This is a genomic window from Streptomyces sp. NPDC048002, assembly GCF_040653275.1.
Lineage (GTDB): Bacteria > Actinomycetota > Actinomycetes > Streptomycetales > Streptomycetaceae > Streptomyces.
Genome location: NZ_JBEZNL010000014.1, coordinates 1 through 56173 on the forward strand (window position 1 = coordinate 1; position 56173 = coordinate 56173).

The window sequence follows — 56173 nt, forward strand, 5'->3', positions numbered from 1 at the left end:
GCCCCCGCCGAGGCCAACGCACCGTTGCTGCTGGGCCTGCTGGGCATCTGGTACGGCAACTTCCACGACGCCCAGTCGCACGCGGTGCTGCCCTACAGCCACTACCTGTCGAAGTTCACCGCCTACCTCCAGCAGCTGGACATGGAGTCCAACGGCAAGTCCGTGGACCGCGAGGGCCGGCCGGTGGACTGGCAGACCGGGCCCGTGGTCTGGGGCACCCCCGGCACCAACGGCCAGCACGCCTACTACCAGCTCATCCACCAGGGCACCAAGCTGATCCCGGCCGACTTCATCGGCTTCGCCCGCCCCGTCGCCGAGCTGAGCGGGGAACTGAAGGCCCAGCACGACCTGCTGATGGCGAACTTCTTCGCCCAGACCCAGGCCCTCGCCTTCGGCAAGACCCCCGACGAGGTCCGCGCGGAGGGCGTGCCCGAGGAACTCGTCGCCCACAAGACCTTCCACGGCAACCACCCCACCACCACGATCCTCGCCGGCGAGCTGACCCCCTCGGTCCTCGGCCAGCTCATCGCCCTCTACGAGCACAAGGTGTTCGTCCAGGGCGCCGTCTGGAACATCGACTCCTTCGACCAGTGGGGCGTCGAACTCGGCAAGGTCCTCGCCAAGCGCGTCGAACCCGCCCTCACCGAAGGCGCCGAGGTCCCCGGCCTCGACGCTTCCTCGCGCGCCCTGGTCGACGCCTACCGCGAACTGCGCGGACGGTGATCCCACGAGCGGGCGGCAGGGAGCCGCCCGCTCACGGTCCGTACGGGAGTTGACGGCACGTCGGGCACGTCGGGCCGGACCGGCTCACCACGCCTCCAGCGGTACCCGGCCGCGGACGGCGCGGGCCGCGGGGAGTGCGGCGACCGCCGCCGCGCCGAGTACCGCGGCGGCGCCGAACGCCACCAGCAGCACGGCGGACGGACCGTCCGCCACACCGGCCCCGATCCCGCTCGACCGGCTCTGCGCGTCGATCAGCCACCGTCCGAGCGGCGCCCCCAGCGCCGTGCCCGCCACCACCGCGGCCAGGGTCGTGCACACCGTCGCGGTGACCGTGATCCCCGTGATCTGGCGCGGTGAGAGTCCGATCGCGCGCAGGGCCAGCAGGTCCCGCTCGCCCTCGCGCACCAGGCCGCCGATGGCCGTGAGCAGTTCGATCAGGCCGATCAGGGCCAGCACGGTGATCAGCCCGACGACCACACCGCGCAGCGGGGAGAGCCCGTCGGCCGGATTGGGCACGGTGTGCACGTCCAGGTGCCCGTGTCCGGCGGCCGAGAGCCGGGCCGCGACCGCGGAGGCGTCCGAGCCGGGGCGCAGCCGCAGTTCGTAGCGGCTCGGGGCGAGCCCGGGGTCGTTCTCGCGCAGGGTGTCGAGCGAGGTGGAGATCACCCGCCCGGCGTTCTCCGGCTCGATGCTGCGGCCGACGATGTGCAGGATCTGCGGCTGGTCGCCCACCGTCATCCGCACCCAGTCCCCGACCCGCGCGTCCAGCAGGTTCAGCAGCCCCTGCCCGGCGACCGCCTCGTCCCGGCCGAGCGCGGGACGCCCCTCGGCCAGCGCGTACGGATAGGGCTCGGCGCGGGTGCCGAGGCCGCGCAGGGCGATCGTGGAGGTCTGGCCGGGGACCAGCGCGGCGACCTCGACACCCGGGTAGACCGCCGCCACCCGCGGATCGCGGGCGAGCAGCGCGCGGGCGTCCCGGGCGCCGATGCCGGCGTCGGTGTGCACGGTGAGCGCGGTGGGCAGACCGATCCGCTCGGGCTCGCTCCGGAAGCGGTCGATGGTGCTCCACGCGCTGAGCGCCACCACGATCAGCAGCAGCGGCAGGGTCAGCCGGGCGACCGTGGCGAGGGTGCGCGGACGGCGGGCGAAGGCGGTGTGCCAGCCCAGCACCAGCGCGGGGGACAGCCTCAGCCCCAGCATCCGCCGCACCGGCCCGGTCAGCCCGCCGCCCACCGGAGCGGCCGGCCGGGGCACCGGCACCGGCGGCACCCGCCCCGCGCGCCAGGCCGCGAGGCCGGTCGTCGCGGCGATGAACAGCACCGCGCAGACCGGGACGGCGAACAGCGCCACCGCGTGTCCGGGCAGCCCCTGCCACACCCCGACCGCGTCGCCGAGGCGCCCCGGGAACCGGTCGCCCACCGCCTCGATGAGCGCGGCCGCGGCGACGGCGCCCAGCAGGGCGTAGGCGAGATGCTGGAGCAGATAGCCGCGTACGACCTGGCCCGGCGTGAAGCCGATGGCCTTCAGGACCGAGATGTCCCGCAGATGACCGCGGATACGGGTGGCGATGGCCCCGTGCACGGCGAGACCGGCGGCGATCAGCGCGCCCAGTCCGAAGAGTCCGAGCACCTGGCCGAGCAGCCGGTTGTCGCCCTGTGCCTCGGCGCGTGCCTGCTGCCAGGTGGTGACCTCGCCGACCGCGCCGGCGCCCAGCAGGGTCACGGCGCGCTGGACGGCGTAGTCGGTGTCCTCGGGGTCGGTCAGGCGCAGCCCGGTGACCTGCCCGCCCGGGTCGCGGACCGCGGACGGCAGGGCCCAGACCAGTCCGGGCCGGCTGCCGGGCCGGTAGCGGGGCTCCGCGCTGTCGGCGACGCCGAGCACGGTCAGGGTGCGCGCGGTGCCGGGCAGCTTGAGCGTGTCGCCGGGGGCGGCCAGCAGGGTGCGGGCGAGGCCGGACTCCAGGACGACACCGTCGGGCGCCGCCGGGTCGAGCCAGTGACCGGCGGTGAGCAGCGGGCGGCCCACCGAGGGCAGCTCCGGGGTGCCGCGCAGCTCCACCGAGGCGCGGGCGCCGCGGGAGGCCAGGGTCGCGGAGGCGGTGAGGTAGGGGCCGGCGACGGCGTCGACGCCGTCGAGGGCGGTCAGCTTCCCGGCGTCCGTGGGGCCTGCCGTGTGCAGCCAGACGTGGGCGCCGCGGGACTGGGTGAAGACGCGCTGCCAGGGGTTGGTGGCATAGCCGAACAGGGCCGTGGCCAGCAGCAGGGAGAGCACGACGCCCGCGGTGGCGAGGACCAGGAACAGGGCCTCGCCGCGGTGCGCGCGCAGATCGGAGTGGGCCCAGCGCAGAGTGGCTCGCATGCGGCTCAGGCTCCCCGGGGATCGTCGTGGGGCCGCATGTCAGTCCCTGAGTTCCAGGACGCCGGATGTTCCGGCGCGGCGCGGCGGGGCGTCGTCGGCGAGGGCCGCGTCGTCGGCTATCCGGCCGTCGAAGAAGCTGATCACCCGGTCCGCCGCGCTGGCCAGCCGGGCGTCATGGGTGACCAGCAGGATCGTCTGGCCGCGCTGGTGGAACCGGGACAGCAGCCGCATCACCTCGCGGGTGCCCCGGCTGTCCAGACTGCCCGCCGGTTCGTCGGCCAGCAGCAGCGGCGGATGGTTGACCAGCGCCCGGGCCAGGGCGACGCGCTGCTGCTCGCCGCCGGACAGCTCGCCGGGCATGCTGCGCTCCTTGCCCGTCAGGCCCAGTCCGTCCAGCAGTTCCTCCCGCTCGGCGCGGGCCTTCCTGGGCGGGACACCGGCGAGCAGGGCGGGCAGTTCGATGTTGTCGGCGACCGACAGGTTCGACACCAGGTTGAAGAACTGGAAGACGACGCCGATGCGCTTCCTGCGCTCCACCGCCCAGCGCGCCTCGCTCCAGCCGTCCGTGGACGCGCCGTCCAGACGGATGCTGCCGGCGTCCGGCCGCTGGAGCCCGCCCAGCAGATGCAGCAAAGTCGACTTCCCCGCGCCGGACGGCCCGGTGACCGCCGTGAACTCGCCCGGCGCCAGGGCAAGATCGACGCCGCGCACGGCGTGCGCCGGGGCGCCCTCGCCGTGATGTGTCTTGACCAGGCCCCGCGCGTGCAGCACGGGAGCGGGACGGTCGCTCATTCCAGCTCCTCCAGCTCCTCCTGGCAGCGCTCCAGCCAGTCGAGATCGGCCTGTAGATGCAGCATCGCGCCCTCGATGAGCAGATGGGCGATGCGGTTGTCGCGGTCCTCGGCGGCGGCCAGCTTGGAGAGGGTGCGCATGGTGGTGAGGTACTGACGCCGTTGCCGGTTGATGAGAGCGATCTGGTCGGCGAGACCGGTCCGGGGGGCGAGGGCCAGCTTCATGAAGAACTCGTCCCGTACCCGCGGCTCGTCCTCGGTGTCCTCGAACCAGACGCTCAGCGCCTCCCGACCGGCGTCGGTGAGGTGGTAGACCTTCTTGTTGGGCCGGCTGGACTGCTCGACGTCCTCGCCCTCGATCAGTCCCGTCTTCTCGAGGCGGCCGAGGGTGACATAGATCTGGCCGACGTTCGGCTGAGGGTACGCCGAGCCCAGGAGTTGCTCAAGGTCCTGCTTGAGCTCGTAGCCGTGGGCGGGGCCGCGCGCGAGGAGTGCCAGGAGGGGCAGGCGCACTCGTGCTGTCCTCCTCGGTCCTTCGGTAATGTGCGACGGACCCTAGTATCGCGCATACCTAACAGGTATACATGGCCTCTGACCCGGGCGACGACGCCCGTGTGCCGGTGTACAGGGAGGAACCTATGCGGTGGATCCACACCGCCGGTAGGGGCCTCCTCGTCCTGCTCGTGGTGCTGACCGGGTACGCGGCTTCCGGAGTGCGCTCCCAGGGGGCCGCCGACGAGGGGCGCGGGCCGCTCACGCTGGCCACCGCCGGGGACCTCACCGGGTATCTGGGGCCGCTGCTGGAGGGCTGGAACCGGGCCCACCCCGGTGAACGGGTCACCCTCGTCGAGCTGCCGGACTCCGCCGACGACACCCACGCCCAGATGGCCACCGACCTGCGCGACGACGGCCGCGGCCGCTTCGACCTGCTGAACATCGACGTCAACTGGACCTCGGAGTTCGCCGCGGCGGGCTGGATACGCCCGCTGCCCCGGGACCGCTTCCCGCTGGAGTCCTTCCTGCCCCCGGTCGTGGACACGGCGACCTACGACGGGCGGCTGTACGCCGTCCCGTACGTCACCAACGCCGGCCTGCTGCTGTACCGCAAGGACGTCCTGGCCGCCGAGGGCGAACGGCCGCCGCGCACCTGGGCCGAGCTGGAACGGCTGGCGCGGACCGTCGCGCCGAGGCACGGACTGGACGGCTACGCGGGCCAGTTCCTGCCCTACGAGGGGCTGACCGTCAACGCGGCCGAGGCGGTGTACTCGGCGGGCGGCTCCATCCTCGGCGGTGAGGGCGAGCGGGTCACCGTCGACTCGGCCGCCGCCCGCGAGGGCATCGGCTTCCTGGCGCGCGGGGTGCGCGAGGGCTGGATCCCCGAACGGGCCCTGTCCTACAAGGAGGAGGAGTCCAAGGCGGCCTTCCAGGAGGGCCGGCTGCTCTTCCTGCGCAACTGGCCCTACGCCTACGTCGTCGCCTCCGCGGAGGGTTCACCGGTCGCCGGGAAGGTAGGCGCGGTGCCGCTGCCGGGGCCCGACGGACCGGGCACCAGTGTGCTCGGCGGCTCCAACCTGGCCGTCTCCGCGCATGCCCGGCACCCCGACTCCGCCGCCCGGCTGATGGCGTACCTGACCAGTGAGCGCGTCCAGCGCCAGGTCCTCACGCGGGGCGCGCTGCCACCGGTGCGGGCCGCCCTCTACGAGGACCCCGAGCTGATACGGGCGTTCCCGTATCTGCCGACCCTGCGCGAGAGCGTGCTCACGGCCGCTCCGCGCCCCAAGAGCCCGCGCTACGACCAGGTCAGCCTGGTGGTCCAGGCGGTCGTGCGGGACGCGATGACGGGGCGCACCACGCCCGCCGGGGCGGTGCGCCGACTGGCGCGCGAGCTCGCCGCCGTCTCCGCTCGATAGCTCAATAGTTACTTGTTAGGTAACGCGCGCATCTCATCTGACTGCCGAGCGGGATACTAAGTCCGCATTTGGCACCCCAACCCATCGGTAGCCTGCGTTCTTTTCATTGACACCCCTCGGACACGCCTACCTAACATGCATACATGTTGAGTAAGTACCGCTGGTGGCGTGACGCGGTGATCTATCAGGTGTACGTCCGCAGCTTCCTGGACAGCACCGGCGACGGCGTCGGCGATCTCGCCGGGGTCCGGGCCGGACTGCCCTACCTGAAGAAGCTCGGCGTCGACGGGATCTGGCTGAGCCCCTTCTACCCCTCGCCGCAGCACGACCACGGCTACGACGTCGCCGACTACCGCGACGTCGACCCCCTCTTCGGCGACCTCGCCGAGTTCGACCTGCTGATGGCGGCCGCCCGGCGGCTCGGCGTCAAGGTGCTGCTGGACATCGTCCCCAACCACTGCTCCAGCGAGCACCCGGCCTTCCGCGCCGCGCTCGCCTCCGCCCCCGGCAGCGCCGCCCGCGCCCGCTTCCACTTCGCCGACGGCCGCGGCCCGGACGGCGCCGAACCGCCCAACAACTGGCACGCCATGTTCGGCGGCCCGGCCTGGACCCGGGTCGACGACGGCCAGTGGTACCTGCACCTGTTCACCCCGGAGCAGCCCGACTGGAACTGGCGCGACCCCGAGGTCGGCGCCGACTTCGAGCGCACGCTCCGGTTCTGGCTCGACCGCGGCGTCGACGGCTTCCGTATCGACGTCGCCGCCGGCCTCTACAAGCACCCCGAGCTGCCCGACTCCGACGACCCGGAGGCCGATGCCCGCACCCGTGACTCGGTCAACCCGCTCGCCTGGAACCAGCCCGAGGTGCACGAGGTGTGGCGGCACTGGCGGGCCGTGTGCGAGGAGTACACCGCGCGCGACGGCCGTGAACGGCTCCTGGTCGGCGAGGTGTCCGTGCCGACCGCGCGCGAGCACGCCCGGTACGTCCGCCCCGACGAACTCCACCAGGCGTTCTTCTTCGACCTGCTCGGCGCGGCCTGGGACGCGGACGCCTTCCGCAAGGTCATCTCCGAGGCCATGCAGGACATCGCCGGGACCGGATCCACCGTCACCTGGGTCCTCAACAACCACGACCAGGTCCGCACCGTCACCCGCTACGGCGAACCCGCCACCGAGGGGAGCGGACTCGGCGCCGCCCGCGCCCGCGCCGCCGCCCTGCTGATGCTGGCGCTGCCCGGGGCCGCGTACATCTACCAGGGCGAGGAACTGGGGCTGCCCGAGGTCGTCGACCTGCCCGACGACGTGCTCACCGACCCCATCTTCCGGCGCACCGGCAGCAGGGCCCGGATCCGCGACGGCTGCCGGGTGCCGCTGCCCTGGTCGGGCCAGGCCTCACCGTTCGGCTTCACCTCCGGTGCCGACGGCGCCCGGCCCTGGCTGCCCCAGCCGGATTGGTTCGCCGAGCACGCCACCGACCGGGCCCTCGCCGACACCCGCTCCTTCTGGCACCTGTACCGCGACGGCCTGCAACTGCGTTCCTCCCTGCCCCAGTTGGGCGAGGGGGAGCTGCGCTGGCTGGACTCCGGGCCGGGCGTGCTCGCCTTCACCCGGGGCGACGGGGTGGTGTGCGCCGTCAACTTCGGTACGGCTCCCGCCCCCGCACCGGTCTCCGGCACCCCGCTCCTGTCCAGCGGCCCCTGCCCGGCCGGCGTCCTGCCCGGATCCACCGCGGCCTGGTGGATCGGCGACCTCTGATTTTCCGTCAACTCCCCATCTCCGAAGGGACATCAACGATGATGCGACGACGCTCCACCCTGCTGATGAGCTGCACCGCCCTCGTCCTGGCGCTCGGCGCGACCGCCTGCGGCGGCGGACCCGTCTCCGCGGGCGGCGGCGACCAGGAACTCGGCGGCCAGACCGTCACCGTCGCCGGGGTCTGGTCCGGCAGCGAGCAGAAGAACTTCCAGAAGGTGCTCGACGCCTTCTCCGAGCAGACCGGCGCCAAGACCCGGTTCGTCTCCACCGGGGACAACGTCTCCACGGTCGTCGGCAGCAAGATCGAGGGCGGCAACGCCCCCGACGTGGTGCTCGTCCCGCAGGTCGGCGTGCTCAAGCAGTTCGCCGAGCAGGGCTGGCTCGAACCGCTGTCCGAGAAGACCGAGAGCGCGGTCGACGCCGGCTTCGCGAGCGTCTGGAAGGACTACGGCAGCGTCGACGGCGCCTTCTACGGCCTCTACTTCAAGGCCGCTCACAAGTCGACCGTCTGGTACAGCCCCGACGCCCTCGACCAGGCCGGAGTGGAGCCGCCGCGGACCTTCGACGCGATGCTGAAGGCCGGCCGGACCGTCTCCGACTCCGGGCTCGCCGCGTTCTCCGTCGCGGGCCAGGACGGCTGGACCCTCACCGACTGGTTCGAGAACGTCTACCTCTCCCAGGCCGGACCCGAGAAGTACGACGCCCTCGCCGCCCACGAGCTGAAGTGGACGGACGCCAGCGTCGTCGAGGCGCTCACCACCCTCGGCACCCTCTTCAAGGACGAACGGCTCATCGCCGGCGGCCGGGACGGCGCCCTCAACACCGACTTCCCGGGCTCCGTCGAGCAGGTCTTCGGACCGAAGGCCGAGGCCGGCATGGTCTACGAGGGCGACTTCGTGGCCGGTGTCGCCAAGGACCAGTTCGGCAGGACCATCGGCGACGACGCCAACTTCTTCCCCTTCCCGGCGGTCGGCGACGGCGAGGCGCCCGTGGTCAGCGGCGGGGACGCCGCCGTCGTCCTGAAGGACGGCAAGAACCGCGAGGCCGCCCAGGCGCTGGTGGAGTTCCTCGCCACCCCGGAGGCCGCCGCCGTATGGGCCGACGCGGGCGGATTCCTCTCCCCGAACAAGAAGGTCGACCCCTCCGCCTACAGCGACGCCGTCACCCGCGCCACCGCCAAGTCCCTCATAGCAGCCGGGGACTCGGTCCGCTTCGACATGTCCGACCAGGCACCCGCGGCCTTCGGCGGCACCAAGGGCACCGGCGAGTGGAAGATCCTCCAGGACTTCCTGCGCGACCCCGCCGACCCCGAGGCGACCGCGGCGAAGCTGGAGGCCGCGGCGGCCAAGGCGTACAAGGACTGACGCGCCATGACCGCGACCCTCGTCAAGGAGACGAACCCGCCGCCGCCCGTCCCGCTCCCCGAGCGGGCCCGGCGCCTGAGGCGACGCGGACGGATCGTCGCCCTCCTGTTCGCCCTCCCCGCGCTGCTGCTGCTCGGCGCGCTCGTCGTCTACCCCGTGCTGTTCTCCGTCGGCCGCAGCTTCTTCGACGCCTCCGGCACCCGGTTCGTGGGCGGCGACAACTACACGGAGATGTTCCGCGACCCCGCCACCCTCAAGGCCGTCCGCAACACCGCGATCTGGGTGGTGGTGGCCCCGGCCCTGCTCACCGGGCTCGGCCTGATCCTGGCCGTGCTGGTGGAGAAGGTCCGTTGGGCCACCGCGTTCAAACTGCTGCTGTTCATGCCGATGGCGGTGTCCTTCCTGGCCGCCGGCATCGTCTTCCGGCTCGCCTACGACGAGGACCCGGACAAGGGCGTCCTCAACGCCGCCGTGGTCTCCGTGCACGACGCCGTCCGGGGCACCTCGCCCTACCCCACCGCCCGCGCCCGGGAGGGCCAGGGCCTGCTCAGGGCCGCCGACGGCTCGTACCGCACGAGCGGGAGCGTCGCACCGGGCGAGAGCGTCACCCTCGGCCTGGTCGGCGTCCCGCCCGCGGAACTCCCCGCCGGTACCGAACCCGCCCGGGGTGCGGCCGCCCGCCCGGCCGTCCCCGGTGAGCTGAGCGGCGTCGTCTACCTGGACTTCACCCGCGGCGGCGGAGGACGGCAGGGCGAGGTCGATCCGCAGGAGAGCGGGCTGCCCGGGGTCCAGGTGGAGGCGGTGCGCGACGGTCGTACCGCCGCGACCGCGACCACCGCCTCCGACGGTTCCTTCCGCTTCGCGGACCTGGACCGCGGCCCGTACGAGCTACGGCTCCCGGCGTCGAACTTCGCCGCGCCGTACGAGGGGATCTCCTGGCTCGGGCCGGTGCTCGTCACCCCGGCGATCATCGGGGCGTACCTGTGGATCTGGACCGGGTTCGCCATGGTCCTGATCGGCGCCGGTCTGGCGACCCTGCCGAGGGACGCGCTGGAGGCCGCGCGGATGGACGGCGCCAACGAGTGGCAGATCTTCCGGCGGATCACCGTGCCGTTGCTCGCGCCCGTGTTGACCGTGGTCTTCGTGACCCTGGTGATCAACGTGATGAAGGTCTTCGACCTCGTCTACATCATCGCGCCGGGACCGGTGCAGGAGGACGCCACGGTGCTCGCCACCCAGATGTGGCTGGTCTCCTTCGGCGGCGGCAACGACCAGGGCCTCGGCAGCGCCCTCGGCGTGCTCCTGCTGCTGCTCGTCGTGCCCGCCATGGTCTTCAACCTCCGCCGCTTCCGAAGGAGTCAGCGATGAACGTGATCCGCCGGGCCCTCGGCAGCGGTGCGGTGCAGGTCTTCCTGGTGCTGGTCTCGCTGGTCTGGGTCACCCCGCTCGCCGGGCTGCTGATGTCCTCGCTGAGGTCCGCCGAGGACACCGCGCGCGGCGGCTGGTGGACGGTGTTCACCAGTCCCGGCCAGCTGTCCCTGGACAACTACTCGGCGCTGCTGGAGAACGCGGGCATCACCCGGGCGTTCTGGAACACCGTGCTGATCTCGGTGCCGACGACCGTGCTGGTGGTGGTCCTCGCCGCGCTCGCCGGATACGCCTTCGCCTGGCTGGACTTCCCCGGCCGGGACGCGGTCTTCCTGGTCGTGGTCGCGCTGTTGGTGGTGCCGGTGCAGATCGGCCTGCTGCCGGTGGCCAAACTCTTCGGTCAGCTCGGGCTGTTCGGCACGATCCCCGGGGTGGTGCTCTTCCACGTCGCCTACGGGCTGCCGTTCGCGGTGTTCCTGCTGCGCAACTACTTCGCCGAGCTGCCCAAGGAGATGCTGGAGGCCGCGCGGATGGACGGCGGCGGGGAGTGGCGGATCTTCACGCGGCTGGTGCTGCCGGTCGGGCGGCCGGCCATCGCCAGCCTCGCGATCTTCCAGTTCCTGTGGGTGTGGAACGACATGCTGGTCGCGCTGCTCTTCGCGGACAGTGCGTCTCAGCCGTTGACCGTGGAACTCCAGTCCCAGATACGTCAGTTCGGCAGCAACATCGACGTACTGGCGCCGGGGGCCTTCGTCTCGCTGATCGTGCCGGTGATCGTGTTCTTCGCCTTCCAACGGCACTTCGTGCAGGGGGTGATGGCGGGTTCGGTGAAGTAGGTTTCCACCCCCGCCGCCCCTTCCCGTCCCGCCCCCTGGGGGCTCCGCCCCCAGACCCCCGTTCGGCCCCGAAAGGGCCTCGTCCTCAAACGCCGGACGGGCTGAATCCAGCCCCTCCGGCGTTTGAGGAGCGGGGGTTCAGGGGGCGGAGCCCCCTGGGCTCCGCCCCCGGCTCACGCCGAGGCCGGTGGGTACAGTGCGCGCGGCAGCTGGGAGGCCGCTGCCGCGTCCAGGAGCCACAGGGTGCGCTGCCTGCCGTACGCGCCCGCCGCCGGCGCCTGGATCTCACCGGCACCCGACAGGGCGATGGCCGCGGCCTCCGCCTTGTCCTCGCCGGCCGCCAGCAGCCACACCTCACGGGCCGCCCGGATCGCCGGGAGGGTGAGGGTGATCCGGGTGGGCGGGGGCTTCGGCGCGCCGTGCACCCCGACCACCGTCCGCTCGGTCTCCCGGACCGCGGGCAGCTCCGGGAACAGCGACGCGACATGCGTGTCCGGACCGACGCCCAGCATCAGGACGTCGAAGACGGGCACGGACCCATGGTTCTCCGGGCCCGCCGCACGGGCCAGCTCGTCGGCGTACGCGGCCGCGGCGGCCTCCGCGTCCGCACCGAGCGGCCCGTCCGAGGCGGGCATCGCGTGCACCCGCTTCGGATCCAGGGGCACCGCGTCCAGCAGGGCCTCACGGGCCTGCGTGACATTGCGCTCCGGGTCGCCCTCGGGCAGGAACCGCTCGTCGCCCCACCACAGGTCCAGACGCCCCCAGTCGACGGCGTCCCGGGCCGGGGCGGCGGCCAGCGCGGCCAGCAGCCCGTTGCCGTTGCGGCCGCCGGTGAGGACCACGGACGCGTAGCCCCGGGAGGCCTGGGCGTCCACGATCCTCGTGATCAGCCGGGCCGCCGCGGCCTGCGCCATCAGCTCCTTGTCGCGGTGCACGACCAGCTGCGGAGTGCTCACTTCGCCGCCGCCTTCTTCGCCGGAGCCTTCTTCGCTGCCTTCCGGGCCGGCGCCGGAGCCGGCTCGGCCGCCTCCGCCTCCGCCTCGGCCGGAGCCGCCTCGACGGGAGCCGAAGCCGCCGGCTCCTCGGCGCGGACCTGCTCCGCGATGCCCGCGTTCAGCCGCCCCACGCCGAACCGCAGCGCCGAGGCGTAGGTGTCGTCCGGGTCCAGCCGGCGCAGCTCCTCCGCGATCAGCTCGGCGGTCTCCCGCCGCTTCAGCGCGACCGAGCGGTCCGGCTGGCCCTCGATGGACAGGGTGGCCAGCGAGCCGTCCGCCCGGTCCAGGACGATCGGGCCGCAGTCGGTGGCCATCCGTACCGCCGTCAGACCGGGGCCCGAGGACAGCGACCGCTTGACGGGGACGTCCAGCCGGTCCGCGAGCCACATCGCCAGCAGCTCACAGCTCGGGTTGAACTCCTCGCCCTCCACCTCGACGCCCTTGACCTCGCACACGACCTGGTCCAGGGCCGCGGCCAGCATCGAGCGCCAGGGCGTGATGCGGGTCCACGACAGGTCCGTGTCACCGGGGGTGTAGGTGCCCGAGCGGGCCTCCAGGTCCCGTACGGGCTGCTCGGAGGCGTAGGTGTCGGTCACCCGGCGCTGGCCGAGCGCGCCCAGCGGGTCGCTGGCCGGGTCGAGCGGCGCGTTCACCGGCCACCAGACCACGACCGGGGCGTCCGGCAGCAGCAGCGGCAGGACCACCGACTGGGCGTGGTCGACGACCTCGCCGTACAGGCGCAGCACGATCGTCTCGCCGGTGCCCGCGTCCGCGCCCACCCGCACCTCGGCGTCCAGGCGGGACTTCGTACGGTCGCGGGGCGAACGCGAGACGCGCTTGATGACCACGATCGTGCGCGAGGGGTGCTCGCGCGAGGCGTCGTTCGCGGCCTTGAGCGCGTCGTACGCGTTCTCCTCGTCCGTGACGATGACCAGCGTGAGCACCATGCCGACGGCAGGGGTGCCGATCGCCCGGCGCCCCTTCACGAGAGCCTTGTTGATCTTGCTGGCCGTGGTGTCCGTCAGGTCTGTTTTCATGGCCGGCGCCAGCTCCGTCCGTCTCGCTCCAGCATCTCGTCCGCCTCGACGGGACCCCAGGTACCGGCCGGGTACTGGGCCGGTGCGCCGTGCTTGTCCCAGTACTGCTCGATCGGGTCGAGGATCTTCCAGGACAGCTCGACCTCCTCGGTGCGCGGGAAGAGGTTGGAGTCGCCGAGCAGGACGTCCAGGATGAGCCGCTCGTACGCCTCCGGGCTGGACTCCGTGAAGGACTCGCCGTAGGCGAAGTCCATGGACACGTCCCGGATCTCCATCGAGGTGCCCGGCACCTTGGACCCGAAGCGGACCGTGACGCCCTCGTCCGGCTGGACGCGGATCACGATCGCGTTCTTGCCCAGCTCCTCCGTCGCCGTGTGGTCGAAGGGGGAGTGCGGGGCCCGCTGGAAGACCACCGCGATCTCGGTGACCCGGCGGCCCAGCCGCTTGCCGGTGCGCAGGTAGAAGGGGACGCCCGCCCAGCGGCGGTTGTCCACCGACAGTTTGATCGCGGCGTAGGTGTCGGTCTTCGACTTGGGGTCGATGCCCTCCTCCTGGAGGTACCCGACCGCCTTCTCGCCGCCCTGCCAGCCCGCCGCGTACTGCCCGAACACGGTGTCCCGGCCCAGCTCCTTCGGCAGCCGTACCGCGCCGAGCACCTTGGTCTTCTCCGCGGCCAGCGCGTCCGCGTCGAAGGAGGCGGGCTCCTCCATGGCGGTGAGCGCCATCAGCTGGAGCAGGTGGTTCTGGATGACGTCCCGGGCCGCGCCGATGCCGTCGTAGTAGCCGGCCCGGCCGCCGATGCCGATGTCCTCGGCCATCGTGATCTGGACGTGGTCCACGAAGGACCGGTTCCAGATCGGCTCGAACATCGTGTTGGCGAACCGCAGCGCCAGGATGTTCTGGACGGTCTCCTTGCCCAGGTAGTGGTCGATCCGGAAGACCTGGTCGGGGGCGAAGACCTCGTGCACGACCTGGTTGAGTTCCTCGGCCGAGGTGAGGTCGTGCCCGAAGGGCTTCTCGATGACCGCGCGCCGCCAGGAGCCGCCCGTCTGGTCGGCGAGGCCGTGCTTCTTGAGCTGCTGGATGACCACCGGGAAGGAGCGCGGCGGCACGGACAGGTAGAAGGCGAAGTTGCCGCCCGTGCCCTGTGCCTTGTCCAGCTCCTCGATGGTGCCGCGCAGCCGCTCGAACGCCTCGTCGTCGTCGAACGTGCCCTGGACGAACCGCATGCCCTGGATGAGCTGGTGCCAGACCTCCTCGCGGAAGGGGGTGCGGGCATGCTCCTTGACCGCGTCGTGGACCTCCTGTGCGAAGTCCTCGTGGGCCCACTCCCGCCGGGCGAAGCCGACCAGCGAGAAGCCCGGCGGCAGCAGACCCCGGTTCGCGAGGTCGTACACCGCGGGCATGAGCTTCTTTCGTGACAAATCGCCCGTGACGCCGAAGATCACCAGGCCCGACGGCCCCGCGATGCGCGGGAGCCGTCGGTCGGCGGGGTCACGGAGCGGATTCGCTCCGGAACCGGAAATGGGGGCCAAGGTGTCAGCCCTCCGAGGGGGCGAGGCGCTCCAGCTCCGCCTCGGTCGACTTGAGCAGGTCGTTCCAGGACGCCTCGAACTTCTCGACGCCCTCGTCCTCCAGCAGCTGCACCACGTCGTCGTACGCGATCCCGAGCTTCTCGACGGCGTCGAGCTCGGCGCGGGACTGCTCGTAGGTGCCGGCCACCGCGTTGCCGCGGATCCGGCCGCCCTCCTCGGTCGCCCGGAGGGTCGCCTCCGGCATCGTGTTGACCGTGTTCGGCGCGACCAGCTCGTCGACGTACAGGGTCGCCTTGTAGGCCGGGTCCTTGACGCCGGTGGAGGCCCACAGCGGACGCTGCTTGTTGGCGCCCGCCTTCTCCAGCGCGTTCCAGCGGTCGGTGGCGAACACCTCCTCGTACGCCTGGTAGGCCAGGCGCGCGTTGGCGACGCCGGCCTTGCCACGCGCGGCCTTGGCCTCGTCGGTGCCCAGCGCGTCGATCCGCTTGTCGATCTCGGTGTCCACCCGGGACACGAAGAAGGACGCCACCGAGTGGATCAGGGACAGGTCGAGCCCCTTCTCCCGGGCCTTCTCCAGACCCGCGATGTACGCGTCCATGACCTCGCGGTACCGCTCCAGCGAGAAGATCAGGGTCACGTTGACGCTGATGCCGTTGCCGATCACCTCGGTGATCGCCGGCAGACCCGCCTTGGTGGCCGGGATCTTGATCAGGGTGTTGGGGCGGTCGACCAGCCAGGCCAGCTGCTTGGCCTCGGCCACGGTCGCCCGGGTGTGGTGGGCGAGCCGCGGGTCGACCTCGATCGACACCCGGCCGTCCTGCCCGCCGGTCGCCTCGAAGACCGGGTGCAGGATGTCGGCGGCGTCCCGGACGTCCGCCGTGGTGATCATGCGGACCGCCTCCTCGACGGTGACCTTGCGGGCGGCGAGGTCGGCGAGCTGCTGCTCGTAACCGTCGCCCGACGAGATCGCCTTCTGGAAGATGGTCGGGTTGGTGGTGACGCCCACGACGTGCTGCTGGTCGATCAGCTCGGCGAGGTTGCCGGACGTGATCCGCTGGCGCGACAGGTCGTCCAGCCAGATCGCGACGCCTTCTTCGGAGAGGCGCTTGAGTGCGTCTGTCATGGAATTACATCTCCTACGTGTCGTATGTCGGCGTCAGCGCCGGGCGGCGGCGAGGGACTCCCGCGCCTGGGCGGCCACGTTCTCGGCAGTGAAGCCGTACTCCTCGAAGAGCACCTTGCCGTCGGCCGAAGCACCGAAGTGCTCCAGGGAAACGATGCGGCCGGCGTCCCCGACGTACTTGTGCCAGGTGAGCCCGATACCGGCCTCCACCGCGACACGCGCCCTGACCGAGGGCGGCAGGACGCTGTCCCGGTACCCCTGGTCCTGCTCCTCGAACCACTCCGCGCAGGGCATCGACACGACGCGCGTCGCGACCCCGTCGGCCTCCAGCCGCTCACGCGCCTCCACGGCCACGTGCACCTCGGAACCGGTGGCGATCAGGATCACCTCGGGCGTCCCCGTCGAAGCCTCGAACAGGACGTAACCGCCGTTGGCCGCGTCCTCGTTGGGCTCGTAGGTCGGCACACCCTGACGGGTCAGCGCCAGGCCGTGCGGGGCACCCTTGCCGAAGACCTTCGTGTACCGCTTGAGGATCTCTCGCCAGGCGATGGCGGTCTCGTTGGCGTCCGCGGGGCGGACCACGTTCAGACCCGGGATCGCGCGCAGCGAGGCGAGGTGCTCGACCGGCTGGTGGGTCGGGCCGTCCTCACCGAGACCGATGGAGTCGTGCGTCCACACGTACGTCACCGGCAGGTGCATCAGGGCCGACAGACGTACGGCGTTGCGCATGTAGTCGGAGAACACCAGGAAGGTGCCGCCGTAGACGCGGGTGTTGCCGTGCAGCGTAATGCCGTTCATCTCCGCGGCCATGGAGTGCTCGCGGATACCGAAGTGGATCGTGCGGCCGTAGGGGTCGGCCTCCGGCAGCGGGTTGTCCGCGGGGAGGAACGACGACGTCTTGTCGATCGTCGTGTTGTTGGAGCCGGCCAGGTCGGCCGAGCCGCCCCACAGCTCCGGGACGACCGGGCCGAGCGCCTGGAGCACCTTGCCGGACGCGGCACGGGTGGCGACACCCTTGCCGGGCTCGAAGACCGGGATGGCGGACTCCCAGCCCTTGGGCAGCTCGCCGGCGTTGATCCGGTCGAACTCGGCGGCCCGCTCCGGGTTGTTGCTGCGCCACTCCTGGAAGGACTTCTCCCACTCCGCCTTGGCCTGACGGCCGCGCTCCAGCGCCTGGCGGGTGTGGCCGATGACCTCGTCGGAGACCTCGAAGCTCTGCTCCGGGTCGAAGCCGAGGACCCGCTTGGTCGCCGCGACCTCGTCGTCGCCGAGCGCCGAGCCGTGCGCGGCCTCGGTGTTCTGGGCGTTCGGGGCCGGCCAGGCGATGATCGAGCGCATCGCGATGAAGGACGGCCGGTCGGTGACGGCCTTGGCCTTCTGCACGGCCTCGAAGATCCCGGCCGGGTCGAGGTCGCCGTTGGCCTGCGGCTCGACGCGCTGCACATGCCAGCCGTAGGCCTCGTACCGGGCGGTGACCTCCTCGGAGACGGCCGTCTCCGTGTCGCCCTCGATCGAGATGTGGTTGTCGTCCCACAGCAGGATCAGGTTGCCCAGCCGCTGGTGGCCGGCGAGCGAGGACGCCTCGGCGGAGATGCCCTCCTGGAGGCAGCCGTCACCGGCGACGCAGAAGATGTGGTGGTCGAAGGGCGACTCGCCGGTGGGAGCCTCCGGGTCGAACAGACCGCGCTCGTAGCGGGCGGCCATCGCCATGCCCACCGCGTTGGCGACACCCTGGCCGAGCGGGCCCGTGGTGGTCTCGACGCCGACGGTGTGGCCGTACTCCGGGTGACCGGGCGTCTTGGAGCCCCAGGTCCGGAACGACTTCAGATCGTCCAGCTCCAGGCCGAAGCCGGCCAGGTAGAGCTGGGTGTAGAGGGTCAGGGACGAGTGTCCCGCGGACAGCACGAAGCGGTCCCGGGCGACCCAGTCCGCGTCCGCGGGGTCGTGCCGCATCACCTTCTGGAAGAGGGTGTACGCGGCGGGCGCAAGGCTCATCGCCGTACCGGGATGGCCGTTGCCGACCTTCTGTACGGCGTCGGCGGCCAGGACGCGGGCGGTGTCAACGGCCCGCTGGTCCAGCTCGGTCCACTCGAGGTCTGTGGTGGTCGGCTTGGTGCTCACCCTGGGTCAGGGCTCCTCTCCACATGTCACGCATTGTCGAATGCCGGTGCACGGGGCGCCCCGGACGTTGTCGAGCCTACCCCCGTATGTACGTGCGTTTTTTCGAGTCATTCCAGACTGCCGGGACTCGCCGGTATCCGCCTCCCGACTGGCCCGTTCCATGTTCGGCAAGTGAATACGGAGCCGCTCGAACGAGTGCTCAATCGAGTGTCGATCGGCTCTTCCGGCGGTGCTCCCCAACACGAGGCCACCCCCGCGAATGTCCGGGTCTGGGCAACGTCTACAGTGGCGTGGTACGCGCGAGCCTTTACCCGGACTTCACACGGGCGGGCTTGCTGGGATGTCTCTGTCAGGGGTGTGCGTGACGGCCGTTGAATCCCGTCCACCGGGGATTGTCGGGACGAGCCAGAGCCCGATGCGGCGGCCGATCGGGGCCCGGGTCATGGCGTTCGTCGCGCTGACCAAGCCGCGGATCATCGAGCTGCTGCTGATCACCACCGTGCCGGTGATGTTCCTGGCGGAGCAGGGCGTGCCCGATCTGGGGCTCGTGCTGCTGACCTGCCTCGGCGGCTACCTCTCCGCGGGCGGCGCCAACGCGCTGAACATGTGGTTCGACCGTGACATCGACGCGCTGATGGACCGCACCTCGCAGCGCCCGCTGGTCACCGGCATGGTCAGCCCGCGCGAGTGCCTCGCCTTCGGCATCACCCTGGCGGTCGTCTCCACCCTGCTCTTCGGCCTCGCCGTCAACTGGCTGTCCGCCTGGCTCGCCCTCGGCGCGCTCCTCTTCTACGTCGTCGTCTACACGATGATCCTCAAGCGCCGTACCTCGCAGAACATCGTCTGGGGCGGCATCGCGGGCTGCATGCCGGTGCTGATCGGCTGGTCCGCGGTCACGAACTCGCTGTCGTGGGCGCCGGTCATCCTCTTCCTGGTGATGTTCTTCTGGACGCCGCCGCACTACTGGCCGCTGTCCATGAAGGTGAAGGACGACTACGCCCGGGTGGGCGTGCCGATGCTCCCGGTCGTCGCCTCCAACAAGGCCGTCGCCCAGCAGATCGTGCTCTACAGCTGGGTCATGGTCGCGGTCTCGCTGCTGCTGACCCCGCTCGGCTACACCGGCTGGTTCTACACGCTGGTCGCCCTGGTGGCGGGCGGCTGGTGGCTGTGGGAGGCGCACGCCCTGCAGAACCGGGCGAAGGCCGAGGTGACGGGCGCGAAGCTGAAGGAGATGCGGCTGTTCCACTGGTCCATCACCTATGTCTCGCTGCTCTTCGTCGCGGTCGCGGTGGACCCCTTCCTGAGGTAAGGGTCACTCCGCCCCGCCGTCGCGGATCGATCTACCCGTCGGTAGCATCCTGGCCATGGCAGACACGCAAGCGGTTGACGCGAAGGCCGAGCGCCGGGCGGCCAAGCTGGCAAAGCAGATCGGCGCCTTCTCCAAGGCACACGGCGGCGCCGAGGGCCAGGTGGCCTACCTCGGCGAGCGCGGTGCCCGGATCGCCCTGGTCGGCGCGGACGGCGAGTGGGGCAACCTGGTGGCCCCCACGTATCCGATCGCCGAAGAGGCGGTGCGCAAGGCGGGCATCACCGTTCACGAGGAATTCGACGGCGAGTTCGCCGCGAAGTTGCGGACCGGCCCGTACGAGTGGTCCCGGATGGCCGGGATCCAGATCGGCGGCCCGAGCAACGGCTGAGGAAGCCGCCCGCGCGGAGGAAGCCGCCCGCGTCGAGGAAGCCGCCCGCGCCCCCACACCTGAACCCCGGTTCACCCGTTAAGCCCTGTAAAGGCGAGCACGGGAGTGCCGGATGATCGAAACGCCGTCCCTCGTGGACCAGTACTGCCACGGGGTGCTGCGCACGGAGCTGGGCCTCGGCACCTTCGAGGCCCGGCTCGCCCGCACCGAGGGTCCGCCGGCGCCCGGCACCACCCTCTTCGACACCCAGACGGGCTTCGCCGTACGGCGCTGGTGCCCTCCGCTGCTCGGTCTGGAACCGCACTGTCCGCCCGCCCGCTATCTGGCCCGCCGTCGTGAACTCGGCGTACTGGAGGCGGGCCGGCGGCTGTTGCGCGGCAGCGGCATCACCACCTACCTGGTCGACACCGGTCTCCCCGGCGACCTCACCGGACCCGAGGAACTGGCCACGGCCGGCCAGGCGCGGGCGCACGAGATCGTCCGTCTGGAACTCCTCGCGGAGCAGGTCGCCGACACCTCCGGGACCGTGGAGTCCTTCCTCGCCAATCTCGCCGAGTCGGTGCACGCCGCCGCCGGCCACGCCGTCGCCTTCACCTCCATCGCGGGGGTACGGCACGGACTGGCGCTGGCCCCCGAACCGCCGGGACCGGGCGAGGTGCGCGGCGCCGCCGGGCGCTGGCTGGCCGGGCGCCGGGTGGGCGGTGAACTGACCGACCCGGTGCTGTTACGGCACCTGCTGTGGAGCGCGGTCGCCTCCGGGCTGCCGCTGCAACTGCACGCGGGGCTGGGCGAGCCGGGCCTGCGCATCGACCGCACGGACCCGGTGCTGCTCACCGACTTCGTCCGCGCCACGGCCGGACTCGGCACCGACCTGATCCTGCTGCACGGCTACCCCTACCACCGGCACGCCGCCCATCTGGCCGGCGTCTTCCCGCACGTCTACGCCGACTCCGGCGCCGCTCTGGTCCGCACCGGCGCCCGGGCCGCGACCGTACTGGCGGAGATCCTGGAACTCGCCCCCTTCGGCAAGATCCTCTTCTCCACCGGCGCCCAGGAACTCCCCGAACTGCACGTCGTCGGCGCCCGCCTCTTCCGCGAGGCCCTGGGCCGGGTGCTCGGCACCTGGGTCGCGGAGGGCGCCTGGTCGCTGACGGACGCGCAACGGGTGGCCGGCCTGATCGCGGCGGGCAACGCCCGGCGGGTGTACGGGCTGGAGTGAGCCGGACAGACTGGGCGGATGGAGACCGAGGAGTTGCTCGACCACTTCGTCCGCGCTCTGACGCCTCTGGCCCCGGAGGCCGTCTGGGCCCACGGCTCCCTCGCCGGCGGCGACTACCAGGAGGGCCGCAGCGACCTGGATCTGATCGCGGTGCTGCCCCGTCCCCTGACCCCGGGCGTCGTGTGGAGGCTCGCCCTGCTGCACGCCCGGCTGCGTGCCGAGCCGCTCGCGGCGAAGCTCCACTGCACGTACCTCACGCCGGACACGGCGCACGATGCCGGGCGCGGCCATCTGACCTGGGCTCACCAGCGGCTCTTCCGACGACCGGTCACCCCCGTGACCCGGCGCGAGCTGCACACCTTCGGACGGGTCCTGCACGGGCGCGGCCCCACCGGGCTGCTGCCGGCGGTCCCGGACCGTGAACTGAGCGCGTTCGTCGTACGCGATCAGCGGGAGTTCTGGCGGCCCGCCGTCGGAGAGGCCCGGCTGTGGACCCAGGAGGTCTGGGTCGACCTCGGAATGATCACCCTTGCCCGCGCCACGGTCACCGCGCGCGAAGGACGGCTGATCTCCAAGGGTGAGGCCCTGGACCTGCTGCCCGGACTCGGCGCCCCGGTCGAGGTCGTCGACGACATCCGACGACGCCGCTACGGCGATCCCGCGCCGCCGACCGGGGAGTGGACGGCGCGCCGGGCCCGGTTGACCCGGGACTACCTGGGGCCCGCCATCGACGCGCTCACCACGTCGGCCTGAGGGGGGATCCCGGGGAGCTCGGTCTCCGGCCGTTCCCGCAGGGACAGCAGCACCCGCAGGGTCGCGATCCACACCAGGCAGGAGCCGAACATGTGGGCGCCGACCAGGATCTCGGGGAGGTCGGTGAAGTACTGGACGTAGCCGATGACGCCCTGGCCCAGCAGGACCAGGAAGAGGTCACGGGTGCGGGCCAGCGGGCCGCGGGGCGCGTCGACCGCCTTGAGCACGAACCACAGGGCGAAGGTCAGCGTCACCACGATCCACGCCAGGACCGCGTGCAGCTTGCTCACGTTCTCCCAGTCCAGCGGCATCCGCTCGACCTCGCTGGAGTCGCCCGCGTGCGGTCCGGCGCCGGTGACGACGGTGCCGGCCGCGATCAGCAGCACGGTCACCGCGACCAGGACCCAGACCAGCTGGCTCACCGACCTGCCGACCAGCGGGCGCGGTGCCTCGTCGCCCTCCCGGGTGCGCTGCCACATCACCGTGGCGACCGCGATCAGCGCCGAGGACAGCAGGAAGTGCGCCGCGACCGTGTAGGGGTTCAGGCCGACCAGCACCACGATCCCGCCGAGGATCGCGTTGCCCATCACCACCCAGAACTGCGCCCAGCCCAGCCGGGTCAGGCCGCGCCGGTACGGCTTCTCGGAGCGCGCGGCGATGATCGCCCACCCGACGGCGGCGCACAGCACGTAGGTCAGCATCCGGTTGCCGAACTCGATGTAGCCGTGGATGCCCATCTCGGCGGTGTTGTTGATCGAGTCCTCGGTGCACTTGGGCCAGGTCGGGCAGCCGAGGCCCGAGCCGGTCAGCCGCACCGCGCCGCCGGTGATCACGATGACCACCGACATGACGAGCGCGGCGAGGGCCGCCCGCTGAACCGTCCTCGGATCCGGGGTCCAGCGTGCGGCGATGAAGGCGAGCGGGTTGCGCACGGCCGCGATGGCGTCGGCGCGGTTCAGATTCGGCACGCGGACCATCGTAGGCCCGGGTTTGTGCACGCGTTCACGAGGGTCCCGCCCGGCTCACTCCCAGCGGAAGAACTTCCCCGCCGCGGCCAGGCCCACGACCGCCCACACCGCGAGGATCCCCAGGTCGCCCCAGGGCATCGCGGCCCCGTGCTGGAGCACGTCCCGCAGTCCCTCCGACAGGGCCGTGATGGGCAGCAGACCGAGCACGTCCTGGGCCGCCTGCGGGAACTTGTCCAGCGGCACGACCACCCCGCCGCCGACGAGCAGCAGCAGGAAGACCAGGTTGGCGGCGGCCAGCGTGGCCTCCGCCTTCAGGGTGCCCGCCATCAGCAGACCGAGCCCCGAGAACGCGGCCGTGCCCAGCACCAGCAGCAGCGCCACGGCCACCGGGCCGCCCTTCGGGTCCCAGCCGAGGGACAGCGCGATCACCGTCACCAGCAGCACCTGGAGCACCTCGGTGACCAGCACCGACAGGGTCTTCGCCGTCATCAGGCCCCAGCGCGGCAGCGGGGAGGAGGCCAGCCGCTTCAGGACGCCGTAGCGCCGCTCGAAGCCGGTGGCGATGGCCTGCCCGGTGAACGCCGTCGACATCACGGCGAGCGCCAGGATGCCGGGGGCGAGGAAGTCGACGGACTCGCCCTCGCCGGTGTCCACGACGTCCACGGTGCTGAACAGGACCAGCAGCAGCGTCGGGATCACCACGGTGAGCAGCAGCTGCTCACCGTTGCGCAGGAGCATCCTCGTCTCCAGCGCGGCCTGGGCCATGATCATGCGGGGGAGCGGCGCGGCTCCGGGCTTCGGGGTGTAGGTACCCGCGGTCACGAACGCAGCTCCCTGCCGGTGAGTTCCAAGAAGACGTCCTCCAGGGTGTGCCGTTCCACCGAGATGCGGTCCGGCATCACCCCGTGCTGCGCGCACCAGGAGGTGACCGTGGCGAGCAGCTGGGGGTCGACCTTGCCGGCCACCCGGTACGAGCCCGGGGTCACCTCGGCGGCCGTGCTGTCGGCGGGCAGCGCCTTCAGCAGGGAGGCGACGTCGAGGCCGGGGCGGCCGGTGAAGCGCAGGGTGTTCTCGGCGCCGCCGCGGCACAGCTCCTCGGGGGAGCCCTGCGCGACGACCCGGCCCGCGTCGATGATCGCCACGTCGTCGGCGAGCTGCTCGGCCTCGTCCATGTGGTGCGTGGTGAGGATCACCGACACGCCGTCCGCGCGCAGGTCCCGGATCAGGTCCCAGGTGGACCGACGGGCCTGCGGGTCGAGGCCGGCCGTCGGCTCGTCCAGGAACACCAGTTCCGGTCGTCCCACCACGGCCATCGCCAGCGCGAGCCGCTGCTGCTGTCCGCCGGACAGGCGCCGGTAGCTCGTGCGGCCGCAGCCGCCCAGGCCCAGCCGCTCGATCAGGGCGTCCACGTCCAGCGGGTGGGCGTGCAGCCGGGCCACGTGGCGGAGCATCTCGTCGGCGCGGGCGCCCGAGTACACACCCCCGGACTGGAGCATGACGCCGATCCTGGGGCGCAGCTCCCCGGACTGCCGGACCGGGTCGAGGCCGAGGACCCGCACGGTCCCGGAGTCGGGCGTGCGGTACCCCTCGCAGGTCTCGACGGTGGTGGTCTTGCCCGCGCCGTTGGGGCCGAGCACGGCGGTCACCCCCGCCCGGGCCACCAGGTCCAGGCCGTCCACCGCGGTCTTCGTGCCGTACCGCTTCACCAGGGCCTGCACCTGGACCACGGGCTCAGTTCGCATGGCTCAAGAGTCTAGGGAGCCGCCCGGCCGCCCGGACCCGGGGGTGCCCCCGCCCGAGCGGAGCCGAGAGTGGGGGAGGGTTCAGAACTCCTCGGCGCGGGGCCGGTGGATCTCCAGCCAGCGCCGCGCGTACGCCACCGCGTCCGCCACCGGGAAGAGCCGGGCCTCGGCCGCGCCGACCTGGCCGCGCCGCACCGGACGGTCCCGTTCGAAGTCGTGCCCCAGCTCGTCGAAGCGCTCGGAGCTGATCGACACCTCGGTGACCGTCTCCCAGCCCGCCGGCCCGGGGCGGCCCACCTTCACCGTCGGCGTGGGAATGCGGTACTCGGCCAGGTGGAAGCTCGTACAGGTGTCGTAGCCGGCGCCGAGCATCAGTACCCGGGCGCCGAGCGCCTCCAGCCGGGCCAGCGGGCTCCGCTCGCCCAGCCGGCAGTCGGCGGCGTGCCCGTCGAGCAGCTCTGCCGCGCGCGGTCCGACGGCGGCGAACGAGGTCTGCGGATGGGCGCTGCGCCGGGCGCCGGGCCAGGTCCGTACCGTCTCCGGGATCACGCCCACGCCGCGGGTGGGGGTCACGCGCGGGTCGTAGGCGGGCATCGAGGCGCGGACGGTCTCCCACCACTCCTCGGGCACCGGGGGGTTCGACCAGACCGCGGGGTCGGAGAGGTCGCCGGACTGGGCGGGGACCACGAGGGTGCCGTCGGGACCCAGCGCGTCCAGCAGTCCCTGGACGACGGCGACGGCTCCGCCGCAGACCCAGCCGAGCGAGCTGAGCGAGGAGTGCACGAGGAGGGTTTCGCCGGGTATGACCCCCAGCTCGCCGAGGCCGTCCGCGACGGTCGTCCGGGTGACAAGTGGGCCGGTCGGAGGGGGTGTGGGCATGCCTCGGGAGTGTTCCCGAAGGGGGCCCGGGGCGCCACCGGATTACCTTGTCGTTTGATCGATCAAAGATCGTTTGCCCAGGTCAGATTAGGTATACCTAAGTGACGCAGGGCACCGTCGGAGGGTCCGGACGCGGCTTGCCCGACTCTGAGGAATTACGCAACAATGGCGTTGTGAAAAACGTCGGCGAGTCCCATGAGGAGCTCGCGGCCGGGTTGCGCTCGGACACGTCCACCCGCAACCGGGTCGCGCGGTCCATCCTGGACCACGGCCCGTCGACCGTCACCGAGCTCGCCGGACGGCTGGAGCTCACGCCGGCCGCCGTACGACGGCACCTCGACGCGCTCGTCGCCGAGGACGTCGTGGTCGCGCGCGAACAGCGGGTGTACGGCGCCCGCACCCGGGGACGCCCCGCCAAGGTCTTCGCACTCACCGACTGCGGCCGCGACGCCTTCGACCAGTCGTACGACAAGCTCGCCGCCGACGCCCTGCGCTGGATCCAGGAGCGGTTCGGCGGGGACGAGGCCGTCGTCGCCTTCGCGCGCGCCAGGATCGCCGAGCAGGCGGCCGCGTACCGCGAGGCCATCGAGGCCGCCGCCCCCGACCAGCGGACCGAAGCCCTGGCCAAGGCCTTGAGCGCGGACGGGTACGCTGCTACGGCGCGCAGCGCACCGGTCGGCGAGCAGCTCTGCCAGCACCACTGCCCCGTCGCCCACGTCGCGGAAAAGTTCCCGCAGCTCTGCGAGGCGGAGACCGAGATCTTCTCCCAGCTGCTCGGAACACACGTCCAGCGACTGGCGACCATCGCGCACGGTGACGGCGTCTGCACGACGTTCATCCCCAAGATTTCCCACAACGCATCTGCAAGCACGGCCGGGAGGAACCCCGCATGACTCTCCCCACGGAGACTGCTCACCCCGAACTCGAGGGTCTGGGCAAGTACGAGTACGGCTGGGCCGACTCCGACGAGGCCGGTGCAGCGGCGAAGCGCGGCCTGAACGAGGCTGTCGTCCAGGACATCTCGGACAAGAAGTCCGAGCCGGAGTGGATGACCAAGCTGCGGCTCAAGGGCCTGCGCCTGTTCGAGAAGAAGCCCATGCCGAACTGGGGCTCGGACCTGTCGGGCATCGACTTCGACAACATCAAGTACTTCGTGCGGTCCACGGAGAAGCAGGCGGAGTCCTGGGAGGACCTGCCCGAGGACATCAAGAACACCTACGACAAGCTGGGCATCCCGGAGGCCGAGAAGCAGCGCCTCGTCGCCGGTGTCGCCGCCCAGTACGAGTCGGAGGTCGTCTACCACCAGATCCGTGAGGACCTGGAGGAGCAGGGCGTCATCTTCCTCGACACCGACACCGCGCTGAAGGAGCACCCGGAGCTCTTCAAGGAGTACTTCGGCACCGTCATCCCGGTCGGCGACAACAAGTTCGCGTCGCTGAACACGGCCGTGTGGTCGGGCGGCTCCTTCATCTACGTCCCGCCGGGCGTCCACGTGGAGATCCCGCTCCAGGCCTACTTCCGGATCAACACGGAGAACATGGGCCAGTTCGAGCGGACCCTGATCATCGTCGACGAGGGTGCCTACGTGCACTACGTCGAGGGCTGCACCGCCCCGATCTACAAGTCGGACTCGCTGCACTCCGCGGTCGTCGAGATCATCGTCAAGAAGAACGCCCGCTGCCGCTACACGACCATCCAGAACTGGTCGAACAACGTCTACAACCTGGTCACCAAGCGCGCCGTCGCCTACGAGGGCGCGACCATGGAGTGGATCGACGGCAACATCGGCTCCAAGGTGACGATGAAGTACCCGGCCGTCTACCTGATGGGCGAGCACGCCAAGGGCGAGACCCTGTCCATCGCCTTCGCGGGCGAGGGCCAGCACCAGGACGCCGGCTCCAAGATGGTCCACATGGCGCCGAACACCTCCTCCAACATCGTCTCGAAGTCCGTGGCGCGCGGTGGCGGCCGTACCTCCTACCGCGGTCTCGTCGAGATCGGTGAGGGCGCCGCCGGATCCAAGTCGAACGTGCTGTGCGACGCGCTGCTCGTCGACACCATCTCCCGCTCCGACACGTACCCCTACGTGGACGTCCGCGAGGACGACGTGTCCATGGGCCACGAGGCGACCGTCTCCAAGGTCTCCGAGGACCAGCTCTTCTACCTGATGAGCCGCGGACTCTCCGAGTTCGAGGCGATGGCGATGATCGTGCGCGGCTTCGTCGAGCCGATCGCCAAGGAGCTGCCCATGGAGTACGCCCTCGAACTCAACCGGCTGATCGAGCTGCAGATGGAGGGCGCGGTCGGCTAGTTCCGGCCCGCACCGCAAGCAGCCAGTACATCTGACGCAGGAAAGAGAGCAGACCGACAGCCATGGCTGAGGCTCAGAACTCCCCGGTGGGCAGCAGCACCACCGCAGGCGCCATCGCGGTGGCCGCCGAATCGACCGTCGCCACGCGCATGAGCGCGCCGCCGTCCTTCGACGTGGCCGACTTCCCGGTCCCGCACGGACGCGAGGAGGAGTGGCGCTTCACTCCTCTGGAGCGCCTGCGCGGCCTGCACGACGGCACCGCCGTCGCCACCGGTGACGGCGTGAAGGTCACCGTCGAGGCGCCCGCGGGTGTCGTCGTCGAGACCGTCGGCCGCGACGACGCGCGGCTCGGCCGGGCCGGCACCCCCGTGGACCGGGTCGCGGCCCAGGCGTACTCCGCCTTCGAGGCGGCCTCCGTGGTCACCGTGCCCAAGGAGACCGTGCTCACCGAGCCGATCCGCATCGCGGTGCACGGCGAGGGCGGCACCGCCTTCGGCCACCAGGTCGTCGAACTCGGCGCCTTCGCCGAGGCCGTCGTGGTCATCGACCACACCGGTGACGCGGTGCTCGCCGCCAACGTCGACTACGTCCTCGGCGACGGCGCCAAGCTGACCGTCGTCTCCGTCCAGGACTGGGACGACAAGGCCGTGCACGTCGGCCAGCACAACGCCCTGGTCGGCCGGGACGCGAGCTTCAAGTCCGTCGTGGTCACCTTCGGCGGCGACGTCGTGCGTCTGCACCCGCGCGTCAACTACGCGGGCACCGGCGGCGAGGCCGAGCTGTTCGGCCTGTACTTCACCGACGCCGGCCAGCACCAGGAGCACCGCCTCCTGGTCGACCACGACACCCCGCACTGCAAGTCGAACGTCGTCTACAAGGGCGCGCTCCAGGGCGAGCAGGCGCACGCGGTGTGGATCGGCGACGTGCTGATCGAGGCCAAGGCCGAGGGCACCGACACCTACGAGATGAACCGCAACCTGGTCCTCACCGACGGCGCCCGCGTCGACTCGGTGCCGAACCTGGAGATCGAGACCGGCGAGATCGTCGGCGCCGGCCACGCCTCGGCGACCGGCCGCTTCGACGACGAGCAGCTCTTCTACCTGATGTCCCGCGGCATCCCGCAGCACGAGGCCCGCCGCCTCGTCGTCCGCGGCTTCTTCGCCGAGCTGGTCCAGCAGATCGGTGTCGCCGACATCGAGGAGCGGCTCCTCGCGAAGATCGAGGAGGAGCTGGAGGCTTCGGTCGCATGACGACCTTCGTACGCGTCTGCGGGCTGAGCGAGCTGGAGGAGGACACCCCGAAGCGGGTGGAACTCGACGGCACGCCGGTCTCGGTCGTCCGTACCGAGGGGGAGGTGTTCGCCATCCACGACATCTGCTCCCACGCGAACGTCTCGCTCTCCGAGGGCGAGGTGGAGGACTGCCAGATCGAGTGCTGGCTGCACGGCTCCGCGTTCGACCTCCGCACCGGCAAGCCGTCCGGCCTTCCCGCGACGCGCCCCGTCCCCGTATACCCCGTAAAGATCGAAGGGGACGACGTGCTCGTCTCCCTCAACCAGGAGTCCTGAGGCACCCATGGCTACGCTTGAAATCCGAGACCTGCGCGTCACCGTCGAGGCCGACAACGCCGAGAAGGAGATCCTCAAGGGCGTCGACCTCACCGTGAAGCAGGGCGAGACGCACGCCATCATGGGCCCCAACGGCTCCGGCAAGTCGACCCTCGCCTACTCCCTCGCCGGTCACCCGAAGTACACGATCACCGGCGGCACCGTCACCCTCGACGGCGAGGACGTCCTGGAGATGTCCGTCGACGAGCGCGCCCGCGCCGGCCTCTTCCTGGCCATGCAGTACCCGGTCGAGGTTCCCGGTGTCTCCGTGTCGAACTTCCTGCGCACCTCCGCCACCGCCGTCCGCGGCGAGGCCCCCAAGCTGCGCACCTGGGTCAAGGAGGTCAAGGAGGCCATGGAGCGCCTCAACATGGACCCCTCCTTCGCCGAGCGCAACGTCAACGAGGGCTTCTCCGGCGGTGAGAAGAAGCGCCACGAGATCCTCCAGCTGGAGCTGCTCAAGCCGAAGGTCGCGATCCTCGACGAGACCGACTCCGGTCTGGACGTCGACGCCCTGCGCGTCGTCTCCGAGGGCGTCAACCGCGTCCGCGAGACCGGCGAGGTCGGCACCCTGCTGATCACGCACTACACGCGCATCCTGCGCTACATCAAGCCCGACCACGTGCACGTCTTCGCAGGCGGCAGGATCGTCGAGTCCGGCGGTGCCGAGCTCGCCGACAAGCTGGAGAACGAGGGCTACGAGGCTTACACGAAGGGTGGCGCATCCGAGTGACACAGCTGCCGGGCCTCCTCGACACCGAGGCGATCCGCAAGGACTTCCCCGTCCTGGACCGCCAGATCCACGACGGCAAGAAGCTCGTGTACCTGGACAACGCGGCGACCTCGCAGAAGCCGCGCCAGGTGCTGGACGCCCTGAGTGAGTACTACGAGCGCTACAACGCCAACGTCCACCGCGGTGTGCATGTGCTCGCCGAGGAGGCCACGGCGCTGTACGAGGGCGCGCGCGACAAGGTCGCCGAGTTCATCAACGCGCCCAGCCGCGACGAGGTGATCTTCACCAAGAACGCCTCCGAGTCGCTCAACCTCGTGGCGAACATGCTGGGCTGGGCCGACGAGCCCTACCGCGTGGACGCCGAGACCGAGATCGTCATCACGGAGATGGAGCACCACTCCAACATCGTGCCGTGGCAGCTGCTCGCGCAGCGCACGGGCGCGAAGCTGAAGTGGTTCGGCCTGACCGACGACGGCCGGCTCGACCTGTCGAACATCGACGAGATCATCACCGAGAAGACGAAGATCGTCTCCTTCGTTCTGGTGTCGAACATCCTCGGCACGGTCAACCCGGTCGAGACGATCATCCGCCGGGCGCAGGAGGTCGGTGCGCTGGTCTGCATCGACGCCTCGCAGGCGGCGCCGCACATGCCGCTGGACGTGCAGGCCCTCCAGGCCGACTTCGTGGCCTTCACCGGCCACAAGATGTGCGGCCCGACCGGCATCGGTGTGCTCTGGGGCCGCCAGGAACTGCTGGAGGACCTGCCTCCGTTCCTCGGCGGCGGCGAGATGATCGAGACGGTGTCGATGCACTCGTCGACGTACGCCCCCGCTCCGCACAAGTTCGAGGCGGGCACCCCGCCGATCGCCCAGGCGGTCGGTCTGGGCGCGGCGATCGACTACCTCAACTCGATCGGCATGGACAAGATCCTCGCCCACGAGCACGCGCTCACCGAGTACGCGGTGCGCCGGCTCCAGGAGGTGCCCGACCTCAGGATCATCGGCCCCACCACGGCCGAGGACCGGGGCGCGGCGATCTCCTTCACGCTCGGCGACATCCACCCGCACGACGTCGGCCAGGTGCTGGACGAGGAGGGCATCGCGGTCCGGGTGGGCCACCACTGCGCCCGTCCGGTCTGCCTGCGCTACGGAATTCCCGCGACCACGCGAGCGTCGTTCTATCTGTACTCCACCCCGGCCGAGATCGACGCACTGGTCGACGGCCTGGAGCACGTACGGAACTTCTTCGGCTAGGGGACGAGCGATCGCATGAAGCTGGATTCGATGTACCAGGAAGTCATCCTGGACCATTACAAGAACCCGCACGGGCGGGGCTTGCGGGACGGTGACGCCGAGGTGCACCACGTCAACCCGACGTGCGGCGACGAGATCACACTCCGCGTGAAGTACGACGGCACGACCATCAAGGACGTGTCGTACGAGGGCCAGGGCTGTTCGATCAGCCAGGCCTCCGCCTCCGTGCTGAACGAGCTGCTGGTCGGCAAGGAGCTGTCGGACGCGCAGCGCATCCAGGAGACCTTCCTGGAGCTGATGCAGTCCAAGGGCAGGATCGAACCCGACGACGCGATGGAGGAGGTGCTGGAGGACGCGGTCGCGTTCGCCGGTGTCTCCAAGTACCCGGCCCGGGTCAAGTGCGCTCTCCTGAGCTGGATGGCGTGGAAGGACGCGACGGCCCAGGCCCTGGACGGAGCCGACGCCGAAAGGAAGACGGCATGAGTGACACCGTGGAGATGAAGCCGGCCTCCGAGGAGGAGGTCCGCGAGGCCCTGTACGACGTGGTCGACCCCGAGCTGGGCATCGACGTCGTCAACCTCGGCCTGATCTACGGCATCCACATCGACGACGCGAACATCGCGACGATCGACATGACCCTGACCTCGGCGGCCTGTCCGCTGACCGATGTCATCGAGGACCAGGCCAAGTCCGCCACGGACGGCCTCGTCAACGAGCTGCGCATCAACTGGGTCTGGATGCCGCCGTGGGGCCCGGACAAGATCACGGACGACGGCCGGGACCAGCTCCGGGCGCTCGGCTTCAACGTCTGACGCGCACCCAGCGAACCGGCAAGCGGCGGTGCCCTCACGGGGGCGCCGCCGCTTCCGTGTTCCCTCAGCCCACCAACCCCTCAGCCCACCAACCCCTCAGCCCACCAACCCCTCAGCCCACCAGCCGGAACGACGCGTCCGCGCGGAACAGCTCGCTCGACTGGTAGGGATCCAGCCGGAGCCGGAAGTTCTTGTGGCGCAGATAGCGGCCCGGGTAGTTCACCGACTCCAGCATGACCGCGCCGCTCGGTGAGCCGGCGCGCGGGCAGAAGGTGGCGTCCTTGGCGAACAGGGCGGAGTCGTCGTCGCGTTCGGCGCGCAGGACGAAGTTCTGGTGGCGCAGGTAGCGGCCGTCGGCCGTGGCGAAGGTGTAGCAGGACGGCTCGGCCAGGCCCTCGACCAGCTCGAAGGCGTCCGGGGACGAGGTCAGGCGGACCAGGCCGTCGCTCACCTCCCAGGAGCGGTCCGGGTAGTTGACCGAGCGGACCGTGCGCAGGTCGGCGGTCGGTTCGGAGGCCGGTTCGGGGGCCGGTTCGGAGGCCGCCGAGGTGGCGGAGGGGCGGGCGGGAGTGCGGCTGGGCGCGGTGGCCGGGGCGGTGCGGGTCGCGCTCGGGCTCCGGCTCGCGGACGGACTGCGGCGCGGGCCGGCGGAGGCGCCGGTGCTCGCGGACGGGCTCGCGTAGGAGATCAGGCCCGGGGGAGCGGTGGTCGTCGAGGGCGCCGCGGACGGTGACGGTTCGTCGGCGGGCCTGCGGGTCATGGCGATCGCCGTCACGCACCCGGCGATCGTGGCGAGGGCGAGGGCCCCGGCGAGCCAGAGGCGGCGGGTGCCCGGGACCCGGCTGCCGTCGGGCGCCCAGCCGCTCTCCCAGGGACGCTCCTCGGGGGGCCGGGACGGGGTGTGTGGCATGCGCGTTCCTTCGGCGGCGGGAGGGTGGGGGGACGGCCGCGGCTTGCGATGGCCCGGTGTACGAACGGTGAAACAGTAGTGGAGGGTGAGGCGGTTCGAGCAGGCGTTTGAGCAATTGAAGCGAGCGCTTTCCACGCGGCATTCCCCACCGCCTTCCCCGCTCCGTTCCGCGCCGCCTTCCGCACCGCCTTCCGCGCCGCCTTCCGCACCGTTGTCCCACCGCATTCCACATTGCTTTCTCAGTGTCGCCCCAGGGCTGTCTCATCCGCCCGAGGCACTGTGGAAGCGTGGCTACCCGTACGCGTCCCGTCTTCGTCCTCGGCTGCCCCCGGTCGGGCACCACCCTTCTCCAGCTGATGCTGCACGCGCATCCCCGGATGGCGCTGCCACCGGAGACCCGGTTCGTGCTGCCCGCCTACGAGAGCCGGCTGGGCTTCGGGGACCTGCGGGACGACGGCAACCGCGCGGCGCTCGCCCGCTGGATCACCGCGCGGCCCCAGACGCGCTTCGACGAACTCGGCCTGGACGCGACCGCGGTGGCCGACCGCATCGCAGTCGGCCCGCCGACGCTCGGTTCGGCCCTCGGCGTCCCGCTGCGGGCGTACGCAGAGCGGCACGGCAAGGCCCGCTGGGGCGACAAACGGCCCGCGTACGCCCTGCACGTGACGGAGATCCTGCGGCTCTTCCCGGACGCGCAGTTCGTGCACCTGGTGCGCGACGGACGGGACTGCGTGGCCTCGCTGCTCGGGATGCCCTGGTGGCACCGGGGTTTCCACGAGGCGGTGGCGACCTGGGCGCAGGTGATGGACGTGACCCGGCGGTGCGCGCGCCGACTGGGCCCGGACTCCTGGCACGAACTCCGGTTCGAGGATCTCGTGGCCGATCCGGAGGGCCGGCTGCGCGCCCTCTGCGCCTATCTGGGCGAGGAGTACGACCCGGGGATGGCCGAGCCGTACCGCCTCGCGGGGACCGCGGTGCCCGCCCGCAAGACCTGGCACCGGCGCACCCACGGCGCGCTGGACGTCTCACGGGCGGGCAGCTGGCAGCTGAGGCTGACGCCGGATCAGATCCGGCTGTGCGAGGCGGTGCTGGGGGAGCGGCTGCTGCGCCACGGCTACGGGCTCAGCGGGGCCGTACCTCCCGACCCCGCCGAACTGCTGCGCTACCGGAAGGTGGCGGCCCTGCGCGCCGCGGCCCGCGTCAAACGGCACACCGTGGACCGTCTGACGCGGCTGCGCGAGCCGGGACCGGTCGCCTCGGTCCCGATCTGATTTGTGTACGCACGTACACATAGCTGTGTACGCTTGTACGCATGGGTTACCTGACGCTCGCCGGCGCCATAGCGGCCGAGGTGGCCGCGACCACCGCCATGAAGTACAGCGACGGTTTCAGCAGGCTCTGGCCGTCGCTGCTGACGGCACTCGGGTACGTCGTCTCCTTCGTGCTGCTCGCCCAGACCCTGAAGACGGTCGGTATCGGCGCCGCCTACGCCATCTGGGCGGGCGTCGGCACCGCGAGCATCGCCGTCATCGGACTGGTGGCCTTCGGTGAGGCGCTGACCGTCACCAAGGTCGCGGGCATCCTGCTGATCGTCGCGGGCGTCGTCGTCCTGAACCTGGGCGGCGCGCACTGATGGCCCGGCGGCACGACCCCGAGCGGCGGCAACGGATCATCGACGCCGCGATCCGGGTCGTGGGCGAGAAGGGACTCGCGGGCCTGACCCACCGCTCGGTCGCCGCCGAGGCGGACGTTCCGCTCGGCTCGACGACGTACCACTTCGCCACCCTCGACGAGCTGATGGTCGCCGCGCTGCGCCAGGCCAACGAGGGCTTCGCCAAGGTCGTGGCCGCCCGCGCGGACCTGACCGACCCGGCCGCCGACCTGGCCGGCGAACTCGCGGCCTGGATCGGCGCGTGGCTCGCCGGCGACCGCACGGGAGTGGAGCTGGAGTACGAGCTGTACCTGGCCGCCCTGCGCCGTCCCGCCCTGCGCCCGGTGGCCGCCGAGTGGGCGGCGGACCTCGCGGAACTCCTCGGCCGCCGCACGGACCCGGTCACGGCGCGGGCCCTGGTGGCGCTCCTGGACGGCATCTGCCTCCAGGTCCTGCTCACCGGGGTGCCCTACGACGAGGAGTACGCGCGCGAGGTGCTGCGGCGCGTCATCGGTGACCCTGTCGGCTGAACGGCCGCCCGGCACGTGAGATGTCGCGGGCACCGGTTCGCCCCCGCGGCCCCCGCCAAGTTAGGTTGCCCTCATGACCGACACGACCGCAGCTCGCACCACCGGCGCCGTTGCCGCCGGCCTCGCCACGATCGCCGCCGACGGCACCGTCCTCGACACCTGGTTCCCCGCTCCGGAGCTCGCCGCCGAGCCCGGCCCGTCCGGCACCGAACGGCTCTCCGCCGAGCGGGCCGTGGAACTGCTCGGCGAGGGCGCGGCGAAGGCGATCGGACCGGACGCCCGCCGGGGCGTCGAGGTGGTCGCGGTCCGCACGGTCATCTCCTCGCTCGACGCGAAGCCGACCGACGCGCACGACGTCTACCTCCGACTGCACCTGCTCTCCCACCGCCTGGTCAAGCCGCACGGCCAGAGCCTGGACGGCATGTTCGGCTTCCTGGCCAACGTCGCCTGGACCTCGCTCGGCCCGGTCGCCGTCGACGACATCGAGAAGGTCCGTCTCAACGCCCGCGCCGAGGGGCTGCACCTCCAGGTGACGTCCGTCGACAAGTTCCCGCGCATGACGGACTACGTGGCGCCCAAGGGCGTCCGGATCGCCGACGCGGACCGGGTCCGGCTCGGCGCGCACCTCGCCGAGGGCACCACGGTGATGCACGAGGGCTTCGTCAACTTCAACGCGGGCACCCTGGGCACCTCGATGGTCGAGGGCCGCATCTCCGCGGGCGTCGTCGTCGGCGACGGCTCGGACATCGGCGGCGGCGCCTCCACCATGGGCACGCTCTCCGGCGGCGGCAACGTGATCATCTCCATCGGCGAGCGGTGTCTGGTCGGCGCCGAGGCCGGTGTCGGCATCGCGCTGGGCGACGAGTGCGTGGTGGAGGCCGGTCTGTACGTCACCGCCGGCACCCGGGTCACCATGCCCGACGGCCAGGTCGTCAAGGCCCGCGAGCTGTCCGGCGCGTCCAACATCCTCTTCCGCCGCAACTCCGTCACCGGCACGGTGGAGGCCCGCCCGAACAACGCGGTGTGGGGCGGCCTGAACGAGATCCTGCACAGCCACAACTAGGTTCCGTCAGCGTGAGTCGGGGAGCCGGGGAGCCGCGGGTCGGCCCCCGGCTCCCCCTCACGCTTTCACGCCCTCCGCGAAGTCCCGCAGCGCCGCGAAGTCGGGCTCCCTCAGCCCGATCCTCGGATTCACGTGGTGCAGCAGCGCCGGCCCCGCGTGGTGCGCCGCCACGTACGCCTCGTCCGCCGGGCCCTGTTCGTCGTCCACCCACGCGAACGGGCGGCCCGCCGCGTACTCCACGAGCGTCGCCGTTTTCCAGTGCACGCCGTCCGGGCGCTCGGCGAACAGGCTCTCGCCGAAGTCGACCCAGGGCAGCCGGGGCAGGCCCACGACCGGCCCGATCCAGCGATTGGCCGCGTCCATCCACGTGGTGGCCCAGCACAGGTCGTAGTCCAGGGCGAGCAGCGCCGGACCGTGCGCGGGATTCAGCCAGACCCGCAGGGGGCGCCCCGGGCCGGCGGTGGCCCTGATCGTGGTGTAGCCCTCCGGCCGCCGCTCGGGCTTCGCGGCCCACGGGTTCAGGGGGCCGTCGACGTCCAGGAAGAGCAGGGGCCGGGTCACACGCCCACCGTACGGGAGGGGTTCCGTGCGACGCGGGGGCTTTTCCCGCGGTGCGGGCGGTCAGGCGGCGACGAGTTCCTCGTACGTCCGCAGCAGTCCGTCGGCCGTCTCGGCGGGGGCCGGGCGCAGGGGGGCGCGGACCGGGCCCGCGGGGAGGCCCAGGCGGGCGAGCAGGGCCTTGGCGGTGACCGTGCCGGGCAGGCCCGTGTGCATCAGCGCCTCGATCAGCGGGGTGGCCCGTCGCTGGAGGGCGGCGGCCTCCGCGGTCCGCCCGGCGTCGAACGCGTCCAGGACGGAACGGAGTTGAGCCGGTGCCGCGTTGGCGACGGTGCTCACCCAGCCCGCGCCGCCGACCGCGTACAGCGCGAGGTTGTGCTCGTCGCAGCCCGCGTAGTACGCCAGCCCCGTACGGGAGATGACCTTCTGGGCGGCGAGGAAGTCGCCCGAGCAGTCCTTCACCGCCACGATCCTCGGGTGCTCGGCGAGGCGCAGCATCGTCTCCGGCTCGACGCGGACGCCCGTGCGGGCCGGGATGTCGTAGACGGTGAGCGGCAGGCCGCAGGCGTCGGCGACCTCCACGAAGTGCGCTTCGAGCGCGTCCTGCGGCGGCCTGCTGTAGTACGGCGCCACCACCAGCAGTCCGTCCGCGCCCGCCTTCTCGGCCGCCAGGGCGCCCTCCACGGTGTGCCGGGTGTCGAAGGTGCCCACCCCGGCCAGCACGTTCGCCCGGCCGCCCACGGCCTCCCGGACCGCGCGCACCAGAAGGGTCTTCTCCTCGTCCGAGGTGGTCGGGGACTCGCCGGTGGTGCCGGAGAGCACCAGGCCCTCGCAGCCCTCGTCGACCAGGTGCGCGGCGAGGCGCTGCGCCCCGTCGAGGTCGAGGGCTCCCTCCGCCGTGAAGGGGGTGATCATCGCGCACAGTGCGCGGCCGAAGGGGGAGTCGGTGGTCGTCATGGGAGTAGTCTCGGCACCAGTACTGTGAAGCTCCACTTAAATTTTCTAAGCAGTATTGCTAAGTAAAGCTGATTGATCCGATGGAGGCCCTATGTCCAAACCGGGGCGTCATGGGTCACCATGGGCGGACGGTCAACGACCACAGGTCCTGGAGGCGTCATGAAGCTCGGCAAGGCACTCGCCACCGGAGTCGCCGAGGAGCGGCCGCGGATCGACCACGAGGAACTCCGACTCCCGGAGCGCGTCGAGGAGATCGCGGAGGCGAAGGCCCCCGAAGAGGTTCCGGCGGCCCGATGAGGCTGCGGCTTCCGGAGGAACGCCCTGCGGAGCCGCCGACCGGATACAAGATCGCTCACCCGGTGCTGTCCCAGGACGGCGGCCGGGCGGGCTTCACCGGCGTGTCCCTGGGCGGCGCCCTGCCGTACGGAGTCCTGGCCGACGCGTCCTGCGTCTACGGCCTCAGGCACCCGGCACCGCACCGGCGCTGCGACTGCGGCTTCCACTGCGTGCACGAACGGACGGCCGCCGAGGCCCTGTTGTGCACGGCGGAGCACCGTACGGCCGTGCTGCTGGAGGTCACGGTGCTCGGCCGCTACCTCCGCTTCGAACTCGGGTTCCGCTACGCCCGCCAGCGGGTGCGCACCGCCACCGTGGGCCCGTGCGCCTGCGGTGCCGTCGCCGTCGCGCTGGCCGACGCGGGCTGGGGCAGACCGGGTTGGCTGGGCCTGGCGCCCGCCTGCGCCGTCTGCCTGGGCGTCCGCAGGTCCGTCACGCTCGCCGGATTCGCGCGGCTGGCCGGGGAGGGGCTGCGGGTGGTGGCCCGAAAGGGCGCGCCGGTCGCCGCGGCGGAGGAACTCGGAGTGCCCGAACTGGCGGCCGAGGCAGCCCTGTTGCAGGCCCGCCTCGACTGGTTCCAGACCCAGCTGACCCGGCTCGGCGACAACGGGCCCGAGCAGAAGGGGACTTGACCTCGACCAAGGTTGAGGTCGGAGGGTGGTCGGCGTACCGATCACCGACGTACCGGAGGCCGGCCATGACCAGCCGCACCCACGCCCACCCCGACCTCACCCGCCCCGAGACCGGGGCACCCTTCTTCAGCACCTGGCGGGTCGGCAGCCCCGAGCGCCAGGCGGAGACCGTCGAGGCCGTCGCCCGCACCTGGGAGCGCCGCCCCTGGGGCAGCGCCGACCTGCTCGGCTACCACCTCTACGCCGGCCACGACGGCACGACCCTGCTGCACCACTCCCAGTGGCGCAGCGAGCAGGGCTACGAGGCCTTCGTCAAGACCCGCCGTCAGGAGCGCAACGACGAGATCGACACCGCCGTGCCCGGCATCGAACGGGTCCGCCTCGACCGCTACCGGCGCTACCGCAGCCGGGAGCGGGCCGCCGGGGACACCCGGGTGCCGGGCCTGATCGTGACCGTCCGCATCGACTTCGAGCCGGACGCGGCCGGGCGGCGGACCCACTGGGTGGACCTCGTGCTCGACGCCCTGGCCGGGCCGGACGCCGACCCCGGCCTGATCTCCGCCCACTTCCACCTCGGCGCCGACGGCACGCACGTCCTCAACTACGCCGAGTGGGAGAACGACCGGGCCTACGACGAGGCGATCGGCGGGCCGGAGTCACCCCCGTGGGAGCGGGTGCGGACGTACCCGGGGGTGAAGGGGTTCAGCGGCAGCCGGTACCGGCACGCGCTCGGTCTGGTGCCCTGAACGCCGGGGCCCGTCGGCCGGGGGCCGGCCGGACGAGAGGTCCGGCCGGCCCCTGACCGAAGGCGGGGTCACGGCTTGAAGCGCAGCACCTGCGGGTCGTGGTCGCTGATCTGGTCGTTGAACTCCGCGTTGATGTGCACGCTGTCGTACTCGAAGTCGCAGCCGCGCCGGATCGACGGGCTGACCAGGATCTGGTCCAGGACCTGGCTGTTGCCCTGGTAGACGTACGAGTAACGCTCGCCGCGCGGCAGCGACTTGACCGCCGACCACAGGGCGCCGTCGCTCTCCAGGATCTTCGCGGTGTCGGAGAACTCGAAGTCGTTGATGTCGCCGAGCGTGACGACGTCCGCGTTCTTCTGCGTGGCGAGGATGTCCTTGACGAAGGCGTTCACCAGGGTCGCCTGCTGGTGACGCTGGGTCTCCGAGCTGCGCGCCACCGGCTGGTACTGCGAGGTCAGACCCTGGTCGCCGCCCTTGGAGTTGAAGTGGTTGGCGATCACGAAGACCGTGCGGCCCCGGAAGGAGAACTCGCCGGCCAGGGGCTTGCGGCTGGAGCTCCAGGCCGCGTTCGCCGGGTCGATCCGGCCCGGGGAGACCGTCAGGGCGGCCTTGCCGCGCACCTCGGTGACACCGGCGGCCGTCGTGGCGTCGCCGCCCGCGCGGTCGGTGAAGGAGACCCGCTCCGGGTTGAACAGGAACGCCTGGCGGATGTTGCCGCCGGGCTCGCCGCCGTCGGTGTTGTTCGCCGGGTCGATCGAACGCCACTCGTAGCGGGGGCCGCCCGCGGCGACGATCGCGTCGATCAGCTTCTGGAGCGTCTGGTCGGCGGCGACCGTGCCGTCGTTGACCGCGCCGTTGTTGTCCTGGATCTCCTCCAGGGACACGATGTCGGGCGACCGGAGGTTGTGCACGATCGCGGCGGCGTGCGCGTCGAAGGTGGTGTCGGACGGGTCGAGGTTCTCGACGTTGTAGGTGGCGACCGCCAGCTCGCCCCGCTTCTGCTTCTGCGTGGTCTCCCGCTCCAGGCCGCCGCTCTCCAGCGTGCCGAGCTGGTTGGCGACCAGGGTGTAGCCGCCGTACTGGTTGTAGTCCAGCGGGCCCGCGGTGGTGCCGGCGAGGGTGTCACCGACGTTCGCCTTCGGGAAGTCGGCGCTCGCGCCCAGCGACTGGATCTGGATCCGGCCGGTGTTCTGCGAGGTGTACGAGCCGTACACCGTGCCGCCGCCCGAGCTGCGGTTCTCCCACGGCTTCACCGTGACCCACAGCTCGGTGTACGGGTCGGTCGCGCCGACCACGCGGGTGTCGGAGACCTGGACGTTCATGCCCTCCAGGGACTCGTACAGGTCGAGGGCGTACTTCGACGGCCGCAGGGTCAGCCCGTTGATCGAGTTGCCGGCGGCACTGTCGCCCTCGGGGGTGTAAGCGCCCGGCACCGTACGGGAGTTGACGACCGTCGCGGCCGGGACCGCGTTGCCGCTGGAGACCACGGTGAAGGTCGGCCGGGTGATCTCGGTCAGCGCCTGGTTGCCGGAGGTGGCACCGCCGGGCACGTACTCGGTGACGGTGCCGGAGACCGACACCAGGTCGCCGACGGCCACGCCCTTGGGGGTCGAGCTGGTGAAGACGAAGACGCCCTCGCTGGTGGCGGGGTCGGCGTCCGGGTTGGGGTCCTGGATCCAGAAGCCGCGGGACGAGCCGTAGGTACGGATGCCGGTGACGATGCCCGTCACGTCGGTGACCGTCTGGCCGGCGTACGGGGATATCCGGGTGGAGCCCTGGATGTCGTGGATGCGCACCGAGTCGGCGTGCGCGGGAGAGGTCAGAACGATGGTGGACGCGGCGGAACACACCGCGGCGACGGTGAGCGCGGCGAGGCGCGCGGACGACTTGCTCGGCAACGGAATCCCTCCGGGGACGTGCGTGGGCGCCGGGACGAGGGTGGTGCATCAGAAGTGTGGGAGCCGCGACCGGCGGACCGGCGCGACGCGCGTAGAGATTCGGTGAACAGCTGTCCTTCGAATGTCTACGCGCGTAATCTCCTGCCTGGTCACGCCACTTGTCAAGGTTTCGGCCATGTACACCGGCCAACGGGTAGATGAACCGGGCGGCATGGGGCCAAAGCGGTCTAGGCTGAGCGGCTGAGTCGTACGACGTGCCCGAGGAGAACCAGCCGATGTCAGACAGCTCCCCCCTGCCGCCGGTGCGGCTGCGTCCCGAAGCGGAGCTGGCGCGGGACGCGCTGTCCACGCCGCTGCTCTCCCGGGCCGCCCGGCTCGCCCGCTGGGCCGGACCCGGCACCCGTGTCGACGCCGGGGGCGGGCTCGCCGAGGAGCAGCTCCCCGCCGCCGCCGAGGAACTCGGGCTGACCGGCGACGACGCCGCCGCCGACGCCAGTGAGGCATGGCGGGTCGCCGTCGACGCCGGGCTCGTCGAGATCACCGACGAGGAGGAGGGCACCGTCGCGGCCGGCGAGGACTTGGCCGCGCTCACCGGAGGCTCCCCGCACGACGTGCTCGCGGTCTGGCTCGCCGCGCTGGAGACGGTGCTGGCGGACGCCTCCGTGCCCGACCTCGACGACCTGGTCGACGCCATGGACGAGGGCGGCGAGATCGACTTCTCCCGGCTCGACTGGGACCCCGAGGCCGAGGCGGACTTCCTCGACGGGGTGCTCGGCAACCTGTACCTGCTGACCGTCAGCGAGGACGGACCCGGCGAGGCGCCGGTGCCGCTGCCCGCCCTGGCCGCCTCGGTGATCGTGCCCAGCGACATGGGGGAGCCCACCAACGACGTGCTGGAGCAGGTCTCCGACGCGATGATGCGGCTCGACGACCAGTTCCGGATGCTGGAGCCGGTCGGTCTGGTCGCGTACCGGCCCGTCGACGAGGCGCTGATGGCCGACGCCGACGAGGAGCCGTCCGCGCCGGTCGACGAGACGGACGTCTCCCGCTACGGCATGGTGCGCCTGACCCCGCTCGGGCTCTACGGCCTGCGCGCGCGGCTGCTGGAGGCGGGGTTCGAGGCACCCGCCGTCGGCGACCTCGCCGACAAGGGCGCCGACGCGCTGCTCGACGGCACCGCCGAGTTCCCGCCCGGTGCCGCGCAGGCCGAGACCGAGCAGTGGCTGACCGAGCGTCAGGCACTGCCCGCGGCGCGGGAGTTGCTCTCCGCCGCCCGGGGCTCGGACGCCGGGGCGCCCCTGCGCCGACTGCGCTGCCAGCAGGCGCTGTCGCTGGTGGGCGCGGAGGCCGAGCCGGCCCTGCGCGAGGTCCTCGACGATCCCGAACTGGGCGGGCTGGCCCGGGTATGGCTCGCCGAGCACGGCGCCACGGACGTCCCCGCGCCCTCCGAGGAACTCGTCTTCTGGCTGACCATCGACACGGTCGCCGCCCAACTCGCCGCCGAGGGGAACTCCGAGGAGCTGCGGGCCCTGGTCTCCGGGCTCGCCGAACAGCACAGCGGCTTCTTCGCGACGGCCTGGCGGGTGGAGCATCCGGCCACCGCGGAGGTCCTGGAGGCGATGGGCCGGCTCCACCCGGACAAGCGCATCGCCAAGGAGGCCCGCAAGGCGGCGTTCAAGGCGCGCTCGCAGGGCTGAGCACGCGGGGCTGAGGTGCGCGGGGCTGAGGCAGGCGGGGCTGAGGCAGGCGGGGCTGAGGCAGGCGGGGCTGAGGTGCGCGGGGCTGAGGCAGGCGGGGCTGAGGTGCGCGGGGCTGAGGTGCGCGGGGCTGAGGTGCGCGGGGCTGAGGTGCGCCGGACGCCGGGGGCGCTCGGGCTGGGCGGGCTCGGGTCATCCGGGGTCTGGAGGGGGCAGCGGCTCTCCACGGGCCTGGAGACGGGGCAGCGGCGCTCCTGGGCCCGGACGCGGGTTGGTGAACGTCGGCAGGCCCCGGACGCGGCCCGGACGCGGCCAGGACGTGGCCCGGATGGAAGGCCGTGTGCATAGGCGCCGGACGGGCCGTATGCCCAGGGGCCGGACGGGCCGTATGCCCAGGGGCCGGACGGGCCGTATGCCCAGGGCCCGACGCGTCGTCTGCCCAGGTCCGGACGGGCCCGCGGTGCCTTGCTCGGCGGCCCGCCGGGGGTGTCCGTCCGAGGTGCCCCCTTCGGGCCCGTGGCCCGGGGACGCCGAGCGGCGCTCGTTCGTCGGGCCGCTCGTGGCTCGTCCCGTGAGGGGGCCCGCCGTGCGTGCCCCGGGCCGGCGGCATGCCGAGCGCTGGGGGTGTGCGGGGCGATGTCCCCGGTGGCGGGAGGCTCGTACCCGGGACCCCGTCGGGTGGAGGGGGTCGTGCCGGACGCGGTCGGTGGTTTCCGGGCGGTGGACGTGGGGCGGACGCCCGGAGTTCAGGCCGCGTTCAGGCGGAGGCGGCACGGTGGCGCCGGAACGAGGTCCGCCACCCTCCACGGCACACCCACCGTCACAGGAGACCGCATGTCGCTCACCCGCAGGGACTTCGCCAGACAATCCGCGATCACCGGAGCCGGAGTGGCCCTGGCCGGCAGCGTCGGCGCCCTCGCCAGCGCGCCGAACGCGCTCGCCGCCACCGAGACCGTCACCGAGGGCGCGGACCGCGGCCACTTCGGCGTCGGCTACGGACCGCTGCTCCCCGACCCCGACGGCATCCTCGCGCTGCCCGCCGGGTTCTCCTACCGGGTCATCACGCACACCGGCGTCACCACACTGGAGTCCGGCGAGGGCACCCCGTCCAACCACGACGGCACCGCCGCCTTCGCGGGCCCCCGCGGCACCACCCTGCTGGTCAACAACCACGAGATCGGCGGCGCCTTCGCCGACGCCGAGCACCCCGTACCGCTCGCCGAGGGCCTCGTCTACGACCCGGCCGCGGCCGGCGGCTGCACGGTCGTCGAGGTACGCCCCGGCGGCCACGTCGCCGAGTGGGTCGGCATCGCCGGCACCTCCACCAACTGCGCGGGCGGCAGCACCCCCTGGGACACCTGGCTCACCTGCGAGGAGACCGAGGACAGGGCCGGCACCCGGGGCATGACCAAGGACCACGGCTACGTCTTCGAGGTCGACCCCGCCGACCGGCGCGCCAACCGCGGTCCCCGGCCCATCAAGGCGCTGGGCCGCTACGCCCACGAGGCCGTCGTCATCGACCCCCGCCGCGGCCACGCCTACCTGACCGAGGACGCCTCCAACCCCAACGGCCTGCTGTACCGCTGGAGCCCGCCCGAGGGCTTCCGGCACGGCCGCGGCAGGTTCCGCACCCTCGCCGACGACGCGGGCCGGCTCCAGGCGTTCAAGTGCTTCGACTCCGGCGGCCAGTTCGTGGACGACCTCTCGCGCGCCACGAAGATCGGCACCGTGTACGGCGTGGACTGGATCGACGTCCCCGACCGGGACGCGCGGACCACCTCCGTGCGCAAGCAGTTCACCACCGGCCAGGTCACCCGCTGCCGCAAGCTGGAGGGCATGTGGTGGGGCGACGGCGGCGCGTACATCGTCTCCTCCTACGCCCGCGCGGAGAGTCCCGGCCTGCCGCACGACGGCCAGGTCTGGTTCTACGACCCCCGGCGCCGCACCCTGACCCTCAAGGTCCTGCTCGGCGTGAACACCGACCCCTCCGTGGACGGCGCCTACGACGGGCCCGACAACATCACCGTCTCCCCCTACGGCGGCCTGATCATCGCCGAGGACGGCGAGGGCGTCCAGCACCTGTTCGGCGCCACCGACCGGGGCCGCACCTATCCGATCGCCCGCAACGAGCTGAACATCGGCACCGAGGAGGAGCCGGAGTACAGCGAGTTCACCGGCGTCACCTTCTCGCCCGGCGGCCGCACCCTGTACGCGAACATCCAGGACCCGGGCATCATGCTCGCGATCACCGGCCCGTGGAAGCGGCACGGCAGCCGGTAGTTAATTCGTTCGCCCGCCCCGAGTTGCGCCTCCTACAGTGAGATCACGACGTCACGCACCTCCCGGTGCGATGGCAGCGGCTACTTCTCTTTCAAAGAATCCCGTGCCGCCGCCGACTGGATCTCGGGAGGCGCAGCTCATGGTGGGTGCCCGGTGCGCAGGCAACGGTTACTTCTGGGATCGAAGGGTTGCGGGTTCGAATCCCGTCATCGACCTCGGGTCGGTGTAGCTCAATCGGGTAGAGCATTTGATGTGTTCCGTCGCCGACTTCTGATCTCGGGCATCCACCTTCCGCTGTGCCTCCTCCGAAACCGCTTCGAATTCGGGGGAATTCAGCATGTCCCGTTTCAACACCCGCGCCGCGAAGGCGCAGCCGACCTCGCGGGTCACCTCGACCGGCCGGGTGCTGCGCACCTACGAGGGCGGCCTCGGCCACGAGCGCGAGGCGCGCTCCGAACTGTTCCTGCTCGCCGTCTCCCACTTCGTCTCGCAGCGGACCTTCTACGAGTCCGGCGACGACCGCGACGACCGGTTCCGCACCCTGGTGCGCGAACTCGCCGTCGCCGACCCGGAGTGGACGGCCGGACTGCTCGGCTGGCTCCGTGGCGAGGGCAACCTCCGCTCCGCCGCCGTGGTGGGCGCCGCCGAGTACGTGAAGGCCCGCCTCGACGCGGGCGCGAGCGACGGTCCGTCGAACCGGCGGGTCGTGGACTCGGTGCTCCAGCGGCCCGACGAGCCCGGCGAGCTGCTCGCGTACTGGACCTCGACGTACGGCCGGGCCGTGCCCAAGCCCGTCAAGCGGGGCATCGCCGACGCCTTGCGGCGGCTGTACAGCGGCCGTGCGCTGCTGAAGTACGACACCGCCTCCAAGGGGTACCGCTTCGGCGACATCCTCAACCTGGTGCACGCGGCCCCGGACCCGGCGAAGCCCTGGCAGGGCGACCTGTTCCAGTACGCGCTGGACCGCCGGCACAACCCGGACACCGCCGAGCCGCCCGCGTCCGACCGGACCCTGGTGGCGCACCGCGAACTGATGGCGCTGCCCGTCGGCGAGCGGCGCGCGCTGGTGACCTCGGACGGCGGCGCCGAGCGGCTCGCGGCGGCCGGAGTGACCTGGGAGGCGCTGGCCGGCTGGCTCCAGGGGCCGATGGACCGGGCGGCCTGGGAGGCAGTCATCCCGTCCATGGGTCCGATGGCGCTGACCCGGAACCTGCGCAACTTCGACGAGGCCGGTGTCTCGGACGAGGTCGCCGAGCGGGTCGCCGCCCGGATCAGTGACCCGGCGGAGGTCGCGCGCTCGCGGCAGTTCCCGTTCCGGTACCTCGCTGCGTACCAGCACGCGCCGTCGCTGCGCTGGTCCTACCCGCTGGAGCGGGCGCTCGGGCACTCGCTGGCGCAGGTGCCCGCGCTGCCCGGCCGCACCCTGGTGCTGGTCGACCGCTCCGGCTCGATGTTCTACTCGCGGCTGTCGGACCGCTCGGAGCTGAACCGGGCGGACGCCGCGGCGATCTTCGGCACGGCGCTCGCGCTGCGGGCGGCGGACGCGGATCTCGTGGAGTTCGGCACGTCGAGCAACCGGGTGCCGTTCGACCGGGGGGAGTCGGTGCTGCGGGTCCTGGAACGCTTCGGCGACCTGGGCGGCACCAACACCACGGAGGCGGTGCGCCGGCACTACCGGAAGCACGACCGGGTGCTGATCGTCACCGACGAGCAGTACGCGCACAGCCGCCACGGCGGCCCGACCGACCAGATCCCGGCGAAGATCCCGGTCTACACCTGGAACCTGGCCGGCTACCGGACGGGCCACGGCCCGTCGGGCGGAGGCAACAGGCACACCTTCGGCGGTCTCTCGGACGCCGCCTTCCGGATGGTGCCGCTGATCGAGGCGGCCCGGGACGCCGACTGGCCCTGGGCGGCCTGACACCGAGCGTGGCCCGCACTCACGGGGGTGCGGGCCACTTCCCTGTCGTGTCGCGGAGCGCCCGGCGCCGCCCGTTACAGCGCCTGGGCCGCGGGCTTCACCATGCCGCGGACCGTGCGGGACTTCACGAAGTCGCCCATCGCCGTCATCTCCCACTCGCCGGAGAACTGGCGGATCAGCTTCGCCATCATCACACCGGTCTGGGGCTCGGCGGAGGTCAGGTCGAAGCGGACCAGCTCCTCGCCGGTCAGCCCGTCGATGAGACGGCAGTACGCCTTGGCGACCTCGGTGAACTTCTGACCGGAGAACGAGTTCACGGTGAAGACCAGGCCCGTGACGTCCTGCGGGAGCCTGCCGAGGTCGACGGTGATGACCTCGTCGTCGCCGCCGCCCTCGCCGGTGAGGTTGTCACCGGAGTGGCGGATGGCACCGTTCACGATCTGGAGCTTGCCGAAGTAGCAGCTGTCGATGTGGTTGCGCTGCGGGCCGTAGGCGATGACCGAGGCGTCCAGGTCGATGTCCTTGCCGCGGTACGCCGGCTCCCAGCCGAGGCCCATCTTGACCTGCGAGAGCAGCGGGCGGCCGCCCTTGATCAGGGAGACGGTCTGGTTCTTCTGGAGGCTGACCCGGCCCTTGTCGAGGTTGATCTTCCCGGCGCCCGCGGTGGGCGGGGTCGCCGGCGGCGGGGGCGTGGCCATCGCCGGGGCGGGCGGGGCGACCGGGGGCTGCGCGGCGGGCTGCGGCGGGGCGACCGGGGCCGCGGGCTGCGGCGGGGCGGCCTGGGCGGGGGCCGGGGTCGGCTCCTCGACCGAGACGCCGAAGTCGGTGGCGATGCCCGCGAGGCCGTTGGAGTACCCCTGGCCCACGGCGCGGGCCTTCCAGGCACCGTTGCGGAGGTAGACCTCCACGATGACCAGCGCGGTCTCGGCGTCGAGCTGCGGGGGAGTGAAGGTGGCCAGGACGGAGTTGTCGTCGGCGTTGCGGATGGTCGCCGTCGGCTCGATGCCCTGGAACGTCTGGCCGGCGGCGTCCGGGCTGGCGGTGACGACGATCTTCTCGATGCCCGGGGGGACGGCCGCGGTGTCGACCAGGATCGCGTCGGGGGCCGTGCCGCCGCCCGAGCGGTAGGTCACGCCCGGGCCGTTGGGCTGGTTGTAGAAGATGAAGTCGTCGTCCGAGCGCACCTTGCCGTCGGCGGTGAGCAGCAGGCTCGATACGTCGAGCCGCACCGGGGCGGCGACGTCCACCGTCACGCGGGCGGCGGAGAGAGGGATGTTCGAGCCGGGGGTCATAGCTGTCATGCCCCATTGAACGACCGAGGTCGCTTTACCGTTCCCTTACCAGGGACCGATCGGGTCAGGGGCGGGTTCAGGGCTGGTTGCGGGGGTGGTTGCGGGCCGTGCGTTCGTTGCCGCGCTTGTAGTTTCCGGTCCAGCGGGCCATGACCAGCTGGGGGTCGGAGGTGGTGACCTCGGTCAGGAACTGTTCGGCTCGGGGGCCGCGGAGGGTGGTGGCCCGGTGGGCGGCGTGGGTGATGCGGATGGTTCCGTCCGGGGACGTGGTGTAGGCGAAGCCGGTGGGTCTGGGCATGGTGGGGATCGTACGGGTGGGGTGGGGTGGCGGCCCATGGGTTTTCGCCCCCGCCGCCCCTTCCCTTCCCTCCCCCAGAGGGGGGACCCCCACCGGGGGCTGCCGCCCCCGGACCCCCGCTTCGGCCCCGAAGGGCCTCGTCCTCAAGCGCCGGACGGGCTGGAATTTGGGCTCACTGTGATCTTTCGGCCTGCTCCTGAGGCGAACTGGTTCAGGGCCTCGGGGTAGCTGGTCAGGGGGAGGCGGTCGCTGATGAGGATGTCGGGGTTGAGGATGCCCGTGGCGAAGAGTTCCGCGGCGCGTTCGAAGCTGTGCAGGACCGCCATCGAACCGGTGATGGTGATCTCCTGGTTGTAGATGCGGTACGGGTCGATCGTGACGCGGGTCGCGTAGTCGGCGACGCCGAACTGGAGGAACGTGCCGGCCCTCGCCACCCGGTCCAGGCCGTCCTGGATGGCCGCCGCGTTGCCCGTGGCGTCGACCACCACGTCCCAGCCCTGCGGGCGGTCCAGCTCGTCGGCGTTCGCCGCGGCGCCCGACACACCGAGCAGCCGCGCCGTCTCCAGCCGCTCCGGGTTCACGTCCACGACGTCGACGCTCGCCGCGCCCGTCCGCTTGGCCAGCTCCAGCATCATCAGGCCCATCGTCCCCGAGCCGTAGACCAGGACGTGCGCGCCGAGGCGGGAGCGGAGCACGTCGTAGCCCCGGACCGCGCAGGACAGCGGCTCCACCAGGGCCGCGTCCTCGGTCCGTACGTGGTCGGGCAGGCGTACGCAGTTCGCCACCGGGGCCACCGCGTACTGGGCGGCCCCTCCCGCGGTCGTCACGCCGATCGCGGCCCAGCGCTCGCAGAGGTTGTTGTGGCCCGTACGGCAGTACCGGCACTCGTAGCAGTACAGGGAGGGGTCGACGGCCACCCGGGCGCCCTCCGCGAGTTCGGTGACGCCGGTGCCCACGGCGACGACCGTGCCCGCGAACTCGTGACCGGGCACGATGGGCAGCTTCGGGGCGAACTCGCCCTGGAGGATGTGCAGGTCCGTCCCGCACAGGCCGCAGGCCGCGACCTCGACCACGACCTCCCGCGGACCCGGCGTCGGATCGGGGACCTCGGTGACGACGGCCCGGCCCACGGACTCGATGACGGCGGCCTTCATTTCACGGCTCCCAGCGACAGGCCCTGGACCAGTTTGTCCTGGGCGGCGAACCCCGCGGCGAGCACCGGCAGGGAGATGACGAGCGACGCGGCGCACACCTTCGCCAGGAACAGTCCCTGGCTGGTGATGAAGCCGGTCAGGAAGACGGGGGCGGTCTCCGCCACCACGCCGGTCAGCACACGGGCGAAGAGCAGCTCGTTCCAGCTGAAGATGAAGCAGATCAGGGCCGTCGCGGCGATCCCCGGCAGGGCGATCGGGGCGACCACCCGGGTCAGCACCGTCGGCAGCCGCGCGCCGTCGACCCGGGCCGCCTCGATCACCGCCACCGGCACCTCGGACAGGAAGGACTGCATCATCCAGACCGCGATCGGCAGGTTCATCGAGGTGTAGAGGAGGACCAGCAGCCAGATGTTGTCCAGCAGGCCGGTGTTCTTGGCGAAGAGGTACAGGGGGAGCAGGCCCGCGACCACCGGCAGCATCTTGGTGGACAGGAAGAAGAACAGGACGTCCGTCCACTTCTTCACCGGGCGGATCGACAGGGCGTAGGCCGCGGGCAGCGCCAGCAGCAGGACCAGCAGGGTCGAACCCACCGAGGCCACCGTCGAGTTGATCAGGGAGGGCCAGGGGCTCGCCCCGCCGTCCGTGCCGAAGAACTCCCGGTAGCCGTCCAGGGTGAGGGCGGCGCCGAACGACGGCGGGTTGGTCGCGGCGTCCTCCTCCGAGTGGAAGGAGGTCAGCGCCATCCACGCGATGGGCAGGAAGAACAGGATTCCGGCGGCCCAGGCCAGCAGCCCGGGACCGGCGCGGCGTACGGAGTTCATGCGCGGGACGCCTCCTCGCGGAACAGGGACGACACGACGCGCAGGGCGAAGGTCGCGATGATGATCGAGCCGATGACGACGAGGACGCCCGCGGCTGAGGCCAGCCCGTTCTCATGGGCCTGGTAGAAGCTCTGGTAGACGGTGTACGGGAGGTTCGCGGTGCCCAGTCCGCCGGAGGTGATCGTGAAGACCGCGTCGAAGTTCTGGACGATGTAGATCGAGCCCAGGAGGGCCCCGAGTTCCAGATAGCGGCGCAGGTGCGGGAGCGTCAGGTGGCGGAAGATCTGCCAGTCGCTCGCGCCGTCCACCCGCGCGGCCTCGATCTGCTGCTGGTCCCGGCTCTGCAGACCGGCCAGCAGGATCAGCATCATGAACGGGGTCCACTGCCAGACCAGCGCGGCCTCCACCGCGAGCAGCGGGGTGTTCGAGATCCAGTCCGGCTGCGGGCCGCCGACGTAGTGCAGCAGGCCGTTGAAGAGGCCGTACTCGGGGTTGTACAGGACGTGCTTCCACAGCAGGGCCGCCGCCACCGGGACCACCAGGAACGGGGCGATCAGCAGGGTGCGGACGACGCCGCGGCCCTTGAAGCGGCGGTCCAGCAGCAGGGCCAGGGCCAGGCCCAGGACCAGGCTGGTCAGCACCACGGCCACCGTGAGCAGGACCGTCGTCCACACCGAGCGGCGCAGGTCGGGGTCGCCGAGGACCTCGGAGTAGTTGCCGAGGCCGGTGAAGCTGCGGGCGTCCGGGTAGAGCGAGTTCCAGTCGAAGAAGGAGATCACCAGCGTGGCCACGAAGGGCAGCTGGGTCACCGCGATCATGAAGATCAGCGCGGGCAGCAGCGGGGCGCGGGTCGCCCAGGCGCGCATCCGGTGCGAGGGGGGCTTCCCGGTGCGGACGGACGGCGCGGTGAGCGGAGCGGTGGTCGTGGCGGTCATCGTCCCTCGTACTCCTCGGAGATCTTCTCGGCGAGCTCCTGCGATGTCTCCAGGGCCGACTCGACGGACTGGCGTCCGGCGATGGCCGCGCTGATCTCCTGGGAGACCTTGGTGCCCAGATCGGTGAACTCGGGGATGCCGACGAACTGGATGCCGGGCGCGGGGCGCGGCTGCACCCCCGGGTCGTTGGGGCGGGCGCCCTCGATGGCCTCCTTCGTCATCTCCTGGAAGGCGGCGGCCTCGGCCCGGTAGGCGGGGTTGGCGTAGGTGGAGGCGCGCTTGCCCGCCGGGACGCTGGACCAGCCGATCTCGTCGCCGACCAGTTGCTCGTAGCCCTTGCCGGAGGCCCAGGAGACGAACTGCCAGGCCTTGTCGGGGTTGCGGGAGGCGTCCTGGATGCCCCAGGCCCAGGTGTAGAGCCAGCCGGAGGACTCGGTCCGTTCGACCGGGGCGGGCGCGTAGCCGACCTTGCCCTTGACCGGGGAGCCGTCGGACTCCAGGGAACCGGCCGCCGAGGTGGCGTCGTACCACATGGCGACCTTGCCCTGGGTCATGTTGTTCAGGCACTCGGCGAAGCCGGACTGGGCGGCGCCGGACTCGCCGTGCTCACGGACCAGGTCGACATAGAACTTCGTCGCCTTCTTCCACTCCGGGGAGTCGAGCCGGGCGTTCCAGTCCTTGTCGAACCAGGTGCCGCCGAAGGTGTTGACGACCGTGGTGAGCGGGGCCATCACCTCGCCCCAGCCGGGCAGTCCGCGCAGACAGATGCCCTTCATGCCGGGCCGCGCCCCGTCGAGGCGCGCCGCGAGGTCGGCCACCTGCTGCCAGGTCGGCCGCTCGGGCATGGTCAGGCCGGCCTGCTCGAAGACGTCCTTGCGGTACATCAGGAAGGACGACTCGCCGTAGAAGGGCTGGCCGTAGAGCTTGCCGTCGTCGCCGGTCAGGGACTGGCGCATCGGCGCGAGGACGTCCTGCTCGTCGTAGCCGGGGTCGTCGGCGACGTAGGAGTCCATCTCCTTGAGCCAGTCGTTGCGGGCGTAGATCGGTATCTCGTAGTTGGAGAGGGTGGCGACGTCGTACTGGCCGGCCTGGTTGGCGAAGTCCTGGCTGATCTTGTCGCGGACGTCGTTCTCGGGCAGGACGGTGAAGTTGACCTTGATGCCGGTCGCTTCGGTGAAGTGCGGGGCGAGCTTCTGCAACTCCACCATCTGCGGGTTGTTGACCATCAGGACGTTGATCGAGTCGCCGCCCGACCCGGCCCCGCCGGCTCCGGTCCAGCAGCCGGTGAGCAGTGGGGTGAGCAGCGTCCCTGCGGCGGCCGCGGCGAGCGTGGCTCGCGGCCTCCGTCGGCTCTGGGTTCGCATGGATCGCTCCTGGACGTATAGGGAGATAGGGGGTGTTTCGTGGCATGGGGGTGCCCGGGTGGGGCGGTGGGTGGTGGGGGGTGACGGTGGGGGTGGTGGAGGGGTGAGGTCAGACGCGCATGACCTGCGGTCCCAGCAGGGAGTAGCGGTGGGCCTCCGCGGCCGGGAGGAGCGTGCTCGTCACGATCGCGTCCAGCGTGCCGATCTCGGCGAACCGGCAGAAGCTGACCGCCCCGAACTTGGTGTGCACGCCCGCGAACACGGTGCGCCGGGAGGCCCGCACGGCCTGCGCCTTGACCTCGCCGACCGCGGGGTCGGGGGTGGTCAGGCCGTGTTCGCGGGAGATGCCGTTGGCGCCGATGAACGCCAGGTCGAGGACGAAGCCGGCCAGCATCCTCGTCGTCCAGTGGTCGACCGTGGCCAGCGTGCCGGCCCTGACCCGGCCGCCGAGCAGCAGCACCGAGGTGTGCTCCGCCTCCGCCAGGGCCCCCGCGACCGGCAGGGAGGCGGTCACCACGGTGAGCGGCCGGTCGCGGGGGAGTGCCTCGGCGATGAGCTGCGGGGTGAATCCCTCGTCCACGAAGACGGTCTCGGCGTCGCCGAGCAGCTCGGCCGCGGCGGCTGCGATCCGGCGTTTCTCGGGGACGTGGCTGGTGGCGCGGAAGGCGAGCGTGGTCTCGAAGCCGGCGCTCTCCACGGGATAGGCGCCACCGTGGGTGCGGCGGACCAGGCCGTGGTCCTCCAGGGCGCGCAGGTCCCGCCGGACGGTCTCCTTGGCCACGCCCAGCTGTTCGGCGAGCGCGTTGACCTCGACGGAGCCGGTGGCGCGGGCCGCGTGGACGATCTCGCGCTGGCGTTCCTCCGCGGTTCTGTCCATGGTCGTCACCCGCCGTTCCGCTGCCGCTGCGTTGCCGTTGCCCGTTCGGGCTCTGGAGGAAGTTCTACAGCGGGTGTGGGGCGGTGACCAGGTTTGTTACGCGGGTGATGCTGCCCGGTGTGTGACCGTTCGGTCGTCGGCGGGTTCGGGTCGGGCGGAGGGGGTGGGGGGCGTGGTGGGGTGGCGGCTGCGGGGGTGTCGTGGCTGGTCGCGGGGTTCCCAGCGACCAGGGGGGAGTGGGCCCGCCGCTTCTTCGCCGGCTCGGAAAGGGCTCAGCCAGTGCCCGGATGCCGCGCGGGCGGGCCCGTTCGGTGCCCGTCCGCGGCCGGTTCAGTACGGCCAGATCGGGGGGTCGTTGACGAAGTGGCCGCCGAGGTGGGCGTGGGCCGCGTTGGCGGGGTCCAGTTCGCCCTGTTCCGCGATCAGCTTCTCGGCGTAGGGCTCGGAGTCGTCCTGGGGGTCGTAGCCGAGGGCGCGGGCCGAGGTGAGGTCCCACCACAGGCGGGTGTTGGCGGAGGAGCCGTGCACGACCGTGTGGCCGACCCCCTCGGCGGTCAGGGCCGCGTGCAGGAGGCGGGCACCGTCGGCGGGGCTCATCCAGACCGACAGCATCCGCACGCTGGTCGGCTCGGGGAAGCAGGAGCCGATGCGGACCGAGACCGTCTCCAGGCCGAACTTGTCCCAGTAGAACTGGGCGAGGTCCTCGCCGAAGGACTTGGACAGGCCGTAGAAGGTGTCCGGACGGTGCGGTGTCTCGATCGGGATCAGCGGGTCGTCGCCCTGGGGGCGGGGGGTGAAGCCGACCGCGTGGTTGGAGGAGGCGAAGACGATCCGGGGGACGCCCTCCTCGCGTGCGGCCTCGTACAGGTTGTAGGTGCCCTCGATGTTGGCCTTGAGGATCTTCTCGAAGGGGGCTTCCAGGGAGATGCCGGCGAGATGGATGATCGCGTCGACGCCCCGGACGGCCTCGCGCAGCGCCTCCTTGTCGGCGAGGTCGGCGACGACGGCGTCCGGATCGCCGTCGATCGGGCGCAGGTCGAGCAGGCGCAGCCGGTACCCGTACGCCGGCAGCAGGTCACGCATCAGGGTGCCGAGTCCGCCGGCGGCGCCGGTGAGCAGAACGGTGCGGGGCGCTGGCATCCTCGGGTCTCCTTGAGTGGACGGCCGTATGACTGCACGGGATTCACATGCGTGGACAAGCTAAGGATCACTATCCGGGTCCGTCAAGGGTGGCGAAGGATGTGTTCATAAACATAAACTTCGATCAGACACTTGTACGCGCACGCTGCACGCGCTGTACCCGCCGCTGGTGCGCGACGCCCGCACACCTTCGTGATCACACCCGTTCTAGGGAGAGCCTGTGACGCCAGCCGACCTCGCCGCTCGACTCGGCATCCCCAGCGGGCCGCTGTTCTTCCCCGTCACCGCGTTCGCCTCCGACGGCACCGTCGACCTCGACGTCTACCGCGCGCATGTGCGGCGCGGCGTGGACGCCGGTGCCGCCGCCGTCTTCGCCTGCTGCGGCACCGGGGAGTTCCACGCGCTGACACCCGAGGAGTTCCAGGAGTGCGTACGGGCCGCGGTGGACGAGGCGGCGGGCCGGGTGCCGGTCGTCGCGGGCGTCGGCTACGGCACCGCGCTCGCCGTGCGCCACGCCCGGCTCGCCGCGGAGGCCGGCGCCGACGGGCTGCTCGCCATGCCCCCGTACCTCGTGGCCGCCGGGCAGGAGGGGCTGCTGCGGCACTATCAGGAGATCGCCGCCGCCACCGCGCTCCCGGTCATCGTCTACCAGCGGGACAACGCCGTCTTCACCCCGCGGACCGTCGTCCGGCTCGCCCTCACCGACGGCGTCGTCGGCTTCAAGGACGGTCTCGGCGACCTGGACCTCATGCAGCGGATCGTGAGCGCCGTGCGGACCGAGACACCCGGCGACTTCCTCTACTTCAACGGACTGCCCACCGCGGAACAGACCCAGCTCGCCTACCGCGCCCTCGGCATCACGCTCTACTCCTCCGCCGTCTTCTGCTTCGCCCCCGAACTCGCCCTCGCCTTCCACCAGGCGCTGCGTCACGGCGACGACGCCACCGCCAACCGGCTGCTGGACGGCTTCTACCGTCCCTTCGTCGAACTGCGCGCCCAGGGCCGCGGTTACGCCGTCGCCCTGGTCAAGGCCGGTGTCCGGCTGGGCGGTCTGGACGTGGGGGAGGTCCGGCCGCCGCTGCACGAACCGACGGAGGACCATGTCAAACAGCTCGCGCTGCTGATCGAGCGCGGGTACACGCTGCTGGAGGAGGACGGCAAGTGACGGTGTCGGCATTCGTCTACCCCTGGGACGTCAACGGGGACCCGGAGGCGCCGGCGCGGA

Annotated in this window: 53 protein-coding genes and 1 pseudogene (1 of these 54 cut by a window edge); 30 read left to right on the plus strand and 24 right to left on the minus strand. The window is 71.6% G+C overall.

The genetic code is table 11. The features are described 5' to 3' along the window. Positions 1-723, plus strand: a pseudogene (locus tag AB0E07_RS18945) (glucose-6-phosphate isomerase); the annotation flags it as partial. Between the two features lie 84 nt (positions 724-807). On the opposite strand, the gene AB0E07_RS18950 reads toward AB0E07_RS18945, so the two are convergent. Genes AB0E07_RS18950 through AB0E07_RS18960 form a run of 3 tightly spaced genes read right to left on the minus strand, consistent with a single transcriptional unit; the run spans position 808 to position 4385 of the window. Further along, positions 808-3081: an FtsX-like permease family protein gene (locus AB0E07_RS18950; RefSeq protein WP_362252868.1), complete on the minus strand. Its 2274-nt coding sequence runs from the start codon at positions 3079-3081 to the stop codon at positions 808-810. A gap of 39 nt (positions 3082-3120) precedes the next feature. Further along, on the minus strand, positions 3121-3873 hold the full coding sequence (locus tag AB0E07_RS18955) for an ABC transporter ATP-binding protein (protein WP_362252871.1): 753 nt from the start codon (positions 3871-3873) through the stop codon (positions 3121-3123). Further along, positions 3870-4385 (minus strand): PadR family transcriptional regulator, encoded by a 516-nt coding sequence (locus AB0E07_RS18960; RefSeq protein WP_351929251.1) that lies wholly within the window; start codon positions 4383-4385, stop codon positions 3870-3872. Before AB0E07_RS18960 ends, AB0E07_RS18955 begins: the two co-directional genes overlap by 4 nt. Before the next feature lie 125 nt (positions 4386-4510). On the opposite strand from AB0E07_RS18960, the gene AB0E07_RS18965 reads away from it, so the two are divergent. The 5 genes from AB0E07_RS18965 to AB0E07_RS18985 all read left to right on the plus strand — a co-directional run bounded on the left by AB0E07_RS18965 (position 4511) and on the right by AB0E07_RS18985 (position 11104). Continuing rightward, the gene (locus AB0E07_RS18965) at positions 4511-5782 is read left to right on the plus strand and encodes an ABC transporter substrate-binding protein (protein WP_362252875.1); all 1272 of its coding nucleotides are present in this window, start codon (positions 4511-4513) and stop codon (positions 5780-5782) included. 143 nt (positions 5783-5925) lie between these two features. Continuing rightward, positions 5926-7536, plus strand: a complete 1611-nt coding sequence (locus tag AB0E07_RS18970; RefSeq protein ID WP_362252878.1) for a glycoside hydrolase family 13 protein — start codon at positions 5926-5928, stop codon at positions 7534-7536. A 38-nt stretch (positions 7537-7574) separates the two neighbouring features. After that, positions 7575-8900, plus strand: coding sequence for an ABC transporter substrate-binding protein (locus AB0E07_RS18975; protein WP_362252881.1), 1326 nt, complete (start codon positions 7575-7577; stop codon positions 8898-8900). Positions 8901-8906: 6 nt separating this feature from the next. Further along, positions 8907-10268, plus strand: coding sequence for a sugar ABC transporter permease (locus AB0E07_RS18980; RefSeq protein ID WP_362252886.1), 1362 nt, complete (start codon positions 8907-8909; stop codon positions 10266-10268). Continuing rightward, positions 10265-11104, plus strand: a complete 840-nt coding sequence (locus tag AB0E07_RS18985; RefSeq protein WP_362252889.1) for a carbohydrate ABC transporter permease — start codon at positions 10265-10267, stop codon at positions 11102-11104. The genes AB0E07_RS18980 and AB0E07_RS18985 overlap by 4 nt, the downstream gene beginning before the upstream one ends. A 173-nt stretch (positions 11105-11277) precedes the next feature. Here AB0E07_RS18985 and pgl read toward each other — a convergent pair whose 3' ends face one another. The 5 genes from pgl to tkt are packed head-to-tail and all read right to left on the minus strand — an operon-like array spanning position 11278 to position 17915. Then, positions 11278-12060, minus strand: coding sequence for a 6-phosphogluconolactonase (gene pgl, locus AB0E07_RS18990; RefSeq protein WP_362252892.1), 783 nt, complete (start codon positions 12058-12060; stop codon positions 11278-11280). Then, positions 12057-13136, minus strand: a complete 1080-nt coding sequence (opcA, locus tag AB0E07_RS18995; protein WP_362252895.1) for a glucose-6-phosphate dehydrogenase assembly protein OpcA — start codon at positions 13134-13136, stop codon at positions 12057-12059. Before opcA ends, pgl begins: the two co-directional genes overlap by 4 nt. Continuing rightward, positions 13133-14671, minus strand: coding sequence for a glucose-6-phosphate dehydrogenase (zwf, locus tag AB0E07_RS19000; RefSeq protein WP_362252898.1), 1539 nt, complete (start codon positions 14669-14671; stop codon positions 13133-13135). The genes opcA and zwf overlap by 4 nt, the downstream gene beginning before the upstream one ends. Before the next feature lie 4 nt (positions 14672-14675). Further along, positions 14676-15794, minus strand: coding sequence for a transaldolase (gene tal / locus AB0E07_RS19005; protein WP_362252901.1), 1119 nt, complete (start codon positions 15792-15794; stop codon positions 14676-14678). Positions 15795-15827: 33 nt separating this feature from the next. Further along, positions 15828-17915: a transketolase gene (gene tkt, locus AB0E07_RS19010; RefSeq protein ID WP_362252904.1), complete on the minus strand. Its 2088-nt coding sequence runs from the start codon at positions 17913-17915 to the stop codon at positions 15828-15830. 355 nt (positions 17916-18270) lie between these two features. Here tkt and AB0E07_RS19015 point away from each other — a divergent pair, with 355 nt between their 5' ends. The 4 genes from AB0E07_RS19015 (at position 18271) to AB0E07_RS19030 (ending at position 21584) form a co-directional block, all read left to right on the plus strand. Next, a complete protein-coding gene (locus AB0E07_RS19015) occupies positions 18271-19224 on the plus strand; it encodes a heme o synthase (RefSeq protein WP_362253315.1) in 954 nt (317 codons plus the stop codon). 55 nt (positions 19225-19279) lie between these two features. Continuing rightward, positions 19280-19612, plus strand: coding sequence for a hypothetical protein (locus AB0E07_RS19020; protein ID WP_362252907.1), 333 nt, complete (start codon positions 19280-19282; stop codon positions 19610-19612). A gap of 112 nt (positions 19613-19724) precedes the next feature. After that, positions 19725-20831 (plus strand): amidohydrolase family protein, encoded by a 1107-nt coding sequence (locus tag AB0E07_RS19025; RefSeq protein WP_362252910.1) that lies wholly within the window; start codon positions 19725-19727, stop codon positions 20829-20831. Between the two features lie 18 nt (positions 20832-20849). After that, positions 20850-21584, plus strand: coding sequence for a nucleotidyltransferase domain-containing protein (locus AB0E07_RS19030; protein ID WP_362252912.1), 735 nt, complete (start codon positions 20850-20852; stop codon positions 21582-21584). On the opposite strand, the gene AB0E07_RS19035 is transcribed toward AB0E07_RS19030, so the two are convergent. From AB0E07_RS19035 to AB0E07_RS19050, 4 genes are all read right to left on the minus strand, one after another. Further along, positions 21542-22561 (minus strand): COX15/CtaA family protein, encoded by a 1020-nt coding sequence (locus AB0E07_RS19035; protein ID WP_362252914.1) that lies wholly within the window; start codon positions 22559-22561, stop codon positions 21542-21544. The two genes, AB0E07_RS19030 and AB0E07_RS19035, sit on opposite strands and share 43 nt — an antisense overlap. Before the next feature lie 45 nt (positions 22562-22606). Continuing rightward, complete coding sequence (locus tag AB0E07_RS19040) at positions 22607-23323, minus strand: ABC transporter permease (RefSeq protein ID WP_362253318.1); 717 nt, start codon at positions 23321-23323, stop codon at positions 22607-22609. Between the two features lie 47 nt (positions 23324-23370). Further along, positions 23371-24294, minus strand: coding sequence for an ABC transporter ATP-binding protein (locus AB0E07_RS19045; protein WP_362252917.1), 924 nt, complete (start codon positions 24292-24294; stop codon positions 23371-23373). 81 nt (positions 24295-24375) lie between these two features. Beyond that, complete coding sequence (locus AB0E07_RS19050; RefSeq protein WP_362252920.1) at positions 24376-25173, minus strand: AAC(3) family N-acetyltransferase; 798 nt, start codon at positions 25171-25173, stop codon at positions 24376-24378. A 173-nt stretch (positions 25174-25346) separates the two neighbouring features. Between AB0E07_RS19050 and AB0E07_RS19055 the strand changes: the two genes are divergently transcribed. The 8 genes from AB0E07_RS19055 (at position 25347) to AB0E07_RS19090 (ending at position 31888) form a co-directional block, all read left to right on the plus strand. Continuing rightward, entirely contained in the window at positions 25347-26066 is a 720-nt protein-coding gene (locus AB0E07_RS19055; RefSeq protein ID WP_362252923.1) for a metalloregulator ArsR/SmtB family transcription factor, read from the plus strand. Further along, the gene (gene sufB / locus AB0E07_RS19060; protein WP_362252926.1) at positions 26063-27484 is read left to right on the plus strand and encodes a Fe-S cluster assembly protein SufB; all 1422 of its coding nucleotides are present in this window, start codon (positions 26063-26065) and stop codon (positions 27482-27484) included. Before AB0E07_RS19055 ends, sufB begins: the two co-directional genes overlap by 4 nt. Positions 27485-27546: 62 nt before the next feature. Then, complete coding sequence (gene sufD / locus AB0E07_RS19065; RefSeq protein ID WP_362252928.1) at positions 27547-28734, plus strand: Fe-S cluster assembly protein SufD; 1188 nt, start codon at positions 27547-27549, stop codon at positions 28732-28734. Beyond that, positions 28731-29051 carry a non-heme iron oxygenase ferredoxin subunit gene (locus tag AB0E07_RS19070; protein ID WP_362252931.1) on the plus strand — a complete coding sequence of 107 codons (321 nt, stop codon included), beginning with the start codon at positions 28731-28733 and terminating at the stop codon, positions 29049-29051. Before sufD ends, AB0E07_RS19070 begins: the two co-directional genes overlap by 4 nt. 7 nt (positions 29052-29058) lie before the next feature. Then, complete coding sequence (gene sufC / locus AB0E07_RS19075; protein WP_362252933.1) at positions 29059-29823, plus strand: Fe-S cluster assembly ATPase SufC; 765 nt, start codon at positions 29059-29061, stop codon at positions 29821-29823. Then, positions 29820-31076 (plus strand): cysteine desulfurase, encoded by a 1257-nt coding sequence (locus tag AB0E07_RS19080; RefSeq protein WP_362252936.1) that lies wholly within the window; start codon positions 29820-29822, stop codon positions 31074-31076. The genes sufC and AB0E07_RS19080 overlap by 4 nt, the downstream gene beginning before the upstream one ends. 15 nt (positions 31077-31091) lie before the next feature. After that, positions 31092-31559: a Fe-S cluster assembly sulfur transfer protein SufU gene (gene sufU / locus AB0E07_RS19085; protein ID WP_362252939.1), complete on the plus strand. Its 468-nt coding sequence runs from the start codon at positions 31092-31094 to the stop codon at positions 31557-31559. Continuing rightward, complete coding sequence (locus AB0E07_RS19090; protein ID WP_351929299.1) at positions 31556-31888, plus strand: metal-sulfur cluster assembly factor; 333 nt, start codon at positions 31556-31558, stop codon at positions 31886-31888. Before sufU ends, AB0E07_RS19090 begins: the two co-directional genes overlap by 4 nt. 112 nt (positions 31889-32000) lie before the next feature. Here AB0E07_RS19090 and AB0E07_RS19095 read toward each other — a convergent pair whose 3' ends face one another. Then, positions 32001-32798: an AbfB domain-containing protein gene (locus tag AB0E07_RS19095; RefSeq protein WP_362252943.1), complete on the minus strand. Its 798-nt coding sequence runs from the start codon at positions 32796-32798 to the stop codon at positions 32001-32003. 287 nt (positions 32799-33085) lie between these two features. Here AB0E07_RS19095 and AB0E07_RS19100 point away from each other — a divergent pair, with 287 nt between their 5' ends. The 4 genes from AB0E07_RS19100 to dapD all read left to right on the plus strand — a co-directional run bounded on the left by AB0E07_RS19100 (position 33086) and on the right by dapD (position 36042). Beyond that, entirely contained in the window at positions 33086-34069 is a 984-nt protein-coding gene (locus AB0E07_RS19100; RefSeq protein WP_362252947.1) for a sulfotransferase, read from the plus strand. A 41-nt stretch (positions 34070-34110) separates the two neighbouring features. Beyond that, positions 34111-34431, plus strand: a complete 321-nt coding sequence (locus tag AB0E07_RS19105; RefSeq protein ID WP_362252950.1) for a multidrug efflux SMR transporter — start codon at positions 34111-34113, stop codon at positions 34429-34431. Next, positions 34431-34979, plus strand: coding sequence for a TetR family transcriptional regulator (locus AB0E07_RS19110; RefSeq protein ID WP_362252953.1), 549 nt, complete (start codon positions 34431-34433; stop codon positions 34977-34979). The genes AB0E07_RS19105 and AB0E07_RS19110 overlap by 1 nt, the downstream gene beginning before the upstream one ends. A gap of 73 nt (positions 34980-35052) precedes the next feature. After that, positions 35053-36042 (plus strand): 2,3,4,5-tetrahydropyridine-2,6-dicarboxylate N-succinyltransferase, encoded by a 990-nt coding sequence (dapD, locus tag AB0E07_RS19115; RefSeq protein ID WP_362252956.1) that lies wholly within the window; start codon positions 35053-35055, stop codon positions 36040-36042. A 57-nt stretch (positions 36043-36099) separates the two neighbouring features. On the opposite strand, the gene AB0E07_RS19120 is transcribed toward dapD, so the two are convergent. Both AB0E07_RS19120 and dapA read right to left on the minus strand, forming a co-directional pair. Next, a complete protein-coding gene (locus AB0E07_RS19120) occupies positions 36100-36603 on the minus strand; it encodes a hypothetical protein (RefSeq protein ID WP_362252959.1) in 504 nt (167 codons plus the stop codon). 60 nt (positions 36604-36663) lie between these two features. After that, a complete protein-coding gene (gene dapA / locus AB0E07_RS19125; RefSeq protein WP_362252962.1) occupies positions 36664-37557 on the minus strand; it encodes a 4-hydroxy-tetrahydrodipicolinate synthase in 894 nt (297 codons plus the stop codon). Between the two features lie 159 nt (positions 37558-37716). Here dapA and AB0E07_RS19130 point away from each other — a divergent pair, with 159 nt between their 5' ends. From AB0E07_RS19130 to AB0E07_RS19140, 3 genes are all read left to right on the plus strand, one after another. Beyond that, positions 37717-37854 carry a hypothetical protein gene (locus tag AB0E07_RS19130; RefSeq protein ID WP_362252965.1) on the plus strand — a complete coding sequence of 46 codons (138 nt, stop codon included), beginning with the start codon at positions 37717-37719 and terminating at the stop codon, positions 37852-37854. Continuing rightward, positions 37851-38525, plus strand: a complete 675-nt coding sequence (locus AB0E07_RS19135) for a hypothetical protein (RefSeq protein ID WP_362252968.1) — start codon at positions 37851-37853, stop codon at positions 38523-38525. Before AB0E07_RS19130 ends, AB0E07_RS19135 begins: the two co-directional genes overlap by 4 nt. Before the next feature lie 65 nt (positions 38526-38590). Next, on the plus strand, positions 38591-39271 hold the full coding sequence (locus tag AB0E07_RS19140; RefSeq protein ID WP_362252970.1) for an antibiotic biosynthesis monooxygenase: 681 nt from the start codon (positions 38591-38593) through the stop codon (positions 39269-39271). 68 nt (positions 39272-39339) lie between these two features. Here the strand turns inward: AB0E07_RS19140 and AB0E07_RS19145 are convergent, their stop codons facing one another. Next, entirely contained in the window at positions 39340-41169 is a 1830-nt protein-coding gene (locus AB0E07_RS19145) for an endonuclease/exonuclease/phosphatase family protein (protein ID WP_362252972.1), read from the minus strand. Positions 41170-41444: 275 nt separating this feature from the next. Between AB0E07_RS19145 and AB0E07_RS19150 the strand changes: the two genes are divergently transcribed. From AB0E07_RS19150 to AB0E07_RS19160, 3 genes are all read left to right on the plus strand, one after another. Then, a complete protein-coding gene (locus AB0E07_RS19150; protein ID WP_362252974.1) occupies positions 41445-42866 on the plus strand; it encodes a hypothetical protein in 1422 nt (473 codons plus the stop codon). Positions 42867-43700: 834 nt separating this feature from the next. Next, positions 43701-45146, plus strand: coding sequence for an alkaline phosphatase PhoX (locus tag AB0E07_RS19155; RefSeq protein WP_362252976.1), 1446 nt, complete (start codon positions 43701-43703; stop codon positions 45144-45146). Positions 45147-45483: 337 nt separating this feature from the next. Then, on the plus strand, positions 45484-47067 hold the full coding sequence (locus AB0E07_RS19160; RefSeq protein ID WP_362252979.1) for a TROVE domain-containing protein: 1584 nt from the start codon (positions 45484-45486) through the stop codon (positions 47065-47067). 74 nt (positions 47068-47141) lie between these two features. Here the strand turns inward: AB0E07_RS19160 and AB0E07_RS19165 are convergent, their stop codons facing one another. The 8 genes from AB0E07_RS19165 to AB0E07_RS19200 all read right to left on the minus strand — a co-directional run bounded on the left by AB0E07_RS19165 (position 47142) and on the right by AB0E07_RS19200 (position 54948). After that, positions 47142-48359, minus strand: coding sequence for a TerD family protein (locus tag AB0E07_RS19165; RefSeq protein WP_362253321.1), 1218 nt, complete (start codon positions 48357-48359; stop codon positions 47142-47144). 76 nt (positions 48360-48435) lie between these two features. After that, the gene (locus AB0E07_RS19170) at positions 48436-48657 is read right to left on the minus strand and encodes a hypothetical protein (RefSeq protein ID WP_362252982.1); all 222 of its coding nucleotides are present in this window, start codon (positions 48655-48657) and stop codon (positions 48436-48438) included. 143 nt (positions 48658-48800) lie between these two features. Continuing rightward, complete coding sequence (locus tag AB0E07_RS19175; RefSeq protein ID WP_362252986.1) at positions 48801-49811, minus strand: zinc-dependent alcohol dehydrogenase family protein; 1011 nt, start codon at positions 49809-49811, stop codon at positions 48801-48803. After that, positions 49808-50632 (minus strand): carbohydrate ABC transporter permease, encoded by an 825-nt coding sequence (locus AB0E07_RS19180; protein ID WP_362252989.1) that lies wholly within the window; start codon positions 50630-50632, stop codon positions 49808-49810. Before AB0E07_RS19180 ends, AB0E07_RS19175 begins: the two co-directional genes overlap by 4 nt. Further along, a complete protein-coding gene (locus AB0E07_RS19185; RefSeq protein ID WP_362252991.1) occupies positions 50629-51567 on the minus strand; it encodes a sugar ABC transporter permease in 939 nt (312 codons plus the stop codon). The genes AB0E07_RS19180 and AB0E07_RS19185 overlap by 4 nt, the downstream gene beginning before the upstream one ends. After that, positions 51564-52931: a sugar ABC transporter substrate-binding protein gene (locus AB0E07_RS19190; protein WP_362252993.1), complete on the minus strand. Its 1368-nt coding sequence runs from the start codon at positions 52929-52931 to the stop codon at positions 51564-51566. Before AB0E07_RS19190 ends, AB0E07_RS19185 begins: the two co-directional genes overlap by 4 nt. A 109-nt stretch (positions 52932-53040) precedes the next feature. Further along, on the minus strand, positions 53041-53808 hold the full coding sequence (locus tag AB0E07_RS19195) for a DeoR/GlpR family DNA-binding transcription regulator (protein WP_362252996.1): 768 nt from the start codon (positions 53806-53808) through the stop codon (positions 53041-53043). 330 nt (positions 53809-54138) lie between these two features. Then, positions 54139-54948, minus strand: a complete 810-nt coding sequence (locus AB0E07_RS19200; protein WP_362252999.1) for an NAD(P)-dependent oxidoreductase — start codon at positions 54946-54948, stop codon at positions 54139-54141. 220 nt (positions 54949-55168) lie between these two features. Here AB0E07_RS19200 and AB0E07_RS19205 point away from each other — a divergent pair, with 220 nt between their 5' ends. Then, positions 55169-56113 carry a 5-dehydro-4-deoxyglucarate dehydratase gene (locus AB0E07_RS19205; protein WP_362253001.1) on the plus strand — a complete coding sequence of 315 codons (945 nt, stop codon included), beginning with the start codon at positions 55169-55171 and terminating at the stop codon, positions 56111-56113. After that, positions 56110-56173: the start of a hypothetical protein gene (locus AB0E07_RS19210; RefSeq protein WP_362253003.1), read on the plus strand. The gene runs 1094 nt beyond the window's last position; the window shows 64 of its 1158 coding nt (coding positions 1-64); its start codon is at positions 56110-56112; its stop codon lies off the right edge, out of view. Before AB0E07_RS19205 ends, AB0E07_RS19210 begins: the two co-directional genes overlap by 4 nt.

Coding starts and splice junctions, on each gene's coding strand:
- AB0E07_RS18985 (WP_362252889.1), top strand. CDS start 10,265: ATGAACGTGATCCGCCGGGCCCTCGGCAGCGGTGCGGTGCAGGTCTTC.
- AB0E07_RS19110 (WP_362252953.1), top strand. CDS start 34,431: ATGGCCCGGCGGCACGACCCCGAGCGGCGGCAACGGATCATCGACGCC.
- tal (WP_362252901.1), bottom strand. CDS start 15,794: ATGACAGACGCACTCAAGCGCCTCTCCGAAGAAGGCGTCGCGATCTGG.
- AB0E07_RS19020 (WP_362252907.1), top strand. CDS start 19,280: ATGGCAGACACGCAAGCGGTTGACGCGAAGGCCGAGCGCCGGGCGGCC.
- AB0E07_RS19070 (WP_362252931.1), top strand. CDS start 28,731: ATGACGACCTTCGTACGCGTCTGCGGGCTGAGCGAGCTGGAGGAGGAC.
- AB0E07_RS19030 (WP_362252912.1), top strand. CDS start 20,850: ATGGAGACCGAGGAGTTGCTCGACCACTTCGTCCGCGCTCTGACGCCT.
- dapD (WP_362252956.1), top strand. CDS start 35,053: ATGACCGACACGACCGCAGCTCGCACCACCGGCGCCGTTGCCGCCGGC.
- AB0E07_RS18975 (WP_362252881.1), top strand. CDS start 7,575: ATGATGCGACGACGCTCCACCCTGCTGATGAGCTGCACCGCCCTCGTC.
- AB0E07_RS19045 (WP_362252917.1), bottom strand. CDS start 24,294: ATGCGAACTGAGCCCGTGGTCCAGGTGCAGGCCCTGGTGAAGCGGTAC.
- AB0E07_RS19105 (WP_362252950.1), top strand. CDS start 34,111: ATGGGTTACCTGACGCTCGCCGGCGCCATAGCGGCCGAGGTGGCCGCG.
- AB0E07_RS19130 (WP_362252965.1), top strand. CDS start 37,717: ATGAAGCTCGGCAAGGCACTCGCCACCGGAGTCGCCGAGGAGCGGCCG.
- AB0E07_RS19150 (WP_362252974.1), top strand. CDS start 41,445: ATGTCAGACAGCTCCCCCCTGCCGCCGGTGCGGCTGCGTCCCGAAGCG.
- dapA (WP_362252962.1), bottom strand. CDS start 37,557: ATGACGACCACCGACTCCCCCTTCGGCCGCGCACTGTGCGCGATGATC.
- AB0E07_RS18980 (WP_362252886.1), top strand. CDS start 8,907: ATGACCGCGACCCTCGTCAAGGAGACGAACCCGCCGCCGCCCGTCCCG.
- AB0E07_RS19165 (WP_362253321.1), bottom strand. CDS start 48,359: ATGACCCCCGGCTCGAACATCCCTCTCTCCGCCGCCCGCGTGACGGTG.
- AB0E07_RS19200 (WP_362252999.1), bottom strand. CDS start 54,948: ATGCCAGCGCCCCGCACCGTTCTGCTCACCGGCGCCGCCGGCGGACTC.
- AB0E07_RS19175 (WP_362252986.1), bottom strand. CDS start 49,811: ATGAAGGCCGCCGTCATCGAGTCCGTGGGCCGGGCCGTCGTCACCGAG.
- AB0E07_RS18965 (WP_362252875.1), top strand. CDS start 4,511: ATGCGGTGGATCCACACCGCCGGTAGGGGCCTCCTCGTCCTGCTCGTG.
- sufD (WP_362252928.1), top strand. CDS start 27,547: ATGGCTGAGGCTCAGAACTCCCCGGTGGGCAGCAGCACCACCGCAGGC.
- AB0E07_RS19135 (WP_362252968.1), top strand. CDS start 37,851: ATGAGGCTGCGGCTTCCGGAGGAACGCCCTGCGGAGCCGCCGACCGGA.
- AB0E07_RS19090 (WP_351929299.1), top strand. CDS start 31,556: ATGAGTGACACCGTGGAGATGAAGCCGGCCTCCGAGGAGGAGGTCCGC.
- AB0E07_RS19140 (WP_362252970.1), top strand. CDS start 38,591: ATGACCAGCCGCACCCACGCCCACCCCGACCTCACCCGCCCCGAGACC.
- AB0E07_RS19035 (WP_362252914.1), bottom strand. CDS start 22,561: ATGGTCCGCGTGCCGAATCTGAACCGCGCCGACGCCATCGCGGCCGTG.
- AB0E07_RS19025 (WP_362252910.1), top strand. CDS start 19,725: ATGATCGAAACGCCGTCCCTCGTGGACCAGTACTGCCACGGGGTGCTG.
- sufB (WP_362252926.1), top strand. CDS start 26,063: ATGACTCTCCCCACGGAGACTGCTCACCCCGAACTCGAGGGTCTGGGC.
- AB0E07_RS18970 (WP_362252878.1), top strand. CDS start 5,926: ATGTTGAGTAAGTACCGCTGGTGGCGTGACGCGGTGATCTATCAGGTG.
- AB0E07_RS19095 (WP_362252943.1), bottom strand. CDS start 32,798: ATGCCACACACCCCGTCCCGGCCCCCCGAGGAGCGTCCCTGGGAGAGC.
- AB0E07_RS19040 (WP_362253318.1), bottom strand. CDS start 23,323: ATGATCATGGCCCAGGCCGCGCTGGAGACGAGGATGCTCCTGCGCAAC.
- sufC (WP_362252933.1), top strand. CDS start 29,059: ATGGCTACGCTTGAAATCCGAGACCTGCGCGTCACCGTCGAGGCCGAC.
- AB0E07_RS19185 (WP_362252991.1), bottom strand. CDS start 51,567: ATGACCGCCACGACCACCGCTCCGCTCACCGCGCCGTCCGTCCGCACC.
- AB0E07_RS19170 (WP_362252982.1), bottom strand. CDS start 48,657: ATGCCCAGACCCACCGGCTTCGCCTACACCACGTCCCCGGACGGAACC.
- AB0E07_RS19160 (WP_362252979.1), top strand. CDS start 45,484: ATGTCCCGTTTCAACACCCGCGCCGCGAAGGCGCAGCCGACCTCGCGG.
- AB0E07_RS18950 (WP_362252868.1), bottom strand. CDS start 3,081: ATGCGAGCCACTCTGCGCTGGGCCCACTCCGATCTGCGCGCGCACCGC.
- sufU (WP_362252939.1), top strand. CDS start 31,092: ATGAAGCTGGATTCGATGTACCAGGAAGTCATCCTGGACCATTACAAG.
- AB0E07_RS19155 (WP_362252976.1), top strand. CDS start 43,701: ATGTCGCTCACCCGCAGGGACTTCGCCAGACAATCCGCGATCACCGGA.
- AB0E07_RS19190 (WP_362252993.1), bottom strand. CDS start 52,931: ATGCGAACCCAGAGCCGACGGAGGCCGCGAGCCACGCTCGCCGCGGCC.
- opcA (WP_362252895.1), bottom strand. CDS start 13,136: ATGAAAACAGACCTGACGGACACCACGGCCAGCAAGATCAACAAGGCT.
- AB0E07_RS19050 (WP_362252920.1), bottom strand. CDS start 25,173: ATGCCCACACCCCCTCCGACCGGCCCACTTGTCACCCGGACGACCGTC.
- AB0E07_RS19180 (WP_362252989.1), bottom strand. CDS start 50,632: ATGAACTCCGTACGCCGCGCCGGTCCCGGGCTGCTGGCCTGGGCCGCC.
- AB0E07_RS18955 (WP_362252871.1), bottom strand. CDS start 3,873: ATGAGCGACCGTCCCGCTCCCGTGCTGCACGCGCGGGGCCTGGTCAAG.
- AB0E07_RS19195 (WP_362252996.1), bottom strand. CDS start 53,808: ATGGACAGAACCGCGGAGGAACGCCAGCGCGAGATCGTCCACGCGGCC.